Source organism: Bradyrhizobium cosmicum (genome assembly GCF_007290395.2).
Classification (GTDB): domain Bacteria; phylum Pseudomonadota; class Alphaproteobacteria; order Rhizobiales; family Xanthobacteraceae; genus Bradyrhizobium; species Bradyrhizobium cosmicum.
The window spans coordinates 7,118,358-7,176,028 of record NZ_CP041656.2 but is presented as its reverse complement, the minus strand read 5'-3'; the positions used below and the strand labels follow the sequence as shown (position 1 = coordinate 7,176,028).

General features: G+C 63.8%; 47 protein-coding genes and 1 pseudogene (2 of these 48 cut by a window edge). 29 read left to right on the top strand and 19 right to left on the bottom strand.

The window, feature by feature from the left end; genetic code table 11:
* From mtgA to FNV92_RS34140, 3 genes are all read left to right on the top strand, one after another.
* Window positions 1–354, top strand: the 3' portion of a protein-coding gene (mtgA, locus tag FNV92_RS34150; RefSeq protein WP_143842783.1) for a monofunctional biosynthetic peptidoglycan transglycosylase. 321 nt of this gene lie to the left of the window's left edge; 354 of the gene's 675 nt are visible here — the last part of the coding sequence; the start codon falls outside the window, past its left edge; its stop codon occupies window positions 352–354.
* 162 nt (window positions 355–516) lie between these two features.
* The gene (gene rpmF / locus FNV92_RS34145) at window positions 517–699 is read left to right on the top strand and encodes a 50S ribosomal protein L32 (protein WP_007598106.1); all 183 of its coding nucleotides are present in this window, start codon (window positions 517–519) and stop codon (window positions 697–699) included.
* A gap of 155 nt (window positions 700–854) precedes the next feature.
* A complete protein-coding gene (locus tag FNV92_RS34140; protein WP_168213418.1) occupies window positions 855–1,505 on the top strand; it encodes a hypothetical protein in 651 nt (216 codons plus the stop codon).
* A 6-nt stretch (window positions 1,506–1,511) separates the two neighbouring features.
* Here FNV92_RS34140 and FNV92_RS34135 read toward each other — a convergent pair whose 3' ends face one another.
* A complete protein-coding gene (locus tag FNV92_RS34135; RefSeq protein ID WP_015689295.1) occupies window positions 1,512–1,772 on the bottom strand; it encodes a hypothetical protein in 261 nt (86 codons plus the stop codon).
* A gap of 222 nt (window positions 1,773–1,994) precedes the next feature.
* Here FNV92_RS34135 and FNV92_RS34130 point away from each other — a divergent pair, with 222 nt between their 5' ends.
* The gene (locus FNV92_RS34130; protein ID WP_143842785.1) at window positions 1,995–3,689 is read left to right on the top strand and encodes a bifunctional diguanylate cyclase/phosphodiesterase; all 1,695 of its coding nucleotides are present in this window, start codon (window positions 1,995–1,997) and stop codon (window positions 3,687–3,689) included.
* A gap of 87 nt (window positions 3,690–3,776) precedes the next feature.
* Here the strand turns inward: FNV92_RS34130 and FNV92_RS34125 are convergent, their stop codons facing one another.
* From FNV92_RS34125 to FNV92_RS34095, 7 genes and pseudogenes are all read right to left on the bottom strand, one after another.
* Entirely contained in the window at window positions 3,777–5,285 is a 1,509-nt protein-coding gene (locus FNV92_RS34125) for a tripartite tricarboxylate transporter permease (protein ID WP_143842786.1), read from the bottom strand.
* A gap of 4 nt (window positions 5,286–5,289) precedes the next feature.
* Window positions 5,290–5,774: pseudogene (locus FNV92_RS34120) on the bottom strand (tripartite tricarboxylate transporter TctB family protein).
* A gap of 153 nt (window positions 5,775–5,927) precedes the next feature.
* Window positions 5,928–6,905, bottom strand: a complete 978-nt coding sequence (locus tag FNV92_RS34115; RefSeq protein WP_143842787.1) for a tripartite tricarboxylate transporter substrate binding protein — start codon at window positions 6,903–6,905, stop codon at window positions 5,928–5,930.
* 203 nt (window positions 6,906–7,108) lie between these two features.
* Entirely contained in the window at window positions 7,109–9,976 is a 2,868-nt protein-coding gene (locus FNV92_RS34110; protein ID WP_143842788.1) for a PAS-domain containing protein, read from the bottom strand.
* Window positions 9,977–10,330: 354 nt separating this feature from the next.
* A complete protein-coding gene (locus FNV92_RS34105) occupies window positions 10,331–11,206 on the bottom strand; it encodes an acyl-CoA acyltransferase (RefSeq protein ID WP_143842789.1) in 876 nt (291 codons plus the stop codon).
* 37 nt (window positions 11,207–11,243) lie between these two features.
* On the bottom strand, window positions 11,244–12,224 hold the full coding sequence (locus tag FNV92_RS34100; RefSeq protein WP_015689287.1) for an amino acid--[acyl-carrier-protein] ligase: 981 nt from the start codon (window positions 12,222–12,224) through the stop codon (window positions 11,244–11,246).
* A gap of 39 nt (window positions 12,225–12,263) precedes the next feature.
* The gene (locus tag FNV92_RS34095; RefSeq protein WP_143842790.1) at window positions 12,264–13,481 is read right to left on the bottom strand and encodes an acyl-CoA dehydrogenase family protein; all 1,218 of its coding nucleotides are present in this window, start codon (window positions 13,479–13,481) and stop codon (window positions 12,264–12,266) included.
* A gap of 337 nt (window positions 13,482–13,818) precedes the next feature.
* Here FNV92_RS34095 and FNV92_RS34090 point away from each other — a divergent pair, with 337 nt between their 5' ends.
* The 3 genes from FNV92_RS34090 to mtnA all read left to right on the top strand — a co-directional run bounded on the left by FNV92_RS34090 (window position 13,819) and on the right by mtnA (window position 16,357).
* Window positions 13,819–14,091, top strand: a complete 273-nt coding sequence (locus FNV92_RS34090) for a phosphopantetheine-binding protein (protein WP_143842791.1) — start codon at window positions 13,819–13,821, stop codon at window positions 14,089–14,091.
* Window positions 14,092–14,356: 265 nt separating this feature from the next.
* Window positions 14,357–15,232, top strand: a complete 876-nt coding sequence (locus FNV92_RS34085; protein WP_015689284.1) for an S-methyl-5'-thioadenosine phosphorylase — start codon at window positions 14,357–14,359, stop codon at window positions 15,230–15,232.
* An 18-nt stretch (window positions 15,233–15,250) separates the two neighbouring features.
* Window positions 15,251–16,357: an S-methyl-5-thioribose-1-phosphate isomerase gene (gene mtnA, locus FNV92_RS34080; protein ID WP_143842792.1), complete on the top strand. Its 1,107-nt coding sequence runs from the start codon at window positions 15,251–15,253 to the stop codon at window positions 16,355–16,357.
* Window positions 16,358–16,363: 6 nt separating this feature from the next.
* Here the strand turns inward: mtnA and FNV92_RS34075 are convergent, their stop codons facing one another.
* Complete coding sequence (locus FNV92_RS34075) at window positions 16,364–16,999, bottom strand: HAD-IA family hydrolase (protein WP_015689282.1); 636 nt, start codon at window positions 16,997–16,999, stop codon at window positions 16,364–16,366.
* Between the two features lie 109 nt (window positions 17,000–17,108).
* Here FNV92_RS34075 and FNV92_RS34070 point away from each other — a divergent pair, with 109 nt between their 5' ends.
* Together FNV92_RS34070 and FNV92_RS34065 are read left to right on the top strand one after the other, a co-directional pair.
* Complete coding sequence (locus tag FNV92_RS34070; protein ID WP_143842793.1) at window positions 17,109–17,867, top strand: S1 family peptidase; 759 nt, start codon at window positions 17,109–17,111, stop codon at window positions 17,865–17,867.
* Window positions 17,868–17,992: 125 nt separating this feature from the next.
* Entirely contained in the window at window positions 17,993–19,495 is a 1,503-nt protein-coding gene (locus FNV92_RS34065; RefSeq protein ID WP_168213419.1) for a flavin-containing monooxygenase, read from the top strand.
* 225 nt (window positions 19,496–19,720) lie between these two features.
* On the opposite strand, the gene FNV92_RS34060 is transcribed toward FNV92_RS34065, so the two are convergent.
* A complete protein-coding gene (locus FNV92_RS34060; RefSeq protein ID WP_168213420.1) occupies window positions 19,721–20,650 on the bottom strand; it encodes a response regulator in 930 nt (309 codons plus the stop codon).
* Window positions 20,634–24,005 carry a hybrid sensor histidine kinase/response regulator gene (locus FNV92_RS34055; protein WP_143842795.1) on the bottom strand — a complete coding sequence of 1,124 codons (3,372 nt, stop codon included), beginning with the start codon at window positions 24,003–24,005 and terminating at the stop codon, window positions 20,634–20,636. The genes FNV92_RS34060 and FNV92_RS34055 overlap by 17 nt, the downstream gene beginning before the upstream one ends.
* 167 nt (window positions 24,006–24,172) lie before the next feature.
* Between FNV92_RS34055 and urtA the strand changes: the two genes are divergently transcribed.
* From urtA to FNV92_RS34010, 9 genes are all read left to right on the top strand, one after another.
* Complete coding sequence (gene urtA, locus FNV92_RS34050) at window positions 24,173–25,432, top strand: urea ABC transporter substrate-binding protein (protein ID WP_028149118.1); 1,260 nt, start codon at window positions 24,173–24,175, stop codon at window positions 25,430–25,432.
* A gap of 132 nt (window positions 25,433–25,564) precedes the next feature.
* Window positions 25,565–26,491 carry an urea ABC transporter permease subunit UrtB gene (gene urtB / locus FNV92_RS34045; RefSeq protein ID WP_015689275.1) on the top strand — a complete coding sequence of 309 codons (927 nt, stop codon included), beginning with the start codon at window positions 25,565–25,567 and terminating at the stop codon, window positions 26,489–26,491.
* Window positions 26,492–26,510: 19 nt separating this feature from the next.
* Complete coding sequence (gene urtC / locus FNV92_RS34040; RefSeq protein ID WP_015689274.1) at window positions 26,511–27,653, top strand: urea ABC transporter permease subunit UrtC; 1,143 nt, start codon at window positions 26,511–26,513, stop codon at window positions 27,651–27,653.
* Window positions 27,654–27,663: 10 nt separating this feature from the next.
* Complete coding sequence (gene urtD, locus FNV92_RS34035; protein WP_143842796.1) at window positions 27,664–28,419, top strand: urea ABC transporter ATP-binding protein UrtD; 756 nt, start codon at window positions 27,664–27,666, stop codon at window positions 28,417–28,419.
* Window positions 28,420–28,431: 12 nt separating this feature from the next.
* Window positions 28,432–29,121, top strand: coding sequence for an urea ABC transporter ATP-binding subunit UrtE (gene urtE, locus FNV92_RS34030; RefSeq protein WP_143842797.1), 690 nt, complete (start codon window positions 28,432–28,434; stop codon window positions 29,119–29,121).
* Window positions 29,122–29,148: 27 nt separating this feature from the next.
* The gene (gene fmdA / locus FNV92_RS34025) at window positions 29,149–30,378 is read left to right on the top strand and encodes a formamidase (protein ID WP_015689271.1); all 1,230 of its coding nucleotides are present in this window, start codon (window positions 29,149–29,151) and stop codon (window positions 30,376–30,378) included.
* Window positions 30,379–30,458: 80 nt separating this feature from the next.
* Window positions 30,459–30,833, top strand: a complete 375-nt coding sequence (locus tag FNV92_RS34020; RefSeq protein ID WP_015689270.1) for an FmdB family zinc ribbon protein — start codon at window positions 30,459–30,461, stop codon at window positions 30,831–30,833.
* Window positions 30,834–30,876: 43 nt separating this feature from the next.
* Window positions 30,877–31,917: an aliphatic amidase gene (locus FNV92_RS34015; protein ID WP_015689269.1), complete on the top strand. Its 1,041-nt coding sequence runs from the start codon at window positions 30,877–30,879 to the stop codon at window positions 31,915–31,917.
* 374 nt (window positions 31,918–32,291) lie between these two features.
* Complete coding sequence (locus FNV92_RS34010) at window positions 32,292–35,273, top strand: autotransporter outer membrane beta-barrel domain-containing protein (RefSeq protein ID WP_244623788.1); 2,982 nt, start codon at window positions 32,292–32,294, stop codon at window positions 35,271–35,273.
* A 2-nt stretch (window positions 35,274–35,275) separates the two neighbouring features.
* Here FNV92_RS34010 and FNV92_RS34005 read toward each other — a convergent pair whose 3' ends face one another.
* From FNV92_RS34005 to FNV92_RS33995, 3 genes are all read right to left on the bottom strand, one after another.
* The gene (locus tag FNV92_RS34005; protein ID WP_143842799.1) at window positions 35,276–36,100 is read right to left on the bottom strand and encodes an MlaD family protein; all 825 of its coding nucleotides are present in this window, start codon (window positions 36,098–36,100) and stop codon (window positions 35,276–35,278) included.
* 140 nt (window positions 36,101–36,240) lie between these two features.
* On the bottom strand, window positions 36,241–38,457 hold the full coding sequence (locus tag FNV92_RS34000; protein WP_143842800.1) for an acetate--CoA ligase family protein: 2,217 nt from the start codon (window positions 38,455–38,457) through the stop codon (window positions 36,241–36,243).
* Window positions 38,458–38,470: 13 nt separating this feature from the next.
* Window positions 38,471–38,662 carry a hypothetical protein gene (locus FNV92_RS33995; protein WP_143842801.1) on the bottom strand — a complete coding sequence of 64 codons (192 nt, stop codon included), beginning with the start codon at window positions 38,660–38,662 and terminating at the stop codon, window positions 38,471–38,473.
* Here FNV92_RS33995 and FNV92_RS33990 point away from each other — a divergent pair.
* Both FNV92_RS33990 and FNV92_RS33985 read left to right on the top strand, forming a co-directional pair.
* Entirely contained in the window at window positions 38,652–39,194 is a 543-nt protein-coding gene (locus FNV92_RS33990; protein ID WP_244623789.1) for a glycosyltransferase family 2 protein, read from the top strand. The two genes, FNV92_RS33995 and FNV92_RS33990, sit on opposite strands and share 11 nt — an antisense overlap.
* The gene (locus FNV92_RS33985; RefSeq protein ID WP_334266082.1) at window positions 39,182–39,364 is read left to right on the top strand and encodes a hypothetical protein; all 183 of its coding nucleotides are present in this window, start codon (window positions 39,182–39,184) and stop codon (window positions 39,362–39,364) included. The genes FNV92_RS33990 and FNV92_RS33985 overlap by 13 nt, the downstream gene beginning before the upstream one ends.
* Before the next feature lie 11 nt (window positions 39,365–39,375).
* Here FNV92_RS33985 and FNV92_RS33980 read toward each other — a convergent pair whose 3' ends face one another.
* The 3 genes from FNV92_RS33980 to FNV92_RS33970 form a co-directional block, all read right to left on the bottom strand.
* On the bottom strand, window positions 39,376–40,356 hold the full coding sequence (locus FNV92_RS33980; protein ID WP_143842802.1) for a glycosyltransferase family 2 protein: 981 nt from the start codon (window positions 40,354–40,356) through the stop codon (window positions 39,376–39,378).
* Window positions 40,357–40,508: 152 nt separating this feature from the next.
* Window positions 40,509–41,078: a class GN sortase gene (locus tag FNV92_RS33975; protein ID WP_143842803.1), complete on the bottom strand. Its 570-nt coding sequence runs from the start codon at window positions 41,076–41,078 to the stop codon at window positions 40,509–40,511.
* A 112-nt stretch (window positions 41,079–41,190) separates the two neighbouring features.
* Entirely contained in the window at window positions 41,191–43,455 is a 2,265-nt protein-coding gene (locus FNV92_RS33970) for a marine proteobacterial sortase target protein (RefSeq protein ID WP_143842804.1), read from the bottom strand.
* 184 nt (window positions 43,456–43,639) lie between these two features.
* On the opposite strand from FNV92_RS33970, the gene FNV92_RS33965 reads away from it, so the two are divergent.
* Both FNV92_RS33965 and FNV92_RS33960 read left to right on the top strand, forming a co-directional pair.
* A complete protein-coding gene (locus FNV92_RS33965; RefSeq protein WP_143842805.1) occupies window positions 43,640–44,410 on the top strand; it encodes a helix-turn-helix transcriptional regulator in 771 nt (256 codons plus the stop codon).
* 72 nt (window positions 44,411–44,482) lie between these two features.
* Window positions 44,483–45,955, top strand: a complete 1,473-nt coding sequence (locus FNV92_RS33960; protein WP_143842806.1) for a glycosyltransferase family 2 protein — start codon at window positions 44,483–44,485, stop codon at window positions 45,953–45,955.
* A 50-nt stretch (window positions 45,956–46,005) separates the two neighbouring features.
* Here the strand turns inward: FNV92_RS33960 and FNV92_RS33955 are convergent, their stop codons facing one another.
* Together FNV92_RS33955 and FNV92_RS33950 are read right to left on the bottom strand one after the other, a co-directional pair.
* Complete coding sequence (locus tag FNV92_RS33955) at window positions 46,006–47,226, bottom strand: ABC transporter substrate-binding protein (RefSeq protein ID WP_168213422.1); 1,221 nt, start codon at window positions 47,224–47,226, stop codon at window positions 46,006–46,008.
* A 94-nt stretch (window positions 47,227–47,320) separates the two neighbouring features.
* On the bottom strand, window positions 47,321–48,871 hold the full coding sequence (locus FNV92_RS33950; protein WP_168213423.1) for an acyl-CoA synthetase: 1,551 nt from the start codon (window positions 48,869–48,871) through the stop codon (window positions 47,321–47,323).
* Window positions 48,872–49,148: 277 nt separating this feature from the next.
* Here FNV92_RS33950 and FNV92_RS33945 point away from each other — a divergent pair, with 277 nt between their 5' ends.
* The 7 genes from FNV92_RS33945 to FNV92_RS33915 form a co-directional block, all read left to right on the top strand.
* Window positions 49,149–50,285, top strand: coding sequence for an acyl-CoA dehydrogenase family protein (locus FNV92_RS33945; protein ID WP_143842809.1), 1,137 nt, complete (start codon window positions 49,149–49,151; stop codon window positions 50,283–50,285).
* 122 nt (window positions 50,286–50,407) lie between these two features.
* Window positions 50,408–51,571: an acyl-CoA dehydrogenase family protein gene (locus FNV92_RS33940; protein WP_143842810.1), complete on the top strand. Its 1,164-nt coding sequence runs from the start codon at window positions 50,408–50,410 to the stop codon at window positions 51,569–51,571.
* Window positions 51,571–52,227, top strand: coding sequence for a glutathione S-transferase family protein (locus FNV92_RS33935; RefSeq protein WP_143842811.1), 657 nt, complete (start codon window positions 51,571–51,573; stop codon window positions 52,225–52,227). The genes FNV92_RS33940 and FNV92_RS33935 overlap by 1 nt, the downstream gene beginning before the upstream one ends.
* A 174-nt stretch (window positions 52,228–52,401) precedes the next feature.
* Window positions 52,402–53,202 (top strand): helix-turn-helix domain-containing protein, encoded by an 801-nt coding sequence (locus FNV92_RS33930; protein WP_143842812.1) that lies wholly within the window; start codon window positions 52,402–52,404, stop codon window positions 53,200–53,202.
* 218 nt (window positions 53,203–53,420) lie between these two features.
* Window positions 53,421–54,287, top strand: a complete 867-nt coding sequence (locus FNV92_RS33925; RefSeq protein WP_143842813.1) for a beta-keto acid cleavage family enzyme — start codon at window positions 53,421–53,423, stop codon at window positions 54,285–54,287.
* 114 nt (window positions 54,288–54,401) lie between these two features.
* Window positions 54,402–56,018: an acyl-CoA carboxylase subunit beta gene (locus tag FNV92_RS33920; protein ID WP_143842814.1), complete on the top strand. Its 1,617-nt coding sequence runs from the start codon at window positions 54,402–54,404 to the stop codon at window positions 56,016–56,018.
* Window positions 56,015–57,671 carry the 5' portion of an acetyl/propionyl/methylcrotonyl-CoA carboxylase subunit alpha gene (locus FNV92_RS33915; protein WP_143842815.1) on the top strand. 317 nt of this gene lie beyond the right edge of the window, so the window shows 1,657 of its 1,974 coding nt (coding positions 1–1,657); its start codon is at window positions 56,015–56,017; its stop codon lies beyond the right edge, outside the window. Before FNV92_RS33920 ends, FNV92_RS33915 begins: the two co-directional genes overlap by 4 nt.

Below are 57,671 nucleotides of genomic sequence, written 5' to 3'. Positions count from 1 at the left end.
AAGAACCTGTTCCTCTGGCAGGGGCGGGATTTCGTCCGCAAGGCGCTGGAGTTCCCGCTGGCGCTGTGGATCGACCTGGTCCTGCCCAAGGCGCGGATCCTGGAAATCTACCTCAACATCGCCGAGCTCGGGCCGCAGGGGCAGTTTGGCGTCGAGACGGCCAGCGCCTATGCCTTCGGCAAGTCGGCGGCGAACCTCTCCCCCCGGGAGGCGGCACTTCTGGCCTCGATCCTGCCGAATCCGGTCAAACGCAGCGCCAGGACCCCGGGGCCGGGCGTCCGGCGGCTGGCGGGGACCTATGTGGCAAGGTCGCAGGCCAGCTCACTTTTGACCTGCTGGCGGGATACTCGCTGATTTTGAGCCCTTTTCGGGCGCAATTTCCGGCCCAGAACCCTAGCTTTACGACCAGCCTTCCTCTATAAGCCCGGCCTTGATCGGCATTTGCTCGCCCCGTTGGGGTGCTGAGCCGTCCCTCGGACGATGCCCTGAAAACACCAATCCCTAGAGGATACTGAAATGGCCGTTCCGAGAAGAAAAACCTCGCCGTCGCGTCGTGGCATGCGCCGCTCGGCAGACGCCATCAAGAAGCCGACCTATGTGGAAGACAAGGACTCCGGCGAGCTCCGTCGTCCGCACCATCTCGACCTCAAGACCGGCATGTACAAGGGCCGTCAGGTCCTGAAGAAGAAAGAGTCCTGAGGCAGGACTTTTCCCTGGCGGGATTTCCTGGGCAGGATGATTTTGCCTGCCTGATTTCGGCCAACCCTTGAGATATGACAGTGACGGCGACGGAGCCAATGCTCCGCCGCCGCATTGTCCTGTCTGGATATCTTGATCGAGAAGGCATTTCGCCGATGGTCGGTTTCCCGCTGCTCCTGATTCCGCTCGCGGTCTACAACATCATCGCCTTCCTGATGCCGAGCGTGTCCTTTACGGACGTGCTGTTCAAGGTGCCGATGATCACGGGCGAAGCCTGGCCGGTCACGCTCGCCGACGTGATGCTCGCGCTCGGTATCGTGCTGCTGCTTTTGGAGGTGGTCAAAGGCGCCCGGCCCGGCTCCAAATTCCTGATGGATCACCTGCTGTCGCTGATCGTGTTCGGCGCCGCCGCGGCCGAATTCGTGATGTGGCCCAAATTCGGCAACTCCACCTACTTCCTGCTGGTGCTGCTTGCGATGGCCGATTTCTTCGGCGGCATCGCCCAGCGCACGCGCCGCCGCGTCACCTATGTCGCCGAGACGACGGTGCCGGCACCGCGCAAGGCCAAGCGTCAGGCCCCAGTGCCGCCCGATGAGGCCGTGGCGGATCCCAGGTTCGAGCCGGTGAACGCGCCGCAGCCGCCAGTGGTTGAGACGCCCGCGCCCTCGGCGCAGTCGGTTGCCGAATCCGTCCTGATGGATCACCCCGCGCCGAAGCCGGTGAACCCGCCTTCGCCGGAAATTCCCTCGCCGCATCTGCAGCCGGGCAGCGGTACGCAGCCGTCTTCCGACGAGCCGCCGCGCTGATCTCCTTTAAGCCACCTGCCGCGTGCGCGCGGTGACGCTCGGAAGCGGGCGCTTGCTGCCATAGGCCATTTGCGCGTCTTCGGAAGAGGCGCGGCGCAGCTGGCTGGTCTGGGGCAGGTGCTCGGCATTGGCAATCAGCTGGGCGACAAAGCTCGGATCGGGCCGCGGTAGCGGGGCCTTGTTGACCCACTGCAACGTCGGCAGTTGCGGCACCAGGGCAGTGCCCGGGCCGTGGTCCACCTGGTCCGATCGATCCGTACTCAACATCGCAAATCACCGTTGATCCGGCGAAGCCTGTCGCATTTCGAGACGCTGGCACCGCTGCGTGTCATGTACTCGCAAGGCCTATGCCGGCCGGGCCGGCTTGGTTCCGAGACGCCGCAAAACGTGGTTTCCAAATTGTTTATGAACTTTGCCTAGGGTTGGAAGCGAATCTGGCCGTATTCTGTCCCGGCCCAGGACCCCCCGCTGTCCCGAAACGAGGCGATTTTGACCCCTGCATTGCCGCAAGCCTCCGACATCCTGGCCGCCCTCGGTCAGGCCGTGTTCGCCTGGGACATCGCCAGCGACGTCATCGTCTGGGGTGAGCAGGCCAGTGCCATCTTCCCCGGCATCCCGGCCGAGCGCCTGGCGACCGGCGCCGAATTCGCCAAGCTGATCGAGCCCGCGCAATCGCTGCGGACCGCGGCGCTGGCGCAAACCTCGGCGGTGCATGGTGCCGATGGCACGCCCTACCGGGTCGAGTACGGCGTGCGCATGAGCGCCTCCGATCCCGTGGTCTGGATCGAGGAGACCGGACGCTGGTTTGCCGGCGCCGACGGCCGCCCGGTCCGCGCGATCGGCTCCGTCCGCATCAACAACGAGCGTCATGCCCGCGACGAGGAATTGACCAAGCTCGCCCGGCTCGATCCGCTGACCGGCGAGCTCAACCGCTCGCACCTGATTGCGGCTCTGGCCGAGGCGATCGAGGAGACGACCCGCTTCCGCTCGACCGCGGCCTTCATGCTGGTCGGCATTGATCATCTGGCCCGAGTCAATGATGCCTTCGGCTTCGACGTCGCCGACGCCGTCATCCTCGACGTTGCCAAGCGTATTCGCGCGCGGCTGCGCGGCGGCGATGTGCTCGGACGCTTCTCAGGCAACAAGTTCGGCCTGATCCTGAAGAACTGCACCGTCGACGACATGAACGTCGCCGCCGAGCGTTTCCTTGCCGGCATTCGCGACGAGGTGGTGCCGACCAAATCCGGACCGGTCTCGGTCACCACTTCGATCGGCGCGGTCAGCATGCCGCGCTATGCCCGCAACACCGACGAGGCCGTCAATCGCGCCCATGAGACGCTGGACGCCGCCAAGCGCCGCCGTGCCGGCTCGTTCGCGGCATGGCGTCCGGATGCCGCGCGCGACGCACAGCGCCGTGTCAACATCCGCGTCACCGACGAGATCGTCACGGCGCTCAACGAGCGCCGCATCAAACTCGCCTATGAGCCGGTCGTGTCGGCCGCCTCGCGCGAACGCGCGTTTCATGAATGCCTGGTGCGGATGGACCAGGGCGGCGGCCAGGTGCTGCTCGCGCCCGACATCGTGCCGGTCGCCGAGCGGCTCGGCCTGATCCGCCTCGTCGATCACCGCGTGCTCGAGCTCGTGGTCGCCGAGCTCGCGGCCGCGCCCGACATCTGCCTCAGCCTCAACATCTCGCCGGATACGACGATGGATCCGGACTGGTGGGCCAGCATCGAATCGCTCATGCACGCGCATCCCGGCGTTGCCGAACGGCTGATCGTCGAGATCACCGAGACGGTCGCGATCCAGGACATCGAGGACGTCCGCGGCTTCGTCACGCGCCTGAAGAACTTCGGCAGCCGCATTGCCATCGATGATTTCGGTGCCGGCTACACCTCGTTCCGAAACCTGCGCAAGCTCGGCGTCGACATCGTCAAGATCGACGGCGCCTTCGTGCAGAATATCACCCATTCCGCCGACGATCGCGCCTTCGTGCAGACCCTGATCGACCTCGCCCGCCGCCTCGACATCAAGACGGTGGCCGAGTGGGTCCAGGACGAGGACGCCGCAAACATGCTGCGCGACTGGGGCTGCGACTACATCCAGGGCCGCCTGATCGGGCTCGCCTCGGCCGAGCGCCCCTGGAGCCCGCCGCCGGACAGCGTGCTGCCTGCCGCGGGGTAGCGGCTCACGTCAAAATTTCCCCTTTGGAATCAACCCCCCTTCTACTGTGCATGGGGTTGTTTTGACGAACGCTGCGAAAGAAGACGTTCACGCGCCCTCATCCAGCGCCACCAGCTCGCGCTTCTTGCGCAGCGACGGCAACAGCGGTGCGACCAGGAGCACCAGCGCGAGTGCAAGGCAGGCGGCCGAGATAGGCCGCTGCACGAAGGTCCAGAGATCGCCCTGCGACAGGATCAGCGACTTGCGCAGATTGTTCTCCAGCATCGGCCCGAGCACGAAGGCGAGGACCAAAGGTGCCGGCTCGTAGCCGAGCTTGCGCATGAAATAGCCGACGATGCCAAACCCGATCATCACGTAGACATCGAACACGTTGTTGCTCGAGCAGTAGACGCCCAGGATCGTGAACAGGATGATCAGGGGGAAAAGGATGTTGTAGGGCAGCTTGAGCAGTTGGACCCACATGCCGATCATCGGCAGGTTCAGGATCAGCAGCATGACGTTGCCGATATACATGCTGGCGACGATGCCCCAGAACAGGCCGGGGTTTTGCGTGATCAGCAGCGGCCCCGGCTGCAGGCCGTGGATGACGAAGGCGCCGAGCAGCAGTGCCATCACCACGTTCGGCGGGATGCCCAGTGTCATCAGTGGAATGAACGCGCCGCCGGCCGCCGCATTGTTAGCGGATTCCGGGCCCGCAACGCCTTCGATCGCGCCATGGCCGAACCGCTCAGGCGTCTTCGACAGCCGCTTCTCCAGCGCGTAGGACGCAAACGAGGCCACCACCGCGCCGCCGCCCGGCAAAATGCCGAGCAGGAATCCGAGCAGTGTGCCGCGTGCGACGGGGCCGGCGCTCGCCTGCCAGTCGGCCTTGTTGGGCAGCAGCTGCGTGATTCTGGCGTTGATGATGTCGCGCTTGATCGCCTGTTCGGTGTTGAGCAGGACCTCGGCGACGCCGAACAGGCCCATCACTACAGGCACGAGGCCGATGCCGTCGATCAGCTCCATGCGGCCGAATGTCAGCCGCGGCTGCGCCGTGATGCTGTCGAGCCCGATCAGCCCGAGCACGACGCCGATGCAGGCCATCAGCAGCGCCTTCGGCATCGAGCCCTGGGTGAGGAAGGTGAGCACCACGAGGCCAAGCACCATCAGGCTGAAATACTCGGCCGGACCGAACGCGATCGCGATGCTGGCGAGCCTCGGCGCCACCAGCATCAGCGCGAGGAGCGCAAACGTGCCGGCGATGAAGGAGCCGAAGGCGGAGATACCAAGCGCAGGGCCCGCACGGCCCTGCTTCGCCATCTGGTGGCCGTCGATGCAGGTGACGACGGAGGCCGCCTCGCCGGGGATATTGACAAGGATAGAGGTGGTCGAGCCGCCATACATCGAGCCGTAATAGATCCCGGCCATCATGATGATGCCGGATTCCGGCGTGCCCGACAGCGTCACGGGCAGCAGCAGCGACATCGCGGAGATCGGCCCGATGCCGGGCAGCACGCCGACGAGCGTTCCGATGAAGACGCCGATGAAGCAATAGAGCAGGTTGATCGGAAGCAGCGCGACACCGAACCCGTGCGCGACGTTGAGAAGCGTATCCATGAGGTCAACCGATCCCGAACAGGCCCGAGGGCAACTGGATCAAGAGCAGGCGCTTGAGCACCCACCACATGCCTGATGGCACCAGCACGGCGATCGGGATGGCGAGTGTCCAGCGCACGGGATCGATCAATCGCAACAGCAGCAGCAGCAACGGGATCGACGACAGCAGGAATCCCAACGGCTCCAGGCGAACGAAAACGCGATGAGGCAAACGATGACGAGAAGCGGCTTGCTCCAGCTCACGTTCTCCCATCGCGAAGCCAGCGTCGCGCCGCCCTCGGTGACCGCCGAGACGATGATGGAGCCCGCGAACACGCACATCAGGATGCCCGTGTAGAACAGCACGTAGCCGGAGCCGGGATCGTTGATGGTGCCGAGCTTCAGCTTCAAGCCTTGCCAGATCACGAAGCCGCCGAGCCCGAGCCCGATCAGCCCGCCCCAGAGTTCGGAGTTGTTGAGGCGGAGCTTGACGTTGGTTTGGTCGTTCATCGATGCTCTCTCGTGCCCCGGACGCAGCGCAGCACGACGTGATGTGCTGCACGGCCGGGGCCATGAGTGTCGGACGGAAGAGTGGGTCCCGGCTCTGCGGCGCAGCGCCGAAGAAGCGCTGCACCGCGTCCGGGATACGAAACGGGCTCAGTCCTACTTCTTCGCAAGCCCGAGGCTCTCGATGACCTTGCGCTCGGATTCCGTGACCTCGACTACGAATTTCTTGTAGTCCTCGGTGTTCTTGTAGTTCGGCACCATGTCGTATTTGGCGAGTGTCGCGATCACCGCGGGGTCTTCGATCGCCTTCTTGAAGGCATCGTGCAGCTTGGCGACGATCTTGGGGTCCAGGTCCTTCGGGCCCGCAATGCCGAACGGGGAATCGTAGACCATGGGATAGCCGAGCTCCTTCAGCGTCGGCACATCAGGGTAGTTCGGCGACCGCGCACCGGTCCACACCATCAGGAGCTTCAGCTTGCCTGCGTCGACCAGCGGTCGCCATCCCGTGGAATCGGCCTGCAGCATGGTATGCTGGCCGAGCACCGCGGCATTGGTCTCCGCGCCGCCCTTGAACGGCACCTGCGTGAGCTTGATGCCCGACATGGCCGCGATCTGCTCCATGCCGATATGCAGCGAGGTGCCCGTACCCGGCGTGGCATAGGTCACCTTGCCTGGATTCGCCTTGGCGAACTCCACCACGTCCTTCCAGGACTTGAACTGCGACTCCGCGCTGGTGGTCACGCCGAACGTGTAGCCGGTGAGGTGAATGATATAGGTAAAGTCCTTGGCCGGATCCCATGAGACTTCCTGCATCAGGGGCAGGCGGAAGACGGTGATCGGGATCTGCGAGATGGTGTAACCGTCGGGCTTCGCTGCCGCTGCCATTGTCGCCGGCCCGACCGTGCCGCCGCCGCCGGCCTTGTTGTCGATGACGATCGGCTGTCCCAGCACCTTCGAGGCGCTGTCGGCGATCGCGCGCATCGAGATGTCGGTCGAGCCGCCCGCCGGCCACGGCACGATCAGTGTGATCGGCTTGATGGGATAATCCTGCGCGCCGGCGGCGGTCGCGAGCACCGCGCCCGTGATTGCAAACATGGTAGCAAAGGCAATCGTCTTCAGCCCGAATCGCGACATCGAAACTCCTCCCTCGCGGCGGCCTCGTTGGACCGCCGTCTCTCGTTGTTATGGCGGGATTGTCCTCGAAATCACGGGAGAAGAAAAGCGCATTGCGCGGCGCTCCCACGCCATCGGGATGGCGATCCCGCCGAAAAAGTCATGTGCGACAATTGGTCGTTTGGACGCGTGCCGAGAGACGGAATTTGCGGGGGCCGGAGCCCTTACGCCACGCGGCGAACCGCGTTCAGCGTCTCGATGGCGCGTCCGACCTCGGCTGCGGGGCAGGGCTTGCCGAAATAATACCCTTGCACCGCGGTGCAGCCGCACGCGCGGACGAAATCGAGTTGCTCGATCGTCTCGACGCCTTCCGCCGTGGTCTCGACGCCGAGCACGGAGCCGAGGCTCGCGATGGTGCGAACGATGGCGACGCTCTCCGGGCTCTCGCCGAGCGTGCCGACGAAGGAACGGTCGATCTTGATGCGATCGAACGGAAACTTGCGCAGATAGCTGAGCGAGGAATAGCCGACCCCGAAATCGTCGAGGCTGACGCGCACGCCGAGCGCGCGGAGCTGGTGCAGGATCTCGATCGTCGCCTCGCTGTCGTCGAGCAGCGCCGTTTCGGTGACCTCGAGTTCGAGCCGCCGGGGCGGCAAGCCGGCCTCCGCGAGTGCGCTCGTGACCATCGTCACCAGCCCGCGGGAACGGAATTGCACCGGCGACAAATTGACTGCGACCGTCAGATCCGCCCAGGGCGCCGCCGTCGCACAGGCCGTGCGCAGCACCCACTCGCCGATCGGGACGATCAGCCCGTTCTCCTCCGCGAGCGGAATGAATTCGGCAGGCGAAACCAGGCCGCGCGCAGGATGTTTCCAGCGCAGCAGCGCCTCGAATCCGGTCAGCTCTGTGGTGTCGAGACGCACCTGCGGCTGGAACACCAGGTGGAATTCGCTGGCCTCCAAGGCGCCGCGTAGATCGTGTTCCAGCGCGTGCCGGCGGCGTGCCTCTTCCTCCATCTCGGGCTCGAACAGCTGATAGGCGCCGCGGCCCTTGGCCTTGGCCTGGTACAATGCGAGGTCGGCGCACTTCATCAGTTCGTCGGCATCGAGCCCGTGATCGGGCGCGACGGCGATGCCGACGGAGACGCCGACATGGACCGACTGGTTTTCCAGCTGCAGCGGTTGAGCGATGATGTCGACCAGACGGCTAGCGAGTTTCTCTGCCGATTGCGGCTGCGGTCCGCGCTGCAGAATTGCGAACTCGTCGCCGCCGAGGCGGGCGACGGTGTCGTGCTCGCCGACATTCTCCTTCAGCCGCGTCGCTACCCAGCGCAACAGCCGATCGCCGGCGGCGTGGCCGAACCGATCGTTGACGGTCTTGAAATTGTCGAGGTCGAAGCACAGCACCGCCATCGCGCCGCCGGCGGTCGCCACCTGATTCAGCCCATCGCCCATCTTCTCATGAAACAGCGTCCGGTTGGGCAGGTCGGTGAGCGAATCGTGCCGTGCCATGTGCGCCACGCGGGCCTGGGCCTTGTGGCGCTCGGTGACGTCCTCATAGGTGACGACCCAGCCGCCATGCTCCATCCGCTTGTGATTGAGCTTGATGATGCGGCCGTCGCTCAAATGGCGATGCAGCGTGTGCTCACCTTCGCGCAGCCTTTCGACGTAGTCGGCATAGAGCTTCGCGCCTGTCGTGTTCGAGTGGATGCCGAGCTCGCAGCTATGCTCCATGATCTCGCGCATCGAGACGCCCGGCTTCACGACGTCGGGCGACAGGCCGTACATCTCGACATAGCGGCGGTTGCAGACGATGACGTGCAGGCTCGGATCGAGCATGCACAGACCCTGGCTCATGTTGTTCAGCGCCGCGTCGAAGCGCCTATACTGCTCGCTCAGCTCCTCGACCGCGTGCTCGCGCTCGGTGATGTCCTCATAGGTGGCGACGAAGCCGCCTTCAGCCAGCGCGCAGTAACGCACCGAGATCACGGTGTCGTTGACCATGCGCCGGCGCATGGGCGAGGAGTCGCGGTGCGCGAGCCGTTCGCGGGCGGTTTCCAGGATCTCCTGCGGGCTGTATTCGGTAGCGAATGCGCCGTTCTGCATCGAGCGCTCGATCAACTCAGAGAGATGCGTGCCGGGTCGCGACTGCTCCGGGGACAGCCGGTAGATCTGCCGGTACGTGTTGTTGCAGACCCGAAGTCGCATGTCGCCGTCGTAGAAGGCAAGACCGTGCGCCATGTTTTCGAGGGCCGCATCCAGCATCATGTTTTGCTGCTTCAGCGTCTCTTCATATTGCAGTCGCTCGGTGACGTCTTCATGCACCGTCACCCAGCCGCCGTCGGGCATGAACCGCGACACAGCCTGAACTTTTCCGCCGTCATAGCGTGTCACAAGGACCGCTTTCGCGCTCCTGGCCCGAACGTCGTCCATCCGTGACTCGCGGAATTTGTCTCCAGACATGTCCGCTTTGTTGCCTCGCGAGAGCCAGTGGTCGATGGCCGTGCTGTGCGCGACACCCGGTTTCACGATATCGGGGTCGAGATCGTAGAGGTTCAGAAAGCGCTCGTTGCAGACGACGATGCGGCTGTCGGCGTCATACATGATGAGGCCGTGCGACATGTTGGCGAGCGCGTGCTGGCTGCGCTCGGTTTGGAGGCGCAGCTCCGCCTCGAGTCGGGCGAGGCGGCTGACGTCGTCGCAGATCGTCATCCAGCCGCCGCCGGGAAGCGGCTTCAGCTCGAGCGACATGACGAGGCCGCTTGCGAGTGTCTGCTCGGTTCGGAAGGGCTGACCGGCGGCGATCTGCTTCACGCGCCTGGTGTAGAGCGCATCGAGCTCGCTTGCCGGGAAGTTGCCGCGTGATGCGCTGTGAGCAAGCACGTCGCGGTAGCTCGTGCCGATCCGCACGGTCTCGGCGGACATGTTGAACAGCGACAGATACCGCTGGTTGACCAGCACGATCCGGTTGTCGGCGTCGTAGACACAGACGCCCTGCTCCATGTGGTCGAGCGCAAGCTGGCTCAGCCCGACCAGGGGCTGCGGGCCCTCTTCGCGGCGTGCGCCAAGCTCGTTATCGTCGGTCGACGTCATGGGATTGGCGGTGCCTCGGCGGGCAATAGACTTAACGCAGCGTGATTCAACCGCCGAGCCTAGCGAAGAGGCCGGAAAATTCCCTTAAGCGCAGTAGTTTACGGAGGGTGACCGAAGAGGCGAAGATGCGGCCGGCGGGGCACATGCAAGCCAGAATTGGTCGAGGGCGTTCAACCCCGCTGTCGTCCCTGCGAACGCAGGGACCCATAGCCCCAGGGAGAAGTTTGGCAAAGGCTGGAAGTGAAGGGGTCTCCCGCGGTACTGGCACGCTGCTGTTACAGCTCGATCGCGCGGTATGGGTCCCTGCGTTCGCAGGGACGACAGCTGAGGTTGACGCCCAGGCTGCCTGCCTCCCTATGGCCCGTACAGCACGAGCTCGGTATCGGTGAGGTCGGCAAGCTGCGGCCGGTGCGGGCCCTTGAAATATTTCCGGCCGCGCCGCTCGGTATAAATGCCGACGAGACCGGGAATCGGAACGTTGGAATCCACCGCCACCGAAATCTTGCCGAGCCTCAGCAGCAGCCGGCCGATGCGGCCGGCGCAGGCGGCGTATTCGGCAACACTACGGCAGTAGATCAGCTTCATCGCAGGCGGCGCGATGAAGCCGCGGCGGATGCGCACCGGTTGCAGAATGAAAGGAAACGTTCCTTTCGGCGTGCGGCAGACGAGGCTGAGGCAATTGTAGCGAGCATGCCGCGTCAGCAGCTCGGTCTCGGCGTCGGTCAGCCCCTCGATCGCCTTGGCGTGCTGCGAGATGACCTCGATCTTGCTCCAACGCGGCGCGCGTGCCAGCGCGGGCACCGAGAAGAAGATTCCCTGGCAATAGGCCCTGAAGCCCTGTGTCTCGATGATCGGCCAGGTCCACGGCGCCGGGCTGATGTTGAGGTAGGTCACATCCTTGTGTCGCTGCGCGATCTTGGTCAGCAGCGGAGCGTAGTTGCGGTAGGCCGGGTCGACATACCAGCTCGACAGGTTGCACTGGATGGCGGTGGCTTCGCCGTCCTTCCGCGCCGTGTAGATCAGCAGCAGCACACCGACGGGCGTGCCGTCATTGTCGATCATGTAGCCGAAGCGCGGATAGCCCTCGGGCACGGGCCGGAAGGCCTGCCGGCGCAGGCCCTGGATCCAGTAGTCGCGCGAGCGGCCGACGAAGCCGCGCGTTAGCAGCTCCGCGACCGCGTCAACGTCGGCCTCGGTGATCTCGCGGCATCGGACCTTGGTATGGATCACGCTCGTCTTACCCGTGGAAATGGGAGGCCTCGTTCTGTTAGCGCCAACCCTCGCCATGGGCTTCGGCCGCGACTTGCGGCTGCATGCCCATGATATCCCGCACCTTGGCGGGCCATGCGGAAAGGTCGGTACCGTGGGTGTGGAACATGGCGACGGCGAGCCGGTCCATGCCAAAGGCGACGCAGCCGGTGTGAGCCGGTTCACCGTTGGCGTCCTGGATGCCCCAGGTCGTGCCGAAATGTTCGCGATGATAGTTGAAGCTCATGCAGGCGGTCGGCTGCTCTTCCGAGCGCAACGGAATCAGGAGCTCGAACTTGAGCTGCTGCTGTTTCTGGCTCACCGCCTTCATTTGGCCGACGCGTCCGAAGAAGGGGTCGCTGGCATAGTCGACACGGAAAGTGAGGCCGAGGTTGGTCGCGATCGCTTGCGCGCGCACCATCCAGCGCTCGCGGAACTCGGCGACGTCGTCGGGTGTGCCGATGCAGACATATTCGCGCATCCGGAACGACTGCAGCCGGTCGAGATGCTTTGACGGCTCGCGGCGAAAGCAGTCGGCGGCGACGTCGAAGCGCAGGCCACCCTTCGGCAGCTGTCCGCGGCTCGCGGCGATCGGGTAGACAGGATAGCAGGCGGCCGGCGACAGCACGAGATCGGCCGGCGACAGCGAGCTGGTCCAGTCGCCGCCGGCATCGAAGCGGCTCACCGCGGCGTTGATCTCGCGTTCGGTGCCGTGCAGGCCGCAGACGCATCCAAGCAGGTTCGGAAAGCTCTTGAGATAGCCGGACTTCTCGAGCTGGGTGCGGCTCATCACCGGCGGGAAGCGCATCACCTCGGTGCCGGCCTCGCGATGGTTCGTGATCAGCGCGGCAAGCTTCTCGACGACGCCTTCATAGAGCGCGGTGCGGGCATAGACGCCGTCCGCGCCCATGCGGTGGAACAGCTTGTCGGCGAGATGGTCGAGCGGATCGATGATTTGCGGCGCGGTCTCGGGCGAATCGGGGAGAACAGCAATGTTCATGTTCGATGTCCTGCTATCTGAAAATTGTTCTTGTTGATCTTAGTCACGGAGGCTCGTCGGCACGCCGCTCATCAGCGTCGATGTCGCGGCGTTGGCAAGAATGCGGTCGTTGTTGATCATGATCGGCGACGACAGGACGTCTCGCAGGTGACGGCCCATGGTGAACTCGCCGTCGTTGCGGTAACCGGAAAGACCGGCGGTGCGCATCGCGTGCATGACGGTTTCGACCGCGAGCTCGGAGGCTTGCACCTTCAACAGCGTGATCGAGGACTGGAAGTCGAGCGAGCTCAGCGCGCGCTCGTCGTGCTCGGCACGGGCGAAGGCATCGAGATTGGCTGAAATCAGCGCGCGCAGCTTGGCCAGCGACATCTTGGCGGCGGTGAAATGCGCTGCGGCCGGCGGCATCTGGCCGCCGGAGGTGCGGGCCGCCTTGCGGATGAAGGCCTGCGCACGCGTCACCGCGGCCGCGGCGATGCCGGCCCAGGCGGATGACCAGCACAGATGCGCGAACGGCGTCATGGTCTGGGCGTGGATCTTGTCATAGGATTCCGGAAAGACGCGATCGGCGGGGCAGTCGACCTTCAGTTCGAAGCCGGTCGAGCAGGTGCCGCGCATACCGAGCGTCTCCCAGCCCAGCGTCCGTTTCAGCGAATAATCGTCCTTGGCGAGCGCCAGCAGCACCTGATCGGACGCGGAAGCATTGGTGGCGCGTCGGGCGATGGTGACGAGGCCATCGGCCTCGGCGCCATAGGAGATCACGGTGGCATCGCGCACCAGCGAGACGGTGTCGCCGGCGTGGTCGACGGCGGCTGCGCTGGCGCGAATGTTGCCGCCGTTCTGGCCCTCGGTGGTCGAGGAGGCCAGCAGCCACTGGTCGCGGGCGACGCGGCGCATCATGGTCTCCATCCAGGGAATGCCATGACCATGCCGGACAACGCAGGCGACCTTGGTCTGGTGCATCGCGTAGATCATCGCCGTGGAGGCACAGGCGCGTCCGAGCGTGTAGCAGATGTCGGTGACGTCGTGGATCGAGGCACCGAAGCCGCCGTACTCAACGGGGATCATGACGCCGAGCAGCTTCTGCTCGCGCGCGGCGTCGAAAGCCTTGTGGGGGAAGCGGGCGTCGCGGTCGACGGCGTCGGCGTCGGCTGCGGCCACGGTGGCGGTTCGGGCGGCGCGCTCGATGAGGGATGGACCCCGCTCGAGAAAATTCGTCTGCGTTTCGTCGACAGTGAGGACTGCTTCACGCACGTTCATTCGTCCGCCTCCGGTTCGCCGTTCGAGATCGTCAGGCATCGGCATTGATGCTGCTTACGACCATCCGACCCTATTTACGTTTGAAGGGAGGCTAGGGATTTGACTCAAATTAGTCGATTAAATTCAGGGTAAACGCCGTCCAATTCCAAATGGACAGTTAAGGCCGAGTTGTCTGGACCTCGCAAATTCAGATGGTCGCGTTAGCAAATTGGAAGAGCCGTTAATTTTAATCAACGTGAGTCATCGTTTGCTAAGGCGAATGAGGCTATGGTGGTGCCAATCGCAGAACTGGCGGGCCGTACAGGCGGTCACTCAGGAATAACACGGGAAGCTTCAAATGCAGGCCTTCGATACCGTCGTGCGTAATCGCATCATCAAGCTGGTGAAGGGCATCCTCGAGCAGAATTCGCTCACCGCGGACGTCACGCCTTCGGCGAAGCTCGTCGACGCAGGTCTTACCTCGATGGACATGGTCAATCTGATGCTGGGCGTCGAGGCCGAGTTCGACTTCACCATTCCGCAGTCCGAGATCACGCCGGAGAATTTTCAGTCCGTGGAGACGCTGGAGCGGATGGTCGCCACCCAGCTGCAGCCGGCGACCGCGGCTTAGCCAAGACCACCGGTGTCGTCCCTGCGAACGCAGGGACCCATACCGCGGAATCTACCGACTGTTGCAGGTCGTGGTACCGAACGACGGGTCTTCACCAAACCAAGCCTTGTGGTTATGGGTCCCCGCGCTCGCGGGGACGACATCGAGTTGAGGCGCCAGCTTTACGCTCCTCACGCCACGGGCATTCTTCCACCCCCGTTCCAAAGCCGCCGTAAAGCTGGCATAGCTTAACGGTGTCGCACGTGGCGAACAGGGTGGAGCAGGCATGAATCAGGCGGTATTGGGCATCATCGGCGGCTCCGGCATCTACGATCTGCCGGGTCTCGAGGACGCGCACGAAGAGGTGATCAAAAGCCCCTGGGGCGAGCCGTCGGCGCCCCTGCGCCGCGGATCGATCGCCGGCCTGCCGATCGTGTTCCTGCCGCGGCATGACAAGGGCCACCGGCTGTCGCCCTCCGATATCAACTATCGCGCCAATATCGACGTTCTGAAGCGCGCAGGCGTGACCGACCTGATTTCGCTGTCGGCTTGCGGCTCGTTCAAGGAGGAGATGCCACCCGGCACTTTCGTTCTCGTCGACCAGTTCGTCGACCGCACCCACAAGCGCGAAAGCTCGTTCTTCGGCCGGGGTTGCGTCGCGCATGTGTCGATGGCGCATCCCGTCTCGCCGCGGCTGCGCATCCATCTCGCGGCGGCCGCCGAAGCCGAAGGCATCGCGATTGCGCGCGGCGGTACTTATGTCTGCATGGAAGGGCCGCAATTCTCCACTTACGCGGAGAGCATGACCTACAAAACGCTGGGCTATTCCGTGATCGGCATGACCAACATGCCCGAGGCGAAACTCGCCCGCGAAGCAGAGATTTGCTACGCGACCGTCGCGATGGTGACTGATTTCGATTGCTGGCATCCCGACCATGACGCCGTCACCGTGCAGGACATCATCCGTGTGCTGACCACAAACGCCGACAAGGCGAAGGCGCTGGTGGCGCGGCTGGCAAAGGAGTTCCCGCGCGAGCATGAACTGTGCCCGATCGGCTCGGACCGCGCGCTGGACTCCGCGCTGATCACGGCGCCCGAGGCCCGCGACCCGGAGCTTCTGAAGAAGCTCGATGCGGTGGCGGGGCGCATCCTGCGCGGTTGAGACGAAAGGCAGAAGGCCATGAAGGTCGACGGCAAGCATTTCCGCAGCATCTGGCGCGAGCGTGACGGCTGGGCGATCGGCGCGATCGACCAGCGCAGGCTGCCGCACGAGTTCGTCGTCGCGCGCCTGACCTCCTGCGAGGACGCAGCGGTCGCGATCCGCGACATGCTGGTGCGCGGTGCGCCGCTGATCGGCGCCACCGCCGCTTACGGCATGGCCCTGGCGATGCGTGAGGATGCCTCGGATGCGGGTTTGAAGCGCGCCTACGACACGCTTGTCGTGGCGCGGCCGACCGCGATCAATCTGAAATGGGCGCTCGACGAAATGCGCGCGACGCTCACGCCGATTGATCTTCTGGAAAGGGCAGAGGCCGCCTATGTGCGCGCCGACGAGATCGCGGAACAGGACGTCGAGATCAACCGGGGCATTGCCGACAACGGCCTGAAGCTGATCGAGGCGATCGCAGCGAAGAAGCCGGGCGAGGTCGTCAATTTGCTGACCCATTGCAATGCCGGCTGGCTCGCCACCGTCGACTGGGGCACCGCGACGGCGCCGATCTATCTGGCGCATGAGCGCGGCATCAAGGTCCATGTCTGGGTCGACGAGACCCGTCCGCGCAACCAGGGCGCCTCGCTCACTGCCTGGGAGCTCGGCCATCACGGCGTGCCGCACACCGTGATCCCCGACAACACCGGCGGGCATCTGATGCAGCATGGTATGGTCGATCTCGCCATCGTCGGCACCGACCGCGTCGCGGCCAATGGTGACGTCTGCAACAAGATCGGCACCTATCTGAAGGCGCTGGCCGCGCACGACAATGGCGTACCGTTCTATGTCGCGCTGCCCTCGCCGACGATCGACTTCGCCGTCGGTGACGGCATCCGCGATATCCCGATCGAGCAGCGCAGCGGCACCGAGGTCACCGACATGACCGGCCGTACCGCCGATGGACGGCTCGAGACGGTTCGGATCGTGCCTGAAGGTTCACCGGTCGCGAACTACGCCTTCGACGTGACCCCGGCGCGGCTGGTCACCGGGCTCATCACCGAACGCGGCGTGCTGAAACCCGACCGCGCCTCGCTGGCGGCCGCCTTTCCCGAGCGGATCGCCGCCGCGGCGGAGTAGTAGCCTTTAGCTGAGCTTCAGCCCGGTCGCCGCCTCGAGCTCGGCGATCGCCTGGGCGCCGCTCGTAACCTTGACCGTGGTCATGCCCATCTCGCGTGCGGGCTTCAGATTGACGCCGAGATCGTCGAGATAGACGCAAGCCTTCGGATCGACCTTCAGCGTCTCGACCATCAGCCGGTAGATGCGCGGATCAGGCTTGCGCAGGCCGATCTTGGCGGATTCGATGACGTGGTCGAACAGCACCATCACCTCGGCGACGTAGAGCGAGCGACCGGTCATGCTGCCGATCGCGTTGGCCGGCAGATTGTTGGTGATGCAGCCGGTCTTGAATTGCGCCTTGATGCGTTTCAGGGCCTCGACCATTTCCGGGCGCAGATCGCCCTGGAGCAGCGGCAGCACGTCGCGGCCGCGCACCTCCGCTCCGAGGGCGCGTGACTCCTCCGCGAACAAGCGATCGAAGGTGTCGATATCGACCTCGGCGCGCTCGAACCTGGCCCAGGCGTTTTCAAGATGATTGGCGGCATTGGTGCGCCGGATGATGTCGATGGGCAGGCCGCGCTCCGCTTCAAATCGCGCAAATGCCTCGAACGGCGAGCTGGTCAGCACGCCGCCAAAATCAAAGATCACAGCCTCGATCGCCACTATCCTGCCCTCGTCAATTGCTTTCCAAGAGCGCTAGCATGCGCTATCGGCAAGGGCCAGTCCGAAGCAATCGCCCGCCTTACCGATGCCGACGCCAAAGCGTGTTCCCATGAAGAAGCCTGCAACTCTCATCATTGCGGCGTCGCTGCTTGCCACGCCCGCTTACGCCATTGTCGGTGGCGGTACGCCGCAGACCGACGGCGTCGCGCGCGCTGTCGTCACCATCGTCGGCTCGCGCGGTAATTTTTGCACCGGCAGCCTGATCGCACCGAAGCTGGTGCTCACGGTCGCCCACTGCGTGCAGCCCGGCGCAGACTACAAGGTCGTCGATCGTGGCGCCGACGGTACGCCGCAATTGCTGAACGTTCGAACTGTCGCGATCCATCCGAGCTTCAACATGCAGGCGATGCAGGTGCATCGCGCGACCGCCGATGTGGCGTTGCTGCAGCTCGATATTCCACTCAAAGGAAAATCGGCGGTCGCGGTCGGCGCACCGAATATTCCGATCCGGGTTGGCGGCCGCTTCGTGATCGCCGGGATCGGCGTCACCGTGCGCGGTGATGGCAAGAGCGGCGGCACGACGCGGGTCGCCGGCCTCGTTGCCACGGGCCAGCCGGGCACGCTGCAAATTCGCCTGGTCGATCCCGTAACCAACGGTGTTCGCGACGGAATTGGCGCCTGTACCGGCGATTCCGGCGGGCCCGTCTTCGAGGACAAGCCGAACGGCCCCGTCCTCGTCGGCGTCGTCAGCTGGTCCACGGGACCGAACGGTGCCGCCGGCTGCGGCGGATTGACCGGCGTCACGCCGCTGACGCTCTATCGCGACTGGATCTTGCAGACCGCGCGGAGCTGGGGTGCGGCGCTGTGATTTGACCGCGACTTGATCTATGTCATTTTGTAGTGGAAGCGCGATGGGCGACGATGCCTGTCGCGGAGGAAACGCGTCGTCCAATCAAGGGCGGCCACAAAAACAAGCAAGGCATACAAGCAACAATGAATGTCGCTGTTCGCAGTCACGCCACGGCCAAACAGGCTTCTGAACATTTCGATGTGCTGATCGTCGGTGCCGGCATCTCCGGAATCGGCAGCGCCTATCACATCGAAAAGCAGCTTCCGGGCACGAGCTACGTCATCCTGGAAACGCAGGCAACCTTCGGTGGCACATGGAGCACGCATCGCTATCCCGGCATCCGCTCGGACAGCGACCTCCACACCTTCGGCTACAGCTTCAAGCCCTGGGTCGGCCCGCCGATCGCGACCGCCGAGGAAATCCTCGCCTATATGAACGAGGTGATCGACGAGAACGATATCGCTCGTCACATCCGCTACAAGCACAAGATCAATTCGGCGAGCTGGTCGAGCGAGAGCAATCTCTGGACCATTGAAGCGGTCACGACCGATACCGGCGAGAAGAAAACATTCACCGCGAACTTCCTCTGGATGTGCCAGGGCTATTATCGCCATTCCGAGGGGTATACGCCGGAGTGGAAGGGCACGGACCGCTTCAAGGGCCGCATCGTCCATCCACAGACCTGGCCTGACGATATCGATCTCGCGGGCAAGAAGGTTGTCGTGATCGGCTCGGGCGCGACGGCAGCAACGCTGGTGCCGAACATCGCAGACAAGTGCACGCATGTCACCATGCTGCAGCGTTCGCCGACCTATTTCCGTCTCGGCCGCAACGCCATCGAGATTGCGGAGGAGCTTCGCAGGCTTCAGGTCGACGAGGCCTGGATCCACGAGATCGTCCGGCGCAAGATACTGTTCGAGCAGGATGCGTTCACGAAGCTCTGCATCTCCAAGCCAGAGCAAGTGAAGAAAGAGCTGATCGGCCAGATCAGCGCTGTGCTCGGTCCCGACTATGACGTCGAGACGCATTTCACGCCGACTTACCGGCCGTGGCGGCAGCGCATCGCCTTCGTGCCGGATGCCGATCTGTTCAAGGGCATCGCCAGCGGCAAGGCTTCCGTCGTCACCGACGAAATCGAATGCTTCGTCGAAAACGGCATCCAGCTCAAATCCGGCAAGCTGCTCGAGGCCGATGTCATCGTCACCGCGACCGGCTTCAATCTTTCGGCCCTCGGCGACATCGCCTTCGAGATCGACGGCAAGCCGCTGGCGTTCGGCGACACCGTCACCTATCGCGGTATGATGTTTACGGGCGTGCCGAACATGGTCTGGGTGTTCGGCTATTTCCGCGCCAGCTGGACGCTGCGTGTCGATCTCGTCGCCGATTTCGTCTGCCGGCTGCTCGGCCACATGAAGGCCAAGGGTGCGAAGAAGGTCGAGGTCCAGCTCCGCGCCGAAGACCACAACATGCCGATCCTGCCCTGGATCGATCCGGAGAACTTCAACCCGGGCTACATCATGCGCGATATGAATTTGCTGCCCAAGCGCGGCGACAAGCCGGAATGGCAGCACAGCCAGGATTACTGGACCGAGAAGGACGAGATCCCGAAGACGGATCTGGACGACAAGGCGTTCGTGTACGGGTGAGGAGGAAGATGTAAGGGGCGGCGATTGCCACACACTCCACTGTCGTCCCGGGGCGCGAAGCGAACCCGGGACCCATCCTCCGAGTGAGTGGTTATAGGGCGAGCGGGCAACTCCGAGTCTTCACCAAATGTCTCCCTGTGGCTATGGATCCCGGATCTGCGCTTCGCTTGTCCGGGACGACACCGGTTGTTGGATGAGTGATGTCTCAACTCACTCGCACCGCGACTATGAATTCCTTCGCGTCGCATTCGTCGCGATCGCTGCCGCCGCGGTCCGGTTCTCCACTCCGAGCTTGGCGTAGATCTGCTCCAGATGCTTGTCGACCGTGCGTGGGCTGAGGCCGAGGATCTGCGCGATGTCGCGGTTGGTCTTGCCTTTGCTCAGCCAGGCCAGGACCTCGCCCTCGCGAGTGGTGAGGCCGAGCTCGCTGGTGAATTCCGGCGGCAGCGCGGTGCCGGATTCCTTGGACAGCCGCAGCAGGAATTCGTTCGGCGCGGTTTCGCCAAGGTAGTAGAAGCGGAGCTGCGGATTGTCCGGCAGGGAGGCGGCCTGAGACTTCGAGCTGCCCTTGCCCTTGGCCTGTTCCAGCCATTGTAGCAGTGACGGCGGCAGGACGAAGTCGTCGTCGGCCTGCGCACCGTGGTGGTCGGCCAGCAGCTTCTGGGCCTGCGGTGTTGCCCAGAGCAAATTGCCCTGGCGGTTGACCGCGAACAGGAACCGGCCGGAGACGTCGAGCGCGGCCCGCGCGCTCTGGGTCAGGCGGGCATTGCCGAGATGGACGCGGATGCGCGCCAGCATTTCCTCGATCACGATCGGCTTCGTCACGTAGTCGACGCCACCGGCATCCAGCCCGCGCACGATGTGCTCGGTTTCGGCAAGGCCCGTCATGAAGATCACGGGTACGTTGGCAAGGCCGGCATCGCGCTTGAGTCGGCGGCAGGTTTCGAACCCGTCCATGCCGGGCATCACGGCGTCGAGAAGCACGATGTCGGGCGTGATCTGGTCGACGATGCGCATGGCCGCGGCGCCGTCGAGCGCCACCATCACCGTCATCCCGGCGCCGTCGAGCGCGTCGGTGAGCAACCGCAGCGTCTCCGGGGAGTCGTCGACCACCAGCGCGACGTCGCGCTTTTTCGGCTCAGTGCTCATGCGCATGCAATGTTTTCAATGTGGCCATATACTGGTCGAGATCGAAGCGGTCGACCAACGATCGCATCTGCGCGACGAAGTCGGCATGTTCGGGATGCTCGCTGCCGATCTCGTCCAGCTTCAATTGGATGCCCTTGACGTAGCCGATCTGGCCGAGCCCGATCAGCGCCTCGATATGCTGAACCGGCGGCCGCGAGCCGCTCTCCGGCCGCCATAGCGGAACGACGATCTCGTCCGAGCCGTATTGCCATTCGATCTTGAGGAGCTGGCGGATGGTCTCGAGCAGCCTCGGAATGTCGATCGGCTTCATCAGATAGCCGTCGTGGAAGGGTTGCGCCAGCGGAGTGCCGTGGGCTTCGAGGGCGCTGGCCGACACCATCAGGATGCGTGCCTGATGATGGCCGTTCGCACGCAGCGTCTCCGCGACGGTCCAGCCGTCCATGCCCGGCATGGAAATGTCGAGCAGAAACAGATCGGGACGGCAATGCTGCGCCAATGCGAGGCAACCCGGTCCGTCGGGCGCGCTGAGCAGGATGAAGCCGAGCGGTGTCAGCACCTCGCGCAAGAGGTCGCGATGAACGGGATCGTCGTCGGTGATGAGGATGGTCTTGCGCGCGCCGTGATAGCCGGAGACCGGGGCCTCCACCGGCGCGATACGCTGCGGATTGGTGACCTCGGACAGCAGCATCTTCACCTTGAACGTGCTGCCGCGGCCAACCGTGCTGGTGACCTTGATATCGCCGCCCATCACCCCGGCGAGCAAACGGCTGATGGTGAGGCCGAGCCCGGTCCCGGTCTGCGGCTGTGATACGCCGAGCGCGCCGCGCTCGAAGGGCGCGAAGATGCGTTCGAGATCGTCACCCTGGATGCCGGGGCCGGTATCGATCACCTCGAACTCGGCGACGGGGCTGCGATAGTGCACGACGAACTGCACGCTGCCGGCCTGGGTGAACTTGATCGCGTTGGAGAGCAAATTGATCAGCACCTGGCGCAGCCGCTTCTCGTCGGCGTAGACCACGACCGGCAGGTGCATCGGTCGGCGGAATACGAAGTCGATGCCCTTGGCCGCGGCCTGAAGGCGGAACATGCCGACGAGCTGGTCCAGGAATTCGCCAAGCCGGACCTCGTCGCGCGACAGATACAGCCGCCCCGCCTCGATCTTGGAGATGTCCAGAATGCCGTCGATCAGGCCGGAGAGATGATCGGCGCTGCGGCGGACGACGCGGACCTGATCCTTCGGCTTGGTCTGAAGCGAGGCGTCCTGCTCGAGGAGCTGGGCATAGCCGCTGATCGCGTTCAGCGGAGAACGCAGCTCGTGGCTGAGGCCCACCACATAGCGGCTCTTGGCGAGGTTGGCGGATTCGGCAACCTCCTTGGCGCGCTGGAGCTCGGCATCGGTGCGCTTGTGTGCGTCGATCTCCTGAATCAGGAGCGTTGTCTGCCGTCTGGTTTCAGCCTCTGCCGCGCGGCGGCTCTGCTGCGCCAGCACGAACAGCCAGGCGACCACGCCGATGATGATGCTGAGCGAGAAGAACACCTTCCAGAGCACGTTGGAGATGAGCGTGTTCTCGCCATGCACGCTCGCGGAGGTCTGGAGATAGATCAGTCCGAGCACCAGCGCGACGAGGCCGGCCGAGACGAGGAACACGCCGATGTAGTGGCCGAACTGCGAGTTGATCCGCTGGTAGATCGGCTGCGGCAGAATCTTGCTCAGCGCATCGGCAAACTGCACCTGCGCGCGCGCGTGAGGCTTGCAGAGGTCGTGGCAGCGCGCGTCGAGGGAACAGCACAGCGAACAAATGGGGCCGGCATAGGCCGGGCAGGATGTCATGTCCTCAGGCTCGAAGCTATGCTCGCAGATACAACATTGGATGGACTCGATGTTGGCCCAGCTCCGCTTCGGCTTGCGCGCGATGTAGAACTTGCCGCCGGTGAGCCAGGCGATGATCGGGGCTGTGACGAAGGCAACCGTCAGCGCGACGAAGGCGGCGAGCGCCTTCATGGTCGGGCCGAACAAGCCGTAGAACGCCGCGATCGAGACGATGATCGCGAGCGTCATCGCGCCGACGCCGACGGGATTGATGTCGTAGAGATGCGCGCGCTTGAACTCCATCTGCGGCGGACGCAGGCCGAGCGGCTTGTTGATCACGAGATCGGACACCAGCGCGCCGACCCAGGCGATCGCGACGTTGGAGTAAAGCGCGAGCGTCTGCTCCAGGGCCTTGTAGACGCCGATCTCCATCAGCAGCAGCGCCACCATCACGTTGAACACCAGCCAGACGACGCGCCCGGGGTGGCTGTGCGTCAGGCGTGAGAAGAAGTTCGACCAGGCAATCGAGCCGGCATAGGCGTTGGTGACGTTGATCTTGAGCTGCGACAGCACCACGAAGACGCCGGTGAGGGCCAGCGAGAGATCCGGATCCGACAGCACGTATCGAAACGCCACGAGATACATATGCGCGGGCTCGGCGGCTTCTTCCGGCGGCACGCCGTGGCTGAGCGCAAAGAAAGCGAGGAACGAGCCGGCCAGCAGTTTCAATGCGCCGAGCACGATCCAGCCCGGACCTGCGCTCATCAACGCAATCCACCATGACGTTTTCGACGTGCGGCGGTCGCGCGGCAAAAAGCGAAGGAAATCGACCTGCTCGCCGATCTGCGCCACCAACGAGAACACCACGGAGGATGCGACGCCGAACAGCAGCAGGTCGAAATGACCGCCGAGGTCGCCGTGCTCGCCGGCGAATTTGTGCCATTCCGTGAAGGAATGGGGATTGGCCCATGCGATCGCGGCGAAGGGAAGGATGTGAAGGACGATCCAGAGCGGCTGCGTCCAGAGCTGGAAGCGGCTGATCAGCGTAATGCCGTAGGTCACGAGCGGGATGATCGCGACGGCACTGATGAGGTAGCCGATCGGGCGCGGAATCCCCAGGCACATCTCCAGCGCAGTCGCCAGGATCACCGCCTCGACCGCGAAAAAGATGAAGGTGAAGGACGCGTAGATCAGCGAGGTGACGGTCGAGCCGATGTAGCCGAAGCCGGCACCGCGGGTGAGCAGGTCAATGTCGATGCCGCATTTGGCGGCATAATAGGCAATCGGGACACCGCAGAAGAAGATGATGGTGGAGACGACGAGGATCGCGGCAGCGGCGTTGGTGACGCCGTAGTTGAGGGTGATGGTGCCGCCGATCGCCTCGAGCACCAGGAAGGAGATTGCGCCCATCGCAGTGTTGGCGACGCGGGCGGCGGACCAGCGCCGCGCGCTCTTGGCGGTGAAGCGCAGCGCGTAGTCTTCCAGCGTCTGGTTGGCGACCCATTGATTATACTGGCGCCTGACGCGGTCTATTCGCTGCCGCCCTGCCACTTAACCCCACTCCCAAAACTCTTCCGTCCCTCGCAAATCCCGTACCAAAAGCCTACGTCGGTATTTTGCGGTGCAGTATACGCGATCTTGCGTATGCTTGCGCTGCACAAATTCGAGCCATCCTCACGGCACCAATCGCGTGTCCTCGAACAAGAAGTGGGGTGCTCATGTCAGACGAAGCAAACAAGGGTCTGTTGTCGCCGCTACGGCGCAAACTATTGATGGGAATGGCCGCCGTGCCGGCCATCACGATGTTGCCGCGGGCGTCTTTCGCTCAGGCTCCGGCGACCTCGGCGGTCAACACCACGGGCCTCGCGGTCACCGACACCGAGGTGACGGTCGGCATCCTGCATTCGGCGACCGGCACCATGGCGATCTCCGAGACCGGCTCGATCGAAGCCGAGAAGCTCGCCATCGAGCAGATCAACGCCATGGGCGGCGTGCTCGGGCGCAAGATCAAGTTCATCCAGGAAGACGGCGCCAGCGACTGGCCGACCTTCGCCGAAAAGGCCAAGAAGCTGCTGGTCAACGACAAGGTCGCGGCGATCATGGGCTGCTGGACCTCGGCATCCCGCAAGGCCGTGCTGCCGGTCATGGAGCAGTATAACGGCATGCTCTACTACCCGACCTTCTATGAAGGTCTCGAGCAGTCCAAGAACGTGATCTACACCGGCCAGGAGGCGACCCAGCAAATTCTCGCCGGGCTGAACTGGATCGCCAAGGAAAAGGGCGCCAAGTCGTTCTTCTTCATCGGCTCCGACTACATCTGGCCGCGTACCTCGAACAAGATCGCGCGCAAGCACGTCGAAAACGTGCTGAAGGGCAAGGTCGTCGGCGAGGAATATTATCCGCTCGGCAACACCCAGTTCAACTCGGTCATCAACAAGATCAAGCTGACCAAGCCCGACGTGATCTTCACCGACGTCGTCGGCGGCTCGAACGTCGCGTTCTACAAGCAGCTCAAGGCTGCCGGCATCGACCTGTCCAAGCAGGCCCTGCTGACGATCTCGGTGACCGAAGACGAGATCGACGGCATCGGCGGCGAGAACATCGCGGGTGCCTATGCCTGCATGAAGTACTTCCAGTCGCTCGACAACCCGAACAACAAGACGTTCGTGCCCGCGTTCAAGAAGATGTGGGGCGAAAAGACCGTGATCGGAGACGTCACCCAGGCTGCCTATCTCGGCCCGTGGCTGTGGAAATTGACGGTCGAGAAGGCGGGCTCCTTCGACGTCGACAAGATCGCGGCGGCTTCGCCGGGCGTCGAGTTCAAGGGGGCTCCGGAAGGCTATGTGCGCATCCACGAAAATCATCACCTCTGGTCGAAGACCCGGGTGGGACGCGCCAAGCTCGATGGTCAGTTCGAGCTGATCTACGAGACCGCCGATCTCGTCGAGCCGGATCCGTTCCCGAAGGGCTATCAGTAACAGGCGCGGCGTCGATCGCCGTTTCCCTCAAAGACCAAGCCTCTCCCTGGCGTGGACAGCAACTCCACGCCCAAAGCCCCCGCGTCGCGAACCTGCTCGCGACGCGGGACCTTATCCCGACGGAGGACATCGATGTTCGGCGACTATTCGCTTGGTGATCTTGGCTCCATCTTCGTCATGCAGGGTTTTGCGGGACTGATCCTGTTCTCGGTCTACGTGCTGATGGCGCTGGGTCTTGCCATCATCTTCGGCCAGATGGGCGTCATCAACATGGCCCATGGCGAGTTCATGATCCTCGGTGCCTACGTCACCTGGATGACCTCGAATTTCTTCCAGACCTATTTGCCGAGCCTGTTCAGCGGTTACTTCTTCCTCGCGATGATCCTGGCCTTTGTCGCATCAGGTGCGCTGGGAATGCTGGTAGAGTGGGTGCTGATACGGCATCTCTACAAGCGCCCGCTCGATACGCTGCTGGCCACCTGGGGCCTCAGCTTGATTCTGCAGCAGGCCTATCGGTCCGTGTTCGGCGCGCGCGAGGTCGGTGTCGAGCTGCCGCAGTGGATGCTCGGGTCGCTGCACGTGACCGACAGCATCGAGGTGCCGATCAACGGCGTCTTCGTGATGTGCCTGACCGTGCTGATCACCATCGGTGTCGCCTACGTGATGTACAAGTCGCGCTGGGGCCGGCAGGTTCGTGCGGTGGTGCAGAACCGCATCATGGCCGGCGCCGTCGGCATCAACACCGAGAAGGTCGATCGCTACACCTTCGGACTCGGTTGCGGCATCGCCGGCGTCGCCGGCAGCGCCTTCACCATGATTGGCTCCACCGGGCCGACGTCCGGTCAGCTCTACATCGTCGATACGTTCCTTGTCGTCGTGTTCGGCGGCGCCGCGAGCCTGATCGGCACCATCGCCTCGGCTTTCTCGATCTCGCAGACGCAATCCACCCTCGAGTTCTTCATGTCGGGCTCGATGGCCAAGGTGCTGACGCTGCTCGCCGTCGTCGGAATCCTGATGCTGCGGCCGCAAGGGCTGTTTGCCCTCAAGGTCCGCAAGTGAGAAACGGAAGGCTGATGCAATGACCGACAATCGCTTCTTCAATCGATCGGAGCTGATCGGAATTCTGTTGCTCGCGGTCTTCCTGGTGGTGGTCCTCCCGCTCACGCTCGATGTCTTCAGGCTCAATCTGGTCGCCAAATACCTGACTTATGCCTTCGTCGCGCTGGGGCTGGTGATCTGCTGGGGCTATGGCGGCATTCTCAGCCTCGGTCAGGGCGTATTCTTCGGCCTCGGCGGCTACTGCATGGCGATGTTCCTCAAGCTCGAGGCCTCGAGCGTGGAGAACACCAAGATCCAGTCGACCCCCGGCATTCCCGACTTCATGGACTGGAATCAGATCACCGCGCTGCCGCTGTTCTGGAAGCCCTTTCACAGCCTTACCTTCACCATCGCCGCCATCATTCTGGTGCCGGGCATCTTCGCCCTGATCATCGGCACCGCGATGTTCAAGCGCCGGGTCGGCGGCACTTATTTCGCGATTATTACCCAGGCGGTCGCGGCCATCCTCACCATCCTGATCGTCGGGCAGCAGGGCTACACCGGCGGCATCAACGGCATGACCGATCTGCGGACACTGAAGGGCTGGGATATCAGGCCCGATCACGCCAAGGTCGTGCTGTACTTCTTCGAGGTCGGGTGCCTGTTTGCCTGCATCATGATCGCGCAGTTCGTCCGGCACTCCAAGCTCGGACGCATCCTGGTCGCGATGCGCGAGAAGGAGGACCGGGTCCGGTTCTCCGGTTACAGCGTCGCGAACTTCAAGATCTTCGCCTTCTGCATCGCCGCCGTGTTCGCTGCGATCGGCGGCGCCATGTTCGCGCTCAATGTCGGCTTCATGTCGCCGTCCTTCGTCGGCATCGTGCCGTCGATCGAGATGGTGATCTACACCGCGGTCGGTGGCCGGCTGTCGATCCTCGGCGCGGTCTACGGCACCCTGCTGGTCAACTTCGCCAAGACCAGCCTGTCGGAAACCTTTCCCGAATTGTGGCTGTTCGGCCTCGGCGGCCTGTTCATCGCCGTGGTCCTCGCCTTCCCGAACGGACTTGCCGGGATCTGGGGCGACTATGTGCAGCCGCGCATCGATCGCCTGATCTCGTCGCGCAAACCGAAACCCGAAGGCTGGACCGACAGCTCGGTCGCCGACGGCGCCCCGGCGGAGTGAGGAGATCATCATGCTCGTAGGTCATCAGCCCAAGGAATTTCTGCTCGCCGTCGAAGCGCTCACCGTCTCGTTCGACGGGTTCAAGGCGGTCAACGATCTCTCCTTCTACGTCGACGAGAACGAAATCCGCGTCATCATCGGCCCGAACGGTGCCGGCAAGACCACGGTGCTCGATTTGATCTGCGGCAAGACCAAGGCCACCTCAGGCTCGATCCAGTTCCGCGGCAAGGAGCTGACGCGGATGAAGGAGAACGAGATCGTCAAGACCGGCGTCGGGCGCAAATTCCAGAACCCGTCGATCTACGACGATCTCACCGTGTTCGAGAATCTCGAAATCTCCTATCCGCGCGGCCGTTCCGTGTTCGGTGCGCTAACCTTCACCCGCGACGCCGCTGTGCGCGACCGGGTGCACGAGGTCGCCGAGATGATTTTCCTGAAGGACCGGCTGAACGTGAATGCCGATCTGCTCAGCCACGGCCAGAAGCAGTGGCTCGAGATCGGCATGCTGCTGATCCAGGATCCGGACCTGCTGATGCTCGACGAGCCCGTCGCCGGCATGAGCGTGTCCGAGCGCGCCAAAACCGCCGAGCTGCTCAACCGCATCATCAAGAACCGTTCAGTTCTGGTGATCGAGCACGACATGAAGTTCGTCGAGGACATCGCACACAAGGTCACCGTGCTTCACCAGGGCCAGATCCTCTCCGAGGGCACCATGGAGAAGGTGAAGAACGACCCCAAGGTCATCGAAGTCTATCTGGGCCACTGAGGAGGCGCGACGATGTTGGCTATTTCGGATCTCCACGTCGCCTACGGCCAGAGCGAGGTGCTGCACGGGCTCAACGTCAAGGTCGCGCCCAACGAGATCGTTGCGATCATGGGCCGCAACGGCATGGGCAAGACCACGCTGATGAAATCGCTGATGGGCATCCTGCCGATGAAGAGCGGTTCCGTCAGCATGGACGGTGCCGAACTCGGCGGCCTGCCGAGCTACGAGCGCGTCGCCAAGGGCCTCGCCTATGTGCCGCAGGGCCGCATGATCTTCTCCACCATGACGGTGAAGGAGAACATCGAGACCGGTCTCGTCGTCTCCGGCGGGAACGAGGTCCCAGCCGATATCTACGAATTGTTCCCGGTGCTGCTGGAGATGAAAGGCCGCCGTGGCGGCAATCTCTCCGGCGGCCAGCAGCAGCAGCTTGCGATCGCCCGCGCGCTCGCGACCAAGCCGAAGGTGCTGCTGCTGGACGAGCCGACCGAGGGGATCCAGCCGTCGATCATCAAGGAGATGGCTCGCACCTTGAAGCGGATCCGCGACGAGAAGGGGCTGTCGATCGTCGTGTCCGAGCAGGTCCTGAGCTTCGCGCTCGATATCGCCGACCGCGTGCTGGTGATCGAGAACGGCGAGATCGTGCGCGACGATCCGCGCGACGCCGTCGATGCCGCGCAAGTCTCGAAATATCTGTCCGTCTAACCAACCGTGTAAAAGGGGAGCATCTCGATGCCAGAGACACTGATCAAGGTCGATCTCACCAAGTCGGCTTACGAAAATGACATGGTGCACAACCGCTGGCACCCCGACATCCCGATCGTGGCGTGGGTCAATCCCGGTGACGATTTCATCATCGAGACCTATGATTGGACCGGTGGCTTCATCAAGAACAACGATTCCGCCGATGACGTCCGCGACATTGACCTGTCGATCGTGCATTTCCTCTCCGGCCCGATCGGCGTCAAGGGCGCCGAGCCTGGCGATCTTCTTGTGGTTGACCTGCTCGACGTTGGTCCGCTCAAGGAGAGCATGTGGGGCTTCAACGGCTTCTTCTCCAAGCAGAATGGCGGCGGCTTCCTCACCGACCATTTCCCGCTGGCGCAGAAGTCGATCTGGGACATCAAGGGCCTCTACACTTCGTCGCGCCACATCCCCGGCGTCAACTTCGCCGGCCTGATCCATCCCGGCCTGATCGGCTGCCTGCCCGATCCGAAGATGCTGGACACCTGGAACAAGCGCGAGGCCGAGCTGATCTCGACCAACCCGACCCGCGTGCCTGGCCTTGCCAATCCGCCGTTCGCGGCAACCGCCCATGGCGGTCGCGCCAAGGGCGACGTCAAGGCCAAGATCGGCGCGGAAGGCGCGCGCACCGTGCCGCCGCGCGAGCATGGCGGCAATTGCGACATCAAGGATCTCTCCCGCGGCTCGAAGATCTATTTCCCGGTCTACGTGCCCGGCGCGGGTCTCTCGATGGGCGATCTGCACTTCAGCCAGGGTGACGGCGAAATCACCTTCTGCGGCGCCATCGAAATGGCCGGCTGGCTGCACCTGAAGGTCGAGGTGATCAAGGACGGCATGGCGAAATACGGCGTCAAGAATCCGATCTTCAAGCCGTCGCCGATCACGCCGAACTACAAGGACTATCTGATCTTCGAGGGCATCTCGGTCGACGAGCAAGGCAAGCAGCACTATCTCGACGTGACCATCGCCTATCGCCAGGCCTGCCTGAACGCGATCGAATATCTGAAGAAGTTCGGCTACTCCGGCGCCCAGGCCTATTCAATCCTTGGCACCGCACCGGTTCAGGGCCACATCTCCGGCGTGGTCGACGTGCCGAACGCCTGCGCCACGCTGTGGCTGCCGACCGAGATCTTCGACTTCGACGTGATGCCGTCGGCGGCAGGACCCATCAAGCACATCAAGGGCGATATCCAGATGCCGATTTCGCCGGACAAATGACGCCGCGCTCCCTCTCCCCGTTCTCACGGGGAGAGGGGCTGTCTCCGCACATGCGGTCGCCAAATGCGTAGGGATCAACGATGCCGGTCTATGAATATCTCTGTGACGATTGCGGGCCATTCAAGGACCTGCGCCCGATGGCGGAATGTGACGATCCGCAAAGCTGTCCGCACTGCCAGACGATGGCGCCGCGCGTGATCCTGACCGCACCGAATTTCTTCTGCATGCCGGCGGAGAAGCGCAAGGCGCACGCCGTCAACGAGCGCAGCTCGCACGCACCGCGGACGCTCGCGCAATACAAGGCCTCGCACGGCCCCGGATGCGGCTGCTGCTCCACAGGTAGGAGTTCGTCCAAGGACGCGTCGGACAAGAAAAAGCCGGCACGTCTGGTGACCAAGACCAAGAGTGGAGCCAAGGGCTTTCCCACCGCGCGTCCCTGGATGATCAGCCACTAACGCACGCGATGACCTCGAACAAATAAAGACAGGAGCGCTCAAGATGCTTCACGGTGACATTTCCAGCAGCAACGACACCGTCGGCGTCGCGGTGGTCAACTACAAGATGCCCCGCCTTCACACCAAGGCCGAGGTGCTCGACAACGCGCGCAAGATCGCCGACATGATCGTCGGCATGAAGCTCGGCCTACCCGGCATGGACCTCGTGATTTTCCCGGAGTATTCGACGCAGGGCATCATGTACGACTCCAAGGAGATGTACGAGACCGCCTCGGCGGTGCCCGGCGAGGAGACCGCGATTTTTGCGGAGGCCTGTCGCAAGGCGAAGGTGTGGGGCGTGTTCTCGCTGACGGGTGAACGTCACGAGGAGCATCCGAACAAGGCGCCCTACAACACTCTGATCCTGATGAACGACAAGGGCGAGATCGTCCAGAAATATCGCAAGATCATGCCGTGGGTGCCGATCGAAGGCTGGTATCCCGGCAACTGCACCTATGTCTCCGACGGCCCGAAGGGGATGAAGGTCAGCCTCATCATCTGCGACGACGGCAATTTTCCTGAGATCTGGCGCGACTGCGCCATGAAGGGCGCCGAGCTGATCGTGCGCTGCCAGGGCTATATGTACCCGGCCAAGGAGCAGCAGATCCTGATTTCCAAGGCGATGGCGTGGGCCAACAACGTCTATGTCGCGGTCGCCAATGCTGCCGGCTTCGACGGCGTCTATTCCTATTTCGGTCACTCCGCGATCATCGGCTTCGATGGCCGCACACTCGGTGAATGCGGCGAGGAAGATTACGGCATCCAGTACGCCCAGCTCTCGAAACACCTGATCCGCGATGCGCGCCGCAACGGCCAGTCGCAGAACCATCTCTACAAGCTGGTCCACCGCGGCTATACCGGCATGATCAATTCCGGCGAAAGCCCGCGCGGCGTCGCGGCCTGCCCGTATGATTTCTACAAGAACTGGATCGCCGATCCGGAAGGCACGCGCGACATGGTCGAGGCGATGACCCGCTCGACGCCGGGTACCGACGAGTGCCCGATCGACGGCATCCCGAACGAGGCGGCGGCCTCCAATTACTAGGCGCCGCTGCCAGCGGTCTTTGGAAGGCCCCGAGCGGCCACCCCCTGGTGTGAACGTTCGTCCATAGGGCTGGACAGTCTGACGCATGTTCGCATGCGCGGAATGGGAATCGGCGCGCAAAACCGTGGCGCGGTTGCAACATCGCTCACTGAATCAACGCAAGTTGCGCTTCCGGTCAGCGCAATGGCCGATTCCGTGGTTTCACGGGGGGAACTGGTCGCCTAGTTTGCCGCCGGGCTGCTCTGAGAGCGCCGGTAATGAAGGGCGTTGGGGTGGAATTGCGATCACCATGGGGCGGGCGGAGCGGCTCGCGCTGGAATGCCGCTGCAGTTCGCGCGGCATTCTGGGCGGGTCTCGCCTTGAGCGCGACGGCCATGGTGAGCCCTATCCGAGCCCAGCAGGTCTTCAACGGCTCGCAGACCACGCCGAACGGCGCCGTCAACGGCGGAGGCGGCGTCTGGGACAACGCCACGACCAACTGGACGGATTTCTTCGGCTCGATCAGCGCAGCCTATGATCCTGCGTCGGCTGGCACGCTGTTCGGCAGCAGCGGTCCCTCGACGCCTGCGACGGCCGGAACGGTGACGGTTGCGCCGGGGGGCGTGGAGCTCACCAGCCTCGTGGGTTTCGACCTCACCGCCGATGGTTCGGTCTACACGATCCAGGGCGGCGACCTCAAGCTGGCCCCGGGGGGCACCACGTTCATCACCAATGATGTGACCGGCACCAGCGCCCCGTCGGCCATCATCGCCTCGCGCATCGTCGGCAGCGACGGGATCAACGTCCAGGGGGCAGGCACCTTGGCGCTGCTCGGCGCCAACACCTATACCGGCGGCACCTTCACCTGCACCTGCGGATCGCTGCAGCTTGGTGACGCGACCCATACCGCCAGCATCATCGGTGCCGTCACCAACGAGGGCCTCTTTACCATCGTCAACGCCGACAATTCCGGCATCACGACGCTGCTGAACGATTTCACCGGCACGACGACGTTCCTCAACGTGACCTCGGCCAGCTCGATCGCGATCACCAACAACGGCCAGCTGTACTTCGGAAATCCGCTGGGGGGCGGGACTGACACGGCCACGGCCGGCAAGGCGACGATCCTCAACGATGGCGGCTTTACCGGCTTCTTCGGTCAGACCAACACGGGCACGGCCAACATCACCAACCAGAACCACGGCGCCACTGCCTTCTTTGAGCAATCGTCGGCCGCGTCAGCCACGATCTTGAACAAGGATTTCGGTGCGTCCGTGTTTGGTACGCCGTTCGGATCCGACACGGCGACCGCCGGTAGCGCAACGATCACCAACGAGGCCGATGGTCTCACCAGTTTCAACGCGTTCACGACGGCCGGCAATGCGACGATCATCACGAAAGACGGCGGCAGAACCGAGTTCTTCGACAATTCGACCGGTGGCAATGCGCGCTTCATCACCACGGGCACCGGCGTCGTCGATTTCGGGAGCAGCGTCGGCCCGAACAGCGATGGCCGCATCAGCGCGGGCTCGATCGAAGGCAGCGGCACCTACTACATTGGCGGCGGCAACACGCTCGTCGTCGGCGGCAACAATCTGTCGACGGAGGTCAGCGGCGTCATCGGCGATTACGATCCCTGCGGTTGCGGTCCCGCGGGGCCCGGCTCGCTTGAAAAAGTTGGTAGTGGAACGCTGATCCTGTCCGGCACGAATACCTATACCGGCACCACGACAGTGAATGGCGGCATCCTGCGGGTTGATGGCGATATCTCCCAATCGATCCTGACGACCGTCAATGCGGGCGGCGCGCTGTTCGGCGCCGGAATTGTCGGCAACACCATGATCGCCAACGGAGCCATTTATGCACCCGGTGACGGTGGTCCGGGTTCGAGCATGCAGGTTCAGGGCGATCTCGCCCTGCAGCCCGGCTCGGTCTATGTCGTGCAGGCCGGTAGCGGATTCAGCACGAGCCATGCGCTCGTGACCGGCAACGTCACGCTCGATGGCACCGTCGGTCTCGCGCTGTATCCCGGCAGCAAGATCATGCAGCGCTATTCGATCATGCAGTTTTTCGGCAGCGCCACCGGCAACTTTGCCGGCGTTGCCGCGCCGGGTGGCCTCATCGGTACGACGACAGTCGGGTCGAACGAGGTGTTCCTCGATTTCACGTTGAACTATGGCGCGAAATACGCACTCAACATCAACCAGCAGAACGTCGCGACGACACTTCAGAGTTTCTTCAACGCCAACGGCTTCCTGCAAGCCGAATTCGCAGGCCTTGGTCCAAAAGGCCTGACGCAGGCCTCGGGTGAATCCGCAACGGGGTCTCAGCAGACCACCTTCAACGCAATGAACCTGTTCATGAGCCTGTTGACCGACGTGTTCGGCTCCGGGCGCAGCGGTACGCCCGGCGCGACGCCCTATGCCGACGACACCAGCGCGAATGCCTATGCCGCATCCGGCAAGGGCGGGCGCGGCAAGGATGCGCGCGATGCCCTTGCCTCGGTCTATCGCAAGGCACCGGCTGCGACGTTCGAGCAGCGCTGGGACGTCTGGGCGGCCGGCTATGGTGGCTCGCAGACCACCGATGGCAATGCAGTGCTCGGTTCGAATAACACCAGCAGCAATGTCTATGGCACGGCCGTCGGCCTCGACTACCGCTTCTCGTCGTCGACGATTGCCGGCCTCGCGCTGGCCGGCGGCGGCACCGGCTTCAACGTCAATGGCCTCGGTTGGGGCCGCTCCGACCTGTTCCAGGCCGGCGCCTTCGTGCGCCATACGGCGGGGCCGGCCTATATTACGGCCGCACTCGCCTATGGCTGGCAGGACGTCACGACCAACCGCATCGTCACCGCTGCGGGCACCGATCAGCTGCGGGCACAGTTCAACGCCAACACCTTCTCGGGCCGTGTCGAAGGCGGTTACCGCTATGCCACGCAGTGGATCGGCCTGACGCCCTATGCCGCGGCACAGGCCACCCTGTTCAGCCTGCCGAGCTATTCGGAATTCGCGGTGGTCGGCAGCAACACCTTCGCGCTCAACTATGCTGCCAAGGACGTCACCAGCACCCGCACCGAGCTCGGCCTGCGCGCCGACAGGTCCTTTGCCGCGGCCGGCGGCCTGATGACCCTGCGAGGGCGCCTTGCCTGGGCGCATGACTACAATCCCGACCGTACCGTCGGTGCAGTGTTCCAGACCCTGCCCGGCACAGCGTTCGTCGTGAACGGTGCCGCGCAGGCGCGCGACTCCGCGCTGACCACGGCGTCGGTGCAGATGAGCTGGATGAACGGATGGTCTGCGTCAGCGACCTTCGAGGGCGAGTTCTCGAACGTCACCCGCTCCTACGCCGGCAAGGGCGTCGTCCGCTACACGTGGTAGGCCTACTGCTTCTTCTGCGGAGGCTTGCGCGGCGGGCGCGGGGCGGGCGAAGGCGTCCCGCTCATCTTGTTTGCGGCCTCGCTGACGTCGAGCAGTGATCGGCGGGTGTCCTCGAGGAAGCTCGCCGATTTCTTCTTCATGGTGTCGGCAAGCTCGCGCAGCCCTTTGATCTTCTCGAACAGCTCGTCGGCCTTGCCGTCGGCGAAGCCGGGCATCACGCTCTCGATCTTGGTGACCGCCTTGTCGAATCCCGCGAAGGCGTTGTCGACCTTGGCCATGACGGAATCGATCTCGCCGCCTTTGCTCCTGAGATCGGCGGTGTAGCCCTCGAACGTGCGCAGGCCGTCCTTGATCGCAGGCGCGTTGCTGACGATGGTGCGGTCGACACTATGCAGAGTGTCGACGATGGTTTCGACGTCGCTGAGATCGGCGGTGAGCACGGGAATGCCGTCCGCATCCAGCGGCACCGGCGGCGCGGAAGGCGCTCCGCCGATCAGGGAGACCGCGGCGATGCCGGTGAGACCCTGGAACTCTATTCCCGCCACGGTATCCTTGCGGATCGGCGCGGAGTTGTCGAGCATCACCAGCGCCACGACCTTGCGGGGATTGTCCAGCTTGATCGACAGGATCTGGCCCGCGAGCACGCCGTCGAAATTGACCGGACCGCCACGGCGCAGGCCGCTCGCGGAACCGCCTTCGAACACCACGCGCAACTGGCTGCGGCTCTGGGCGGTACGCCATTTCTGCACGCCGAGCAGGCCGCCGAACGCCACGGCGATCACCGTCAGCGTCGCCGTTCCGATCACAAGGTTGCTCGCGCGTGCCATAAGGGGGAGTCTACGGCCAAAGCGGGGAAGTTGGAAGGAGTCCGCAATGTTAAGTAGGGCGGGTTAGCGAAGCGTAACCCGCCACTTCGTTCCGTCGTGCAATTGGTGGACTACGCTGCGTAAATCCACCCTACGATACATCAGTGCCCAACCGCGCGTTTTGCCGCAGCGTTGTTCAGCACGATCAGAGCATCGACGGCCACGCCCGTCCTGGCGTTGATCAGGAACGGGTTGATGTCGATCGAGGCGATCCGGTCGCCGGCATCGGCGATCAGGTCGGACAGGCCGACCAGCGCCTTGACCGCCGAAGCCTCGTGCAAGGCCGGCTTGCCCCGATAGCCGCGCATCTTGATGCCGGCTTTGGTGCGGCCGATCAGGAGTCGTGCCTCGGCCTCGTCCAGCGGCGCGCCGGCGAGCGCGACGTCCTTCATCAGCTCGATATCGATGCCGCCGGTGCCGAACAGCACCACCGGTCCCATCTCGGCGTCGAGCGAGGCGCCGACCACCAGTTCGAGATCGGCCTTGACCTGCTGCGCGATCAGGATGCCGTCGAGCTTCGGCTTGCCCTTCAATCGGCTCACCCGCGCGGTGATGTCGGAAAATGCCTTCTTCACCTCGGCCGCGCTGTTGAGGTTCAGCACCACGCCGCCGATATCGGACTTGTGCAGGATCTCGGCGCTGACGACCTTTGCCACGACCGGAAAGCCGATCTGCTTGGCGATCTTCACCGCCTCGGCCGCCGTCTGCGCGATCGCCTCCTTCGAGATCGGAATGCCGTAGGCCTTCAGCAGCTTCTTCGAGGCGACCTCGTCGAGCGCGGCTCCGCTCGCCGACTTCAGCGCCTTATCCAGCAAGGCCCGCGCGGCAGGCCTGGAGCTCGAGACGATGTCGGGCACCTCCTTGCGCAGCTTCGCATAGTCGAGCAGTGACTTGATCGCCTTCACGGCGCGGTCCATGCCCTGCATGACGGCGAGATGAGGCAGGGATTTGCGCAGGCCCTTGGTGAATTCAGTGAAGCCGATCGACATCGCGCTGACGTAGATCACGGGTTTCGAGGCCCGGCTGGCCATCCCGTCGACAATGCGCAGATTGCGCTCACGCAGCTCGTGCGGCGTCTTTGGCAGCTCCGCGTCGATGATGACGATGTCGATCTCGGGATCATCGATCATCAGCTCGATCGATTTCATATAGACGGAGGGATCCACCACTGCGGCGAAACCGGCATCGAGCGGATTGCCGACGATGGAGCCCGGCCCGAGCATCTTTGCCAGTTCCGAGCTGACATGGGAACTCAGCGGCGCAAAGTTCAGGCCTTCTGCATAGAAGGCGTCGATCAGCATGCCGCGCTTGCCGCCGGACAGCGTGACCGCGGCAAGCCGGTCGCCTTTGGGCACCGCTGCGTGGACGAAGCATTCGGTGGTCTCGATCAGTTCGTCGAGGCCGCCGACCCGGATCACGCCCTCGCGCGTTGCGACGGCATCGAACGTCTCGATCGAGCCTGCCAGTGCGCCGGTATGCGCCATCGCCGCGGCACGGCCGCCTTCCGACGATCCGAGCTTGAGCGCGATCACGGGTTTGCTCGCGGCGCGGGCCGCCTTGCAGGCGTCGCGAAACGCCTTGGTGTTGCGTACGCCTTCGAGATAGACCACGATCACCTTGATGCTCGGGTCTTCGGCGAAATAGCGCATCAGGTCCGGCGTTTCGAGCCCTGCTTCGTTGCCGGTCGTCACCATGTAGCCGACGCCTACGCCGCGATCCTCCAGCGCCTGGCGGATCGCCATGACGATCGCGCCGGACTGCCCGGCGATAGCCAGCGCGCCCTGCGCCATGGTGACGACGCGGTCGTCGATATTTGTGAAGAGCTTTTCGCCCGCGCTCAAATTGCCGAGGCAGTTCGGACCGGTAACCGCGAGGCCCGTCTCGCGCACCGCGGCTTGCAGCTCGGCGGCAAGCTTTTGGCTTTCCTCATCCTGCAGTTCGCTGAAGCCCGAGGTGACGATGGTCGCCGAGCGCGCGCCGGCCGCCGCCGCATCTCGGATCACCTGCACCGCAAAACGCGCCGGCACCAGCACCAGCACGTGGTCGGGCTTTTCCGGGAGGCTTGCAAAGTCCTTGAAACAGGGCACCCCCCAGATGGTCTCCCGCTTGGCGTTGACCGGATAGAGCCCGCCCTCGTAGCCGTACTTGACCAGATTGTTCCAGATGCGCTCGGCGTAGTTGCCGGGCTTGTCGGTCGCTCCCACCAGCACGATGTTGTGCGGGTGCAGCATGGCGTGGATGCCTTTGACGACGTCGCTGGCGTCGGGCGAGGGAGACCATGGACGGGGAGAGACGGGCGCAGGCGTTTGGGCTTCCATGGCGCTTCCTCACCTATTGTTCTTGTTGCAGCGCGCTGCCATGCGCCGGCATCTGGCGGGATTGATCGTGACGAGCTCCATGCCGTGTGGCGGAATGGTCGAGCTTCGCCATAAAGGCTAGCATCACCAGACTTTTGGCGAAAGTGCGAACGGCGACACGAAGTGCTACGACGTCGTGACGTTCATCTCTCTCAATGGTGATCATACCGCTGCTCTCCGTCGTGGTGCCGACTCTCGATCGTCCCGACACGCTTCGTCACGCGCTGGCGACCATGGCGTGCCAGCCCGCCGACGTGGATTGTGAATTCATCGTCCAGAACAACGGTGGAAATCCCGAGATTGCCGAGATGGTCGAGGGCCTGAAGGACGCGCGCTTCAAGCACTTCGCGAGCGACACCGTCCTCACGATGACAGATAATTGGGAGAGCGCGCTCGGCCATGCCGCGGGCGAGTACGCTACCTTCATCGGCGACGATGACGGGTTGATGCCTTACGCCTGCGCCACAGCGACGGACATTCTCGCGGGCGGTGCGATCGACCTGTTGAGCTGGCGTGCTTACAGCTATTACTGGCCGAACTATTACCATCCGGCATTCCGCAACCGGCTGCTGGCGGAGATCGACTTCACTTCGTCCGTAAAACGTGTCTCCTCACGCCGCGAACTGGCGCGCGTGTTCGCCTTTCAGGCGCACTATGCGTATCTGCCGATGATGCGTTCGCCGGCTTGCGCAGGTTGAGGCTCGATCCGGCTGCGATCGGCGCCGACGGGACGCTGACCATCAGCCTGGCACTCTCCGATCCCCGCTCGCCGGCGGATCTGGCGTTGAGCTCCGACGTGCGTCCGCTCGGCATCGGCCTCGAACGGATCTGGCTCGACGGCGGCGCCGCTGCCTCACGACGTCGCTGATCTGCGCCTGATCAGTAGCGCAGCAGGCTCAGCTTGTGGGCGTAATGATACGCCAATTGCTTCGTGAGATAGGGGGCGATGGCGCGCCGGATCTGCATCTGCGACGGATCGAAGCCGAGAACACGTCGCCGCAGGACGCCCATCTCCCTGACGCCGACTGCGTAGGTTGACGCCGTCTTCTGTGCATCGTGGATGCGGAAGCAGGCGAGAAATCGCGGCAGGCGCACGAATTTGAACCCCGCGGCTTGCGCCTTCAGGATGAAGTCCCAATCCATCGCGTAGTGGAAGCTCTCGTCGATCGGCCCGATCCTGTCCCACACGCGCTTGCGCCAGAACATCGTCTCCTGCGGAATATAGTCGGCATATTGCAGCGCGTCGCCGTCGTGCGGCGGCAGCACGGCACGCCCGACCTCGAGCCCATCGCGATCGATGAAGATGCGATGGCCGTAGACGACGTCGACGTCGGGGTGCGAGGTGAAGTAGTTGGCGACATAGGCGAGCGTTCCGGGCAGCAGCACGTCGTCGCTGTTGAGGTAAGCCATGATCTCGCAGTCGACGCCGGCAAAGCCCAGATTGATGGCGCTCGACTGTCCCGCGTCGGGCTCGCTCTTCCAGCTGAAACCTCCGCCGAGGCTCTTCAGGAGATCGAGCGTACCGTCGATCGAGGCGCCGTCCTGAACGTGATAGTGCAGGTTCGCATAGCCTTGGCTCGTCACGCTCGCGATCGTGGCGCCGAGATATTGCGCATGATTGTAGCTCGGTGTGACCATCGCGATTCGCGGCGCATCGGCGGGAATCGCAGGCGCAGGCCTGAAGGCGTTCAGGTTGAGCAGACGCGGCTGATACTGCTCGAAAGTCCATAGCGGCGGGCGTCGCCACAGGCTGCGAAGGGATGAGCGTCTTTGCCCGGCGGAGACGAGGTCCAGATTTCTTTCCAGCAGCGCGACGCGATTTTCGAGCTGTTCCAGGCGCTGCCTGTACTTATCGTCCATTACTGGTGGTCCTGAAAATTGCAGCGTCAAAACATCAATCGTCCATCCATATAGGTCTCCCGGCGATGCCGCCAGTTCAGCGGTGTCGCCAGGCGGTTCGCTGGCCGTTCGGCGCGGCTTCTGCCGATCCCGGAAGGGACGACTGTGAATTGCTATTCACCGGTTCCGATCAAGGTTGCGTGCAGAATGTAGCGCTCGGGGCCGGGCGTGATGGCGTCGAACGGCCAGCAGGTCGCGAGCACGAGTTCGACATCCTGTGTTGAGGGATCGATGACAGAATCATCGAAGCGAACCACTGCGGAGGAGTCCGCCCGGTAACGAAAGTGCTTGCCGTCACTGCGTGTGACATCGATCACGTCACCAATGGCAACATTCCGCAAGAAGCGGAAATGAGTATCGCGATGCGCAGCGTATACGGCAACGCCGCGCTCTCCGGCATCAACCGTTCGGTCGAGATGACCGGGTCCGAAGGCGAGCGCCTGACTGCTGGTGCCCTCCAGCACGATGGCGCTGGCGCCGATTCGCTTCACCTCGATCCGCGCGACCGGCCATGTGTCGGCCCACGACCATGGCTTGACCGTCTCGCCGGTCGCTATGCTTCTGTCGAACGCGCGCTCGAGTAGCACCTGAGCGAGCCATGCCTTGGCATGAATGTAGGCGCCGTCGCCGAACAGGATGAGGCCGACGAGCGCCAGAGCCAGAGGAGGGATGAGGCGGGGCATGGTTTCCACATTCGTCATTGCTCGCAATGACATCAAGAAAAGGGCGCGCGCGGCCGTGGTACGGGACGGGCAGCCGCGCGCGCCAAGCAGAGGAGTTCGGGGAGCTCCTCTCTCAAGCAGCGTCAGTGAGCAAGGGCTGACGCCGGTTGAACACGAACAGGATCAGGGCAAGCACGATCAGGATCAGGCCTGCGATCATCTTCAGCTCGGCCGAGGTTGCGGTCTTGGGCAGGCGGATCGCATCCGGTGCGGCGGGTGCCGGCCGTCGCGCCGCCGGCTGGTTGCCTGCGTCGGCATGGCGCTCGCGCAACTGTGTCGGCGTCAAATGCGGCCGTTCGCCAAAGACCTTCTCGAAGTCCCAGCCGGCCGGCAGGTTGATCGGCAATTCGCTGAGCTTGAGCGGCGCGCCTTCGGGGCGGCTCGGCGTCTTGTCGACCGCGACGAGGCTGGTGAGCCGCGTGACGATCTGATGGTCGAGCGCGAGCGCCAGGATCGCCTTGTCGGAGTCGTCCGGCGTCATCTCGCGCAGGGAGCGGGCCACTTCGGCATCGCCGATCTTGCGCTTGGCCCAGAGCTTCGACAGGCCCTTGCCCTCGGCCGCGTTTTGCAGCGGCAGGGTCACCGACCACGGACGGTCGCCGACACGGCCCTTGATCTCGAGCGAGCCGGCAAGCTTGTCGAGCTTGGCCGCAAGTACAAGCGGCTCGTCGCGATAGACGTCGGGAATGATCCCCGGCGTTACGTCGGCCTTGGCTTCGGAGAACTTCGCGCTGAGGCCGGTCACTGCCGGGTTCTCCAGCTTGCCGAACAGGCCGCGCATGCGTTCCTCGACCTGCTCGACGGAACCGATATGAGTGAAGGCGCCACGGCCGAGCTCGGAAGCGCGCGTCATCAGATAGGTGTTGGGCGCGGACCCGATGCCGACCATGAACACCCGCGAGCGGCCGCGCATCGCCGTGATCGTCTCGAACAATTGCTGCTCGTTGCCGATCGCGCCGTCGGTCAGGAACACGACCTGGCGAACGGTGTTGGTGTCGCCGAGCTTGTCGGTCAGTGCGGCGCGCATCGCCGGCACCATCTCGGTGCCGCCGCGCGCCTGCAGGGCGCTGACGAACGCGGTGGCTTCACCGACATGCGCGGCGTCGGCCGGCACGGAGGTCGGGAACAGCATGTCCATCGTGTCGTCGAAGCGGATGACGTTGAAGCGGTCATTGGGCTGGAGCCGGGAGAGAGCGAAAGTCAGGCTGGCCTTGGCCTGCACGATCGACGTGCCGCCCATTGAACCGGAATTGTCGATCACGAACACGACCTCGCGCGGCAGCGGCTTCTGCGTCGCCTGCTCGGCGCTGGGCGGGGTAACGAAGGCGAGCAGGTAGTCGGCATCGCCGACACGCTCGCGGAACAGGCCGACTGACGGCGCCTTCGCGGCGGCCGGCTTCCAGGTCAGTTCGAAATCGCGGTCGGCGGGCACGGCGCCGTCGGCGAGCGTGACGATTCGCGTCGTGTCATCCGGGCTCTCGACCTTGACGTTGTGGTGGTGGCTCTTGACCTCGCCCAGGGCAAAGCCGGCCTTCAGATGGACCGTGATGCTGGTTGGATTGACCGGCGCATTCTTCGCGGGATCCAGAGCCGGCGGCGAGATGCGGTCGCGGTCCGGCACCGGATCCGAGTTGGTTGCGCCCCAGCCGGAGCCATCCTGGCGGAAGTCGACGCTTTGCACGATCGGGGCAGGATTGTAGCGCGGCCCGACCACCAGCGGCAGGCGCAGCGAATATTCGTTCGCGCTCTGCTGCACGGGCTCCTGGTATTCGATCTGCACCAGCACGGTCTCGCCGGGGCCGATATTGGCGATCGAATTGGTGAAGATGTTCGGACGCTCCTGCTCGGTCAACGCCGCCTTCTGCCCGGCACGGCGCGCCTGCTCGTAGATCACGCGGGCCTGCTGTCGCTCCTTGATGTCGCCGACGATGACGTGGTCGCCGACCACCATCTTGAGCGTATCGACAGCGCCGCCCGTGGGGAGCGGATAGACGTAGGTCGCCTCGACCCAGTCCTTGGTCGGGTTGCGGAAGATCTGGGTGACGCGGGCACGCAGGGTCGGGCCTGATACCGTGATGTCGACGTCGACGCCCAGGCGGATCGCTTCGATGGTGGCGCCGTCTTCCTTCAGCAGCAAGGATCCGGATCTGGCGTCGCCGGGCTGGAGCAGGCTGGCCTGCTCCGTCGTTGCCGACCAACCCGGCTCGAAGCTCACCAGCAGCGCGACGAAGGCGACCAGCATCACGGCGATGCCTTGCACGAGAAGAAACAATCCGAGCTTGATCAGCCGGCCCAGCATGGGATGTTCGTCGCGGTCGGCTACGTCGTAGGTGTCCATTTGACCTGCTCCCAAAGGATGTGTGGTGGGGTCAGCTTCCGCCGGGAGGGGAGACTTCGCGAGCAGAACGATCGGCAATGTTCCGCCGCGGGCGGCCCGGGTGGGCCCGCGCCGAGGCGGCCATGTGCGGTTTTGTGCCGGTCTGTCCGCCCTGCTAGAATGGTGCTTCCAAGGCAGGGCCAAGATGCAGACGCAGGATAAATTCACCGACAAGCAGCTGTCGGACGAGCAGAGCCGCGAAATCGCGGAGACCATTCGCGAGGAGCTCGCCCGGCGCCGGATCTCCCGGCAGGCGCTGGCCGAGCAGGCCAAGCTCAGTCTGTCGACGCTGGAGAAGGTGCTTGGCGGCCGCCGGCCTTTCACGCTGGCGACGACCGTGCGGCTGGAGCAGGCACTCGGCGTGTCCTTGCGAAAAAGCGCCGTCGTGGTGACGCCTCTGGCCGCAAACGATGTCGCGCCCGATAGCCTTGGTTCCTATGCGCATCGCGCCGTGACCTGGCTCGAGGACGTCTACATCACGTTGCGGCCGTCGTTCGGCGACAAGGACGCGATCTTCGCCTACCGCACCGAAATCGTCTGGGAGCCGAAGGTCTCTGCACTGGTGTTCCGCGAGGGCGAGCGGACCGATGCGGCCTATGAGCACACCGGCGAGGTCGCTGTGCCGCATCAGTCCGGCTTCATCTATCTTGTCATCATCAAGCACGGCCAGCATCGCGTGATCACTGTGTCGCGGCCGACGGTGGCCGGCGAAATGTACGGCATCATCTCGACTCTCCGTGCCGGTCCTGGTTCGCAACTGACGCCGATCGCAGCGCCGATCGCCTACGTGCCTGCAAGAAACATTTCCGATCCGTCCGTGGGGCGGGTCACATCCGATCACGCCAACTACAAATTATATCGGGATCACCTTCGCCGCACCGTCGACGAATCTTTTGCTCTGTTTCTGCCCGCCTAGACCTGCGCCCGAGGTCGGCGACCTGCGCGATCATGTTGAGGAGTGAGATCCGGCATGAGTCCAGAGCGGCCCATGTTCTCCGTCATCATCCCGCTCGAATATCATCGCGGGCAGTGGGAGCAGTCCTGGCTCGGTTGGGTGTCGCAGACCGCTGAGAAATCTCTCTACGAAATCATCCTGGTCGTGCCTCCCGACTTCACGGCGCACGACGAGCTGAGGGCGCTCGCCGGTGACAGGGCGCGCCTGGAATTCACGCCATCGGAGCACGACATCGGGCTCTGCGCATTCGGCGCAACAAAGGCTCGCGGCAGCTATCTGTTCTTCACGGAATCGCATTGTCGGCCGGAGCCGGATGTGATCGAGCTCTGCATCCGCGCGATCGACAATCATCCCGATTGGGCCGGGTTCTCCTGCAGATCGGTGCCGATCTGCCACAATCGCCTGTCGGAGGCAGAGGCCGCGATGTACCAGGCCGACATCGAGTTCGGCATGAAGGTGCATCCCTGGCGCAAGGTCCTGGACCAATGCTTCGTGACGCGGCGCGACGTTTACTGGGAGTGCGGCGGCCTGCGAGAGGAGCTCGGCCATTTTGCCGAATGGGTGCTCGCCGCCGCATATCACGCCAGAGGTCATGCGATCGGTTATCTCGAAGAAGCGTGCTTCCATCACTACTACATCGGCGAGATCGGCGAGCTGAAGAAATTCACGCTCGATTTCGTGCAGGGTGAGATCCGCTATCTCAGCGAAGGCCGCCGCGATCCCGGTACCGAACTGCTCGAGATCCCGGTCGAATGGAGCGAGTGGGCAGGCTTTGACCCCCTGCTCGCGCGCGATGTGCTGAAGGTGTTCGTGCGCTATAGCCTCTCCGGCCGGGGCTGGAAGCAACCCGGCGAAAAGCTGCGAGCCCTCGTGCGCTGGGTCGTGCTGGCGACGCTCGGGGATCTTCCCGTGCGTGCGGCAGCGCGGTTGACGGTCGTTTATGCGCGCGCGGTCCTGGACTCGCTGACGGTGGTGGGATCGAGCGAAGCCATCGCACGTTGGATGCGGCGCTACATCGCGGCATTGATCCGGCTTCAAAGGCTCGGCTGCATCCGTCGCAACCGTCGGAGTGGAGGGCTCGTTGCGAGGCCCCTCGGGAATCATGTTCTCGCGCAGATCGGGTTCCATGCCTTGGAGTCCTCCGCCGGTCACACCTTCCGCTGGAGCGAACCGCAGGCCGCCGTCCGCATCAAGGGAGCTCCCGGCCGCAACACAATCCACGTTCAAAGTCCCGCGCTTCGGGCGCCGCTGGACAGGATCGGCACGCATTTCTACCTCGACGGTGCGCCCGTCGATCCTGATGCGATCGTGATCGGTCGCGACAGCTACACGTTGAGCGTCGATCTGCCGCCGTCCGGTATCGCCACGCTCGCATGGGCGTGCCCGGTGCTCAGGGGTGTCGGTGATTCTCGCCGTCTTGGCCTGTCCATCGTGGCCATCGACGTCGGTCAGGACATGCCGGACTCCGGCAGCGGTCGTCCGGCACCCCTTGCCAAAAAAGGATAGCGGCCTTTCGGCCGCTATCCGGTCTTTTCAGGCGGGCAGGGTCGATCGAACTAGCCGCCCGTTTCGGCGCTGATGATGTCGCCGAACAGGTCCCACTTGCCGCCCTTGAACTGCATCATCTTGAGCTGCTCGATCGGGGCGAAGTCGCTGGAGCTGGTATTGATCTTGATGCCGGGGATCAGCGTATCGGGCGCGAAGTCCTTCAGGCTCGCGGCCTGCTTCATCACGTTCTCCCGCGTCAGATCATCGCCGCACTGCTTTAACGTCTGAACCAGGGCCTGGGCCGCGGTATAGCCGTAGACCACATTCGTGTCGGTGATATCGGTGCCGGGCATATACTTGCTTACGAAGGCCAGGAACTTCTTCATGCCGTCGTCGTCCTTCCATTGCGGGTCGGCGGCGTCCTTCAGGTACCCAGCCGACAGCACGCCCTCGGAGGCCTGCAGGCCGGCCGGCTGCATCACCGCGCCGATCGAGATCGAGACGTCCGTCATCACTTGCATCGGCTTCCATTCGAGCTCGGCGATCTTCTTGATCGCCTGTGCCGCGAATTTCGGCGTCGCGATGTTGACGAAGACGTTGGCGCCGGTGCCCTTCAGCTTGACGATGTGGGAATCGATCGAGGGCTCGGTGGTCTCATAGCTCTCTTCGGCGACGATCAGCGAGGACGCCTTGTCGCCGAAGATCTCCTTGATGCCGGCGACGTAATCCTTGCCGAAATCGTCGTTGGCGTAGAAGATCGCGACCTTGGCGTCGGGCTTCGCCTTCATGATGTATTTCGCGAAGATCCGCGCCTCGACCCGGTAGCTGGGCTGGAAGCCCATGGTCCAGGGGAAGGCTTTCGGATCGTTCCACTTGCTGGCGCCGGTGGCGAGGAAGAGCTGCGGCACCTTCTTGGCGTTGTGATATTTCTGCACGGCGGTCTGCGTCGGCGTGCCCAGCGCGTTGAAGACGAGAAAGACTTCGTCGCTCTCGATCAGCTTGCGGACCTGCTCCACCGTCTTCGGCGGCGAGTAGCCGTCGTCGTAGGAGATGAAATTGATCTTGCGGCCGTTGATGCCGCCCTGGTCATTGATCATCTTGAAATAGGCGTCTTCAGTCTTGCCGATGATGCCGTAGGCGGAAGCGGGGCCGGAATAGGCCTCGACATTGCCGATCTTGATCTCGGTGTCGCTGGCACCCGTGTCGTATTTTTTCTGCGCGTAAGCGCCCTGGGTCGTGAGCAACGTCAGTGCGGTTGCCGCGGCGAGCAGGGAGAGTTTCTTGTTCATGTAAATTCCTTGAAATTCCTTGGGGTTCTTCTTTGAGTCGTCTTCTGGTTGGGCAGGCACGTCGAAAAGAAAAGCGCCCGAGAGGGCGCTTTGATCAGGCGTTGGCGACTTTTTTGTCGACTTCGGAGGCGACCGAAAAGTCCTTGCGCAGGGTCGGCTTGTGGATCTTGCCGGTGGCATTGCGTGGCAGCGCATCGACGAAGCGGACCTGGCGCGGACATTTGAACCGCGCCAGATTCGCCGCGCAGTGCGCGAAGACATCGGCCTCGGTCAGCCGCTGGCCGGGCTTGACCGCGACAATGGCGAGGCCCACCTCGCCCCATTGCGCGTCGGGAATGCCGATCACGGCCGCTTCCGCGATCGCATTGAGCTGGTGCAGGACGTTCTCGACCTCGGCCGGATAGACGTTTTCTCCACCGGAGATGTACATGTCCTTCCAGCGGTCGACGATGTAGTAGAAGCCTTCCTCGTCGATGCGGGTGGCGTCGCCGGTGTGCAGCCAGCCGTCGGTGAACGACGTCTTGTTCGCTTCCGGCCTGTTCCAGTAGCCGGGCGTGATGTTCGGTCCCCGCACCCAGAGCTCGCCGAGTTCGCCGACATCGGCATCGCTGCCGTCGGGGCGGACGATCCGCACCTCTGTGTGCAGCACCGGCTTGCCGGCGGAGCCGGCTTTTCGCGCCGCGTCCTCGCGGTCGAGTACCAGCACGGCGGGCGACGTCTCGGTCATGCCGTAGCCTTGCTGAAGCGCGACGCCGCGCGCCTCCCAGACTTTCAGCAGCGGCACCGGCATCGGCGCGCCGCCGACACCGCCGACGATCAGCCGGCCAAGATCGGTGGTCGCGAAGGCCGAATGCTGCGCCATGAACTGGTAGATCGCCGGCACGCCGAAGAACACGTTGATGCCCTGCGCAGGATCGTCGATCAGGCCGAGCGCGACACCGGGATCGAAGGCACGCATGATCTGCACGGTGCCGCCGGCATGCAGCACCGGATTGGTGTAGCAGTTGAGCCCGCCGGTGTGGAACAGCGGCAGCACGGTGAGCAATACCGAGGCCGGCCCGATGCAGGCGGGGCCGCCGAGATTGACGCAGTTCCAGAACGTCATGCCATGGGTAATGGTCGCGCCCTTCGGATGCCCCGTGGTGCCCGACGTGTACATGATGGTCGAGACGTCATCGAGCGTGACCTCTTCGGCACGGTCGAGAGGCTTGGTGGCGGCGATGCCGGCCTCATAGGTGCCGCCGGGGCCGAGCAGCAGGCTGGTTGCGACGTTGCAGAGCTTCGCGACGGCGAGCGCGGTTTCGGCCAGATCAGTATCGTGGATCATCACCTTCGGCGCGCAATCGCCGGTGATGAACTGAAGCTCGGGAACGGTGAGGCGGGTGTTCAGCGGTACGAAGATCGCGCCCAGCCGCCCGCATGCGAACTGCACTTCCAGCGTATCGGTCGTGTTGAGCGCCAGCACCGCAACGCGGTCGCCACGCGAGACCTTCAGCGTGTCGCGGAGGAATCCGGCCAGGCGCGCGATACGCGCATCGAACTGCGAATAGGTGAAGCGGCGCTCGCTGGCGAGGTCGATGACCGCGACCTTGTTGGGTGTGCGGCGGCCATGATGAGCGATCCAGTCGTAGTAACGAACGGCCACAAATTCCTCCCTCGGCGGTCTGGTGCCGCCTGCATTCTTATTGTCATGCACCATGCCCGGCATGGCCCTGGGGGGCCAGCCGGAGTTTTGTGCAGCACTTCTTTTTGACTTGTTCTTTGATCTGGAGTTGGCCTGCGGGGGACGAAAATCGTCTTGCGTTGAGTTGCTAGTGCGATAGTCAGTCTCCAAACGGCTCTAGACCAGCCACTCGGCGCAAGTGAACCGCTATCGTTCCGGCCATGGTGGACGAGACGAATCCGCCAGCGAGGCGAGCGCGATGAAGAGCCCGTTCTATACCGCCGAGCACGATGCCTTCCGCGACGTGATGCGGCGCTTCGTCGACAAGGAGATCGCGCCGTTCGCCCATGAATGGGACGAGGCCGGGGAATTCCCCCGCGTGCTCTATCGCAAGGCGGCCGAGATCGGGCTTTTGGGGCTGGGATTCCCGGAGGAATATGGCGGGATCGCCGCCGACCAGTTCATGAAGATCGTGGCGAGCCAGGAATTGGCGAGGGCTGGCGCCGGCGGCATCAGCGCCAGCCTGATGAGCCACACCATCGGCTCGCCGCCGATAGCGCGTGCGGCGCGCCCCGAGGTCAAGGCACGCGTGCTGCCGCAGGTGCTCGCCGGCGAGAAGATCTCCGCGCTCGCGATCACCGAGCCGGGCGGTGGTTCTGATGTCGCGGGCCTCCGCACCAAGGCGCGGCTTGACGGCAATCACTACGTCGTGAGCGGGGAGAAGACGTTCATAACCTCCGGCGTGCGCGCCGATTATCTGACCGTTGCGGTGCGCACTGGCGGCGAGGGCGCCGGCGGCGTCAGCCTGCTCCTGATCGAGGGCGACACCCCCGGCCTGTCGCGCATCAAGCTGAAGAAGATGGGCTGGTGGGCCTCGGACACCGCGACGCTGCATTTCGACGAATGCCGCGTGCCGGCCGAAAATCTGATCGGCGAAGAGGGCCAGGGCTTCAAGATCATCATGCAGAATTTCAACAGCGAGCGCATGGGCATGGCGGCGGGCTGCACGGCCTTCGCGCGGGTTTGCCTTGATGAGGCGATCGGCTACGCAAGGGAGCGCAAGACCTTCGGCAAGCCGCTCGCCCAGCACCAGGTCATCCGCCACAAGATCGTCGACATGGCGCAGAAAGTTGCCGCCTCGCAGGCCATGCTGGAAGTGCTGGCCTGGCGGCTGGAGCAGGGCGAGAGCCCGGTAGCGGAAATCTGCATGATGAAGAACCAGGCGACGCAGACCATGGCGTTCTGCGCCTCGGAAGCAGTGCAAATCTTTGGCGGCGCCGGCTTCATGCGCGGCATCAAGGCCGAGCGCATCTACCGCGAGGTCAAGGTCAACGCCATCGGCGGCGGCACCGAGGAGATCATGAAAGATCTGGCGTCAAGGCAGATGGGGTTGTGACACCCGCTGTCATTCCGGGGCGCGCGAAGCGTCGAGCCCGGAATCCATCGGGCTGCACGCACTGTAGAGGAATGGATTCCGGGTTCGCGCTTCGCGCGCCCCGGAATGACAAAGGGGAAAGAATGCTATTCACCGCCGACCACGACGATATCCGCCGGTCCTTGCAGAAATTCATCGCCGCCGAGATCAATCCTCATGTCGATGAATGGGAGAAGGCCGACATCTTCCCGGCGCATGAGCTGTTCAAGAAGATGGGCAGTCTCGGCTTCCTCGGATTGAACAAGCCGGTCGAGTTTGGCGGCTCGGGCCTCGACTACTCCTACGCGCTGATGATGGCGGAGGAGCTTGGCGCCATCACCTGTGGTGGCGTGCCGATGGCGATCGGGGTGCAGACCGACATGGCGACGCCGGCGCTGGCGCGGTTCGGCTCGGACGAGGTGCGGCGCGAATTTCTGGCGCCGTCGATCTCGGGCGACTTCGTCGCCTGCATCGGCGTTTCCGAGCCCGGTGCCGGCTCCGACGTCGCTTCGATCAAGACCAACGCGCGCTCGGACGGCGACGACTACGTCATCAACGGCGGTAAGATGTGGATCACCAACGGCACCCAGGCCGACTGGATCTGCCTGCTCGCCAACACCAGCGATGGGCCCGTTCACCGCAACAAGTCGCTGATCTGCGTCCCCATGAAGAGCAAGGGCGTCAACGTCGCGCGAAAGCTCGACAAGATGGGGATGCGCTCCTCCGACACTGCGCAGATCTTCTTCGACGATGTCCGTGTGCCCAAGCGCAACCGGATCGGCGAGGAGGGCAAGGGCTTCACCTACCAGATGATCCAGTTCCAGGAGGAACGGCTCTGGGGCGCGGCCGCCTGCCTGAAGTCGCATGAATACATCATCGACCAGACCATCGAATACACCCGCAACCGCAAGGCGTTCGGCCAAAGCATCCTCGATAACCAGGTCGTGCACTTCAAGCTTGCGGAGATGCAGACCGAGGTCGAGCTGCTGCGCGCGCTGATTTATCGCGCCGCCGAAGCGCTGGTGGCCGGAGAGGATGTGACGCGGCTTGCGACCATGGCCAAGCTGAAGGCGGGCCGGCTCGGGCGCGAGCTCACTGACGCCTGCTTGCAATATTGGGGTGGAATGGGCTTTACCAACGAGACGCCGGTCAGCCGTGCCTATCGCGATAGCCGCCTGACCTCGATCGGCGGCGGCGCCGACGAGGTCATGCTGATGGTTCTGTGCAAGATGATGGGCACGCTGCCGGGTAGTAAGGGGAACGCCTGATGATCACGCTCTATCACTGCGATGCCGCGCGCTCGTTCCGTCCGCTCTGGATGCTGGAAGAGATGGGCCTTCCCTACGAATTGAAGATGCTGCCGTTCCCGCCGCGTGTCTTCGCCAAGGAGTACCTTGCGCTCAATCCGCTGGGCACCATTCCCTTCATGGTCGACGGCGAGACCAGGATGACCGAATCCTCCGGCATCTGCCACTATCTCGGAATCAAGCATGGGCCGACGCCGCTGATGGTCGGACCCGACGATCTCGCCTATGGCGCCTTCCTGAACTGGATGTATTTCAGCGACGCCACGTTAACCTTCCCGCAGACGCTGGTGCTCCGGTACACCCAGCTTGAGCCGGAGGAGCGCCGCAATCCGCAAGTCGCCAGCGATTATGCAAAATGGTTCTTAGGGAGGCTGCGCGCCGTCGAGGCAGCGACCGCGAATGCTGAAACCTTGTGCGCCGGCCGCTTCACCGCCGCCGACATCGTGATCGGCTACGCACTCCGCCTCGCCGACAACATCGGCCTGGCGAAGGACTTTGGGCCAAATGTCGCAGCCTATTGGGCACGATTGCAGCAGCGCGATGGCTTCAAGCGCGCGGTTGCTGCGGAGCAAAAGGCCGGCGCCGAGCAGAATGTTGCGCCGCGTGCGAGGGCGTAGCTTCGTCGGCTGATGAAGCTGCTGCTTGCCAGTTCCGGTTTCGTCCTCTGGACGTCCCGGAATGATGATGTTTTGCGCTCCATGATAGCGCTATCCCGTCGTGACAGCGCCCGAATTTCCGCTAAGGTGACCTCCGTCCGCAGCGGCCATGAGAGCCGCGCGAGGAGGATCCCCATGGAAGATAAAGGTCGCGAATCCGACCATCTGATGCTGATCACGCCGGAGCGGGTCTTCTATGCCGGCCTGCTCGGCCGCCCCCGCAAGCGGGCCCCCGGCTCCTGCCATATCTATGTGGCCGTGAAGGGCAGCCTGCATTTGACGATTAACGACACTCTCGCCACCGCTGAGCTGTTCGTCACCCTGCCGAACCAGCCGCATTCCATTGCCAGCGACTACCGCACCGTCATCAGCGTGACGCTCGAACCGGAGACCATGCCGGATGGCGTGATCGAGGCCCTGGCCCAGCGGTTGACAGGGCCCGAGAGCGCCGTCTTCGCCCGCAAGATCCTCGCCGCCTACGCGCTGTTGCGCCAGCGCCGCTATGGCGACATCACCACCGCCGAGTTCGACGAGATGTGCTTCGGCGAGGCACTGCCACGCCGCGTGCTGGATCCGCGCGTGATGCGCGCGGTCGCTCGCCTCGGCCGCTTCACCGGCGAGCCGGTGACGGCAGATACATGTGCGGCGGACGCCGGTCTCTCCGCCTCGCGCTTCCTGCACCTGTTCAAGGAGGAGACCGGCATCTCCTTCCGTTCCTTCCGTGCCTGGAAGCGCGCGCGGCATCTGCTGCACTTCGCCAACCAGGACCTCAACCTCGCCCATCTCGCGCAGGACATCGGCTATCCCGACTCGACCCATTTCAGCCATTCGATCCGCCGCTTCTACGGATTGAAGCCGCGCGCGATCTTCGTCGGCTCGCGCGATCTTGCGATCTATCGCAGCACCGAGACGGTGCGGCTGGCGGAAGCGAGCTAGCTCGCTCTCATAGGGTGGATTAGCCCGCGGCTGCGCGAAGCGCAGTCCGCCGGCGTAATCCACCAATTCTGTCTCCGTGGAGACAAAAGGGGTGGGTCACGCCTTCGGCTAACCCGCCCTACGGCATCTCGTTTGCCAGCTTCTCCGCGCAAGAAGCCGCATGCCGCGCGTCACATGATCGCAAGCGTTGAATTCTCAACGTGCGAGACATTAGTGGCATGAGCGACAAGGCCGTCATCACCTGCGCGCTGAACGGCGTGCTCACCGATCCGAAGCAGCACAACGTGCCAGTCACGCCCGAGCAGATGGCGCGCGAGGCCAGGGCTGCATTCGACGCCGGCGCGTCCGTCATGCACATCCATCTGCGCCAGCAGGCACCGGGCAAAGGGCATCTGCCGTCCTGGGAGGTCGGTGTCAGCAGAGAGATCCAGCAGGCGATCCGCGAAGCCTGCCCCGGCGTGATCATCAACCACACGTCGGGCGTATCAGGGCCGAACTACAGCGGCGCGCTGGATTGCATCCGCGAGACCAAGCCTGAGATCGCCGCCTGCAACGCCGGCTCGCTGAACTATCTGAAGGTGAAGGCTGACAACACCTGGGCCTGGCCGCCGATGATGTTCGACAACGCGGTCGAGAAGGTGAAGGACTATCTCGACGTCATGAACGCGGTCGGGACCATTCCTGAGTTCGAATGCTTCGACGTCGGTATCGTCCGCTGCGTCGGGATGTACACCCAGGTCGGCATGTACAAGGGGCCGCTCGAATACAACTTCGTGATGGGCGTCGCCTCCGGCATGCCGTCGGACCCGGAGCTGTTGCCGATCCTGATCAAGCTGAAGCGCCCCGAGGCGAATTTCCAGGTCACGGCGATCGGCCGTGAGGAGATCTGGCCGCTGCACCAGCGCTGCGCCGAGCTTGGCGGCCATCTTCGCACCGGTCTGGAGGACACCTTCTATCTTGCCGACGGCAAGAAGGTGACGTCGAACGGCCAGCTGATCGAGGCCATCGCCGCCTGTGCCCGCCGTGCCGGCCGCGACATCGCGAGCCCGGCCGAGGCGCGGAAGATCTTTGGGACGAACAGGTAAGGTATCGCCTCACCCGTCATTGTGAGCGCAGCGAAGCAATCCAGAGTCTTTCCGTTGAGGCAGCCTGGATTGCTTCGTCGCTTCGCTCCTCGCAATGACGAGCAGGATCAGGTCATGTCCATTCTCGAGAACACCATTTCCCCCGGCAGTGCCGCCTACCATGCCAACCGCGACGGCATGCTCGGCCTGATCGATCGCATGCGCGCGTTGGAAGAGCGTACGCGTACCGCATCCGCCGCGGCCAAGGACCGCTTCCACAAGCGCGGCCAATTGCTGCCGCGCGAGCGCGTTGCGCTGGTGCTCGATCCCGGCGCGCCCTTCATCGAGCTGTCGACGCTCGCCGGCTACATGTTCGACGTGCCGGACGCGAACAAGAGCGTGCCCGGTGGCGGCGTCATCGCCGGCATCGGCTTCGTCTCGGGTATCCGCTGCATGGTCAGCGCCAACGACGCCGGCATCGACGCCGGCGCGCTGCAGCCTTACGGCCTCGACAAGACGATCCGCGTGCAGGAGCTCGCGCTGGAGAACAGGCTGCCTTATGTGCAGCTCGTCGAAAGCGCCGGTGCCAATCTGTTGCGCTACCGCGTCGAGGATTTCGTCCGCGGCGGCAACATCTTTCGCAATCTTGCGCGCCTTTCCGCCGCGGGCCTTCCGGTCGTCACCGTTACGCACGGTTCGTCCACCGCAGGCGGCGCCTACCAGACGGGCCTGTCGGACTACATCGTCATGGTCCGCGGCCGCACCCGCGCCTTTCTGGCCGGGCCCCCGCTGCTGAAGGCCGCGACCGGTGAAATCGCGACCGAGGAAGAGCTCGGTGGTGCCGAGATGCACACGCAGGTGTCCGGCCTCGGTGATTACCTCGCCGAGGACGACCGGGACGCGCTTCGCATCGCGCGCGAGATCATGGCGGCGCTGGAATGGGAGCGGCCGGGCAGGGCGGATCCGCAGTTCAAGCCGCCGCGCTACGACCAGGACGAATTGCTCGGCATCATGCCGATGGACCATAAGCGGCCGGTCGATATGAAGCAGGTGATCGCGCGCATCGTCGACGATTCCGATTTCACCGAGATGGCACCGAACTACGGTCCTGCCACCGTCTGCGGCCATGCCCGCATCGAGGGGAAAGCGATCGGCATCATCACCAATAACGGGCCGCTCGATCCCGCCGGCGCCAACAAGGCGACGCATTTCATTCAGGCCTGCTGCCAGACCCGCACGCCGATCCTCTATCTCAACAACACCACCGGCTACATGGTCGGCAAGGCCTATGAAGAAGCCGGCATGATCAAGCACGGATCGAAGATGATCCAGGCGGTGACGTCGGCGACGGTGCCGCAGATCACGATCTATTGCGGCGCCTCGTTCGGCGCCGGCAATTACGGCATGTGCGGCCGCGGCTTCCATCCGCGCTTCTGCTTCTCCTGGCCGAACGCCAGGACCGCGGTGATGGGCGGCGAGCAGGCCGCCGAAACCATGGCGATCGTGACCGAGGCCGCCGCAGCCCGCCGCGGCAAGCCGGTCGAGAAGGAAAAGTTGGAGACCATGAAGGCGCAGATCATCGGCGTGTTCGACGGCCAGATGGACGTGTTCTCGACCAGCGCGCGCGTGCTCGACGACGGCGTCATCGATCCGCGCGACACCCGCGCGGTGCTGTCCGAAGTGCTTGCGATCTGTCGCGAGGGCGACGCACGCACGCCTCAGCGCATGCAGTTCTCGGTTGCCCGCCCATGAGGAACGGATCAGTGCAGCACCGGCCGTTCTCTAGGGTCCTGATCGCCAATCGCGGCGAGATTGCATTGCGCGTGATGCGCAGTGCGCGGCGGCTCGGCCTCGGCGTCGTCGCGGTCTATTCGGACGTCGATCGCGATGCGCTCCACGTCAAGCAGGCCGACCAGGCCGTGCGCATCGGCGAAGCCTTGCCCGCGCAATCCTATCTCAATATCCCCGCCATCATTGCTGCGGCAAAAGCCAGTGGTGCGGATGCCGTGCATCCCGGCTACGGCTTCCTTGCCGAAAACGAGGATTTTGCGCAGGCCTGCAAGGATGCCGGGCTGGTTTTCATCGGCCCGTCGCCGCAGGCGATTTTGGCGATGGGCAACAAGGCCGGCGCCAAGGAGATCATGAAGAAGGCCGGCGTGCCCTGCGTGCCCGGCTATCAAGGCGCTGACCAGGGCGACGAGGTCATGCTCGCGGAGGCCAAAAAGATCGGCTTCCCCGTCATGATCAAGGCGGTCGCCGGTGGCGGTGGTCGCGGCATGCGGCTCGTCACCGATGCGGCCTCCTTCCCGGATGCGCTGCGCAGCGCACGGTCGGAGGCGAAGGCGGCGTTCGGCGATCCCACCGTCATCCTCGAACGCGCCATCCAGAATCCTCGCCACATCGAGATCCAGGTGTTCGGCGACAGCCACGGCAACGCCATCCATCTCGGTGAGCGAGATTGCTCGGTGCAGCGGCGGCATCAGAAGCTGATCGAGGAGGCGCCATCGCCCGCGGTCACGCCGGAGCTGCGCGCGAAGATGGGCGAGGTCGCCGTCGCCGCCGTGAAGGCACTGCGTTATGAAGGCGCCGGCACGCTGGAGTTTCTGCTCGACGAGAGCGGCGAGTTCTACTTCATGGAGATGAACACGCGTCTCCAGGTCGAGCATCCCGTCACCGAGGCAATCACCGGGCTCGATCTCGTCGAGCTGCAGCTGCGCGTCGCACGCGGCGAGCCGCTGCCGCTGAAGCAGCAGGATATCCGCTTCTCCGGCCATGCCATCGAGGTGCGGCTCTGCTCCGAGGATGCCGCGCAGGATTTCATGCCGCAGTCCGGCCGGATGGCGTACTGGCAGGTGCCGGACAGCATCCGCGTCGAGCACGCGCTGCAATCGGGTTCGGAGATCGCGCCGTTCTACGATTCCATGATCGCCAAGGTGATCAGCCATGGCGCGAGCCGTGAGGAGGCACGGGGGCGACTGATCGGCGGCCTGGAGCAACTCGTCGCTCTCGGCGTGACGACCAATCAGGCGTTCCTGCTGTCCTGCCTGCGACATCCCGGCTTCGCCAAGGGCGAGGCAACTACGGCCTTCATCGGCGCGCATCGCGACGCGCTGTTGGCGCCGCCGGCAAACAGCGCATTCGGCGCAGCGCTCGCCGGTCTTCTGCTGTACGTGACCAATCCGCAGGCTCCCCCTTGGCGTAGCGGCCGGAGCCTTGCGGCAACGTTCCCGTTGCCGGCGAAAGTGGAGATCTCTGGCCACACGCACGAGCTCGAGGTCATGCGCGAGCGCGACGGCAGCTACGCCGTCGCCAAAGACGGACGCCAGGACAAATTCGAGATCGACCAACTCGATCCCGCCGCCATTCGCTTCCGCCACGACGGCGTGATGGACAGCGCAAGGTTCC

Coding starts and splice junctions, on each gene's coding strand:
- rpmF (WP_007598106.1), top strand. CDS start 517: ATGGCCGTTCCGAGAAGAAAAACCTCGCCGTCGCGTCGTGGCATGCGC.
- FNV92_RS34140 (WP_168213418.1), top strand. CDS start 855: ATGGTCGGTTTCCCGCTGCTCCTGATTCCGCTCGCGGTCTACAACATC.
- FNV92_RS34135 (WP_015689295.1), bottom strand. CDS start 1,772: ATGTTGAGTACGGATCGATCGGACCAGGTGGACCACGGCCCGGGCACT.
- FNV92_RS34125 (WP_143842786.1), bottom strand. CDS start 5,285: ATGGATACGCTTCTCAACGTCGCGCACGGGTTCGGTGTCGCGCTGCTT.
- FNV92_RS34115 (WP_143842787.1), bottom strand. CDS start 6,905: ATGTCGCGATTCGGGCTGAAGACGATTGCCTTTGCTACCATGTTTGCA.
- FNV92_RS34110 (WP_143842788.1), bottom strand. CDS start 9,976: ATGACGTCGACCGACGATAACGAGCTTGGCGCACGCCGCGAAGAGGGC.
- FNV92_RS34100 (WP_015689287.1), bottom strand. CDS start 12,224: ATGAACATTGCTGTTCTCCCCGATTCGCCCGAGACCGCGCCGCAAATC.
- FNV92_RS34095 (WP_143842790.1), bottom strand. CDS start 13,481: ATGAACGTGCGTGAAGCAGTCCTCACTGTCGACGAAACGCAGACGAAT.
- FNV92_RS34090 (WP_143842791.1), top strand. CDS start 13,819: ATGCAGGCCTTCGATACCGTCGTGCGTAATCGCATCATCAAGCTGGTG.
- FNV92_RS34085 (WP_015689284.1), top strand. CDS start 14,357: ATGAATCAGGCGGTATTGGGCATCATCGGCGGCTCCGGCATCTACGAT.
- mtnA (WP_143842792.1), top strand. CDS start 15,251: ATGAAGGTCGACGGCAAGCATTTCCGCAGCATCTGGCGCGAGCGTGAC.
- FNV92_RS34070 (WP_143842793.1), top strand. CDS start 17,109: ATGAAGAAGCCTGCAACTCTCATCATTGCGGCGTCGCTGCTTGCCACG.
- FNV92_RS34065 (WP_168213419.1), top strand. CDS start 17,993: ATGAATGTCGCTGTTCGCAGTCACGCCACGGCCAAACAGGCTTCTGAA.
- FNV92_RS34060 (WP_168213420.1), bottom strand. CDS start 20,650: ATGCGCATGAGCACTGAGCCGAAAAAGCGCGACGTCGCGCTGGTGGTC.
- urtA (WP_028149118.1), top strand. CDS start 24,173: ATGTCAGACGAAGCAAACAAGGGTCTGTTGTCGCCGCTACGGCGCAAA.
- urtB (WP_015689275.1), top strand. CDS start 25,565: ATGTTCGGCGACTATTCGCTTGGTGATCTTGGCTCCATCTTCGTCATG.
- urtC (WP_015689274.1), top strand. CDS start 26,511: ATGACCGACAATCGCTTCTTCAATCGATCGGAGCTGATCGGAATTCTG.
- urtD (WP_143842796.1), top strand. CDS start 27,664: ATGCTCGTAGGTCATCAGCCCAAGGAATTTCTGCTCGCCGTCGAAGCG.
- urtE (WP_143842797.1), top strand. CDS start 28,432: ATGTTGGCTATTTCGGATCTCCACGTCGCCTACGGCCAGAGCGAGGTG.
- fmdA (WP_015689271.1), top strand. CDS start 29,149: ATGCCAGAGACACTGATCAAGGTCGATCTCACCAAGTCGGCTTACGAA.
- FNV92_RS34020 (WP_015689270.1), top strand. CDS start 30,459: ATGCCGGTCTATGAATATCTCTGTGACGATTGCGGGCCATTCAAGGAC.
- FNV92_RS34015 (WP_015689269.1), top strand. CDS start 30,877: ATGCTTCACGGTGACATTTCCAGCAGCAACGACACCGTCGGCGTCGCG.
- FNV92_RS34010 (WP_244623788.1), top strand. CDS start 32,292: ATGGTGAGCCCTATCCGAGCCCAGCAGGTCTTCAACGGCTCGCAGACC.
- FNV92_RS34005 (WP_143842799.1), bottom strand. CDS start 36,100: ATGGCACGCGCGAGCAACCTTGTGATCGGAACGGCGACGCTGACGGTG.
- FNV92_RS34000 (WP_143842800.1), bottom strand. CDS start 38,457: ATGGAAGCCCAAACGCCTGCGCCCGTCTCTCCCCGTCCATGGTCTCCC.
- FNV92_RS33990 (WP_244623789.1), top strand. CDS start 38,652: ATGGTGATCATACCGCTGCTCTCCGTCGTGGTGCCGACTCTCGATCGT.
- FNV92_RS33995 (WP_143842801.1), bottom strand. CDS start 38,662: ATGATCACCATTGAGAGAGATGAACGTCACGACGTCGTAGCACTTCGT.
- FNV92_RS33980 (WP_143842802.1), bottom strand. CDS start 40,356: ATGGACGATAAGTACAGGCAGCGCCTGGAACAGCTCGAAAATCGCGTC.
- FNV92_RS33975 (WP_143842803.1), bottom strand. CDS start 41,078: ATGCCCCGCCTCATCCCTCCTCTGGCTCTGGCGCTCGTCGGCCTCATC.
- FNV92_RS33970 (WP_143842804.1), bottom strand. CDS start 43,455: ATGGACACCTACGACGTAGCCGACCGCGACGAACATCCCATGCTGGGC.
- FNV92_RS33965 (WP_143842805.1), top strand. CDS start 43,640: ATGCAGACGCAGGATAAATTCACCGACAAGCAGCTGTCGGACGAGCAG.
- FNV92_RS33960 (WP_143842806.1), top strand. CDS start 44,483: ATGTTCTCCGTCATCATCCCGCTCGAATATCATCGCGGGCAGTGGGAG.
- FNV92_RS33955 (WP_168213422.1), bottom strand. CDS start 47,226: ATGAACAAGAAACTCTCCCTGCTCGCCGCGGCAACCGCACTGACGTTG.
- FNV92_RS33945 (WP_143842809.1), top strand. CDS start 49,149: ATGAAGAGCCCGTTCTATACCGCCGAGCACGATGCCTTCCGCGACGTG.
- FNV92_RS33940 (WP_143842810.1), top strand. CDS start 50,408: ATGCTATTCACCGCCGACCACGACGATATCCGCCGGTCCTTGCAGAAA.
- FNV92_RS33935 (WP_143842811.1), top strand. CDS start 51,571: ATGATCACGCTCTATCACTGCGATGCCGCGCGCTCGTTCCGTCCGCTC.
- FNV92_RS33930 (WP_143842812.1), top strand. CDS start 52,402: ATGGAAGATAAAGGTCGCGAATCCGACCATCTGATGCTGATCACGCCG.
- FNV92_RS33925 (WP_143842813.1), top strand. CDS start 53,421: ATGAGCGACAAGGCCGTCATCACCTGCGCGCTGAACGGCGTGCTCACC.
- FNV92_RS33920 (WP_143842814.1), top strand. CDS start 54,402: ATGTCCATTCTCGAGAACACCATTTCCCCCGGCAGTGCCGCCTACCAT.